The sequence below is a fragment of the Evansella sp. AB-rgal1 genome, assembly GCF_041820985.1.
Classification (GTDB): domain Bacteria; phylum Bacillota; class Bacilli; order Bacillales; family Salisediminibacteriaceae; genus Evansella.
The window spans coordinates 57,672-100,679 of sequence record NZ_JBGUAU010000020.1 but is presented as its reverse complement, the minus strand read 5'-3'; the positions used below and the strand labels follow the sequence as shown (position 1 = coordinate 100,679).

The 43,008-nt window shown below is 38.2% G+C and carries 29 protein-coding genes (1 of these 29 cut by a window edge); 4 read left to right on the top strand and 25 right to left on the bottom strand.

Annotated elements, in window-relative coordinates; genetic code table 11:
- Window positions 1-707: 707 nt before the first annotated feature.
- The 4 genes from ACERII_RS17145 to ACERII_RS17130 form a co-directional block, all read right to left on the bottom strand.
- Window positions 708-1,964, bottom strand: a complete 1,257-nt coding sequence (locus ACERII_RS17145) for an ABC transporter permease (RefSeq protein ID WP_373643962.1) — start codon at window positions 1,962-1,964, stop codon at window positions 708-710.
- Complete coding sequence (locus tag ACERII_RS17140; protein ID WP_373643961.1) at window positions 1,957-2,895, bottom strand: ABC transporter ATP-binding protein; 939 nt, start codon at window positions 2,893-2,895, stop codon at window positions 1,957-1,959. The genes ACERII_RS17145 and ACERII_RS17140 overlap by 8 nt, the downstream gene beginning before the upstream one ends.
- Before the next feature lie 224 nt (window positions 2,896-3,119).
- Window positions 3,120-3,962, bottom strand: a complete 843-nt coding sequence (locus ACERII_RS17135; RefSeq protein ID WP_373643960.1) for a mechanosensitive ion channel domain-containing protein — start codon at window positions 3,960-3,962, stop codon at window positions 3,120-3,122.
- Window positions 3,963-4,023: 61 nt separating this feature from the next.
- Complete coding sequence (locus ACERII_RS17130; protein WP_373643965.1) at window positions 4,024-4,980, bottom strand: calcium/sodium antiporter; 957 nt, start codon at window positions 4,978-4,980, stop codon at window positions 4,024-4,026.
- Window positions 4,981-5,489: 509 nt separating this feature from the next.
- Here ACERII_RS17130 and ACERII_RS17125 point away from each other — a divergent pair.
- Window positions 5,490-6,053: a hypothetical protein gene (locus ACERII_RS17125; protein ID WP_373643959.1), complete on the top strand. Its 564-nt coding sequence runs from the start codon at window positions 5,490-5,492 to the stop codon at window positions 6,051-6,053.
- Window positions 6,054-6,304: 251 nt separating this feature from the next.
- Here ACERII_RS17125 and ACERII_RS17120 read toward each other — a convergent pair whose 3' ends face one another.
- The 6 genes from ACERII_RS17120 to ACERII_RS17095 form a co-directional block, all read right to left on the bottom strand.
- On the bottom strand, window positions 6,305-6,763 hold the full coding sequence (locus ACERII_RS17120) for a hypothetical protein (RefSeq protein ID WP_373643958.1): 459 nt from the start codon (window positions 6,761-6,763) through the stop codon (window positions 6,305-6,307).
- Entirely contained in the window at window positions 6,764-7,555 is a 792-nt protein-coding gene (locus tag ACERII_RS17115; protein WP_373643957.1) for a P-loop NTPase family protein, read from the bottom strand. It abuts the gene before it with no gap.
- Window positions 7,556-7,751: 196 nt separating this feature from the next.
- The gene (locus tag ACERII_RS17110) at window positions 7,752-8,774 is read right to left on the bottom strand and encodes a phosphotransferase (RefSeq protein WP_373643956.1); all 1,023 of its coding nucleotides are present in this window, start codon (window positions 8,772-8,774) and stop codon (window positions 7,752-7,754) included.
- Window positions 8,775-8,924: 150 nt separating this feature from the next.
- A complete protein-coding gene (locus ACERII_RS17105) occupies window positions 8,925-10,547 on the bottom strand; it encodes an ABC1 kinase family protein (RefSeq protein WP_373643955.1) in 1,623 nt (540 codons plus the stop codon).
- Window positions 10,548-10,815: 268 nt separating this feature from the next.
- On the bottom strand, window positions 10,816-11,550 hold the full coding sequence (locus tag ACERII_RS17100; RefSeq protein ID WP_373643954.1) for a hypothetical protein: 735 nt from the start codon (window positions 11,548-11,550) through the stop codon (window positions 10,816-10,818).
- Window positions 11,551-11,737: 187 nt separating this feature from the next.
- Window positions 11,738-12,292 carry an NUDIX hydrolase gene (locus ACERII_RS17095; protein WP_373643953.1) on the bottom strand — a complete coding sequence of 185 codons (555 nt, stop codon included), beginning with the start codon at window positions 12,290-12,292 and terminating at the stop codon, window positions 11,738-11,740.
- A gap of 411 nt (window positions 12,293-12,703) precedes the next feature.
- Between ACERII_RS17095 and ACERII_RS17090 the strand changes: the two genes are divergently transcribed.
- Both ACERII_RS17090 and ACERII_RS17085 read left to right on the top strand, forming a co-directional pair.
- Window positions 12,704-13,345 carry a hypothetical protein gene (locus tag ACERII_RS17090; RefSeq protein ID WP_373643952.1) on the top strand — a complete coding sequence of 214 codons (642 nt, stop codon included), beginning with the start codon at window positions 12,704-12,706 and terminating at the stop codon, window positions 13,343-13,345.
- A gap of 39 nt (window positions 13,346-13,384) precedes the next feature.
- Window positions 13,385-13,603 carry a hypothetical protein gene (locus ACERII_RS17085; protein WP_373643951.1) on the top strand — a complete coding sequence of 73 codons (219 nt, stop codon included), beginning with the start codon at window positions 13,385-13,387 and terminating at the stop codon, window positions 13,601-13,603.
- Between the two features lie 662 nt (window positions 13,604-14,265).
- Here the strand turns inward: ACERII_RS17085 and ACERII_RS17080 are convergent.
- The 8 genes from ACERII_RS17080 to ACERII_RS17045 all read right to left on the bottom strand — a co-directional run bounded on the left by ACERII_RS17080 (window position 14,266) and on the right by ACERII_RS17045 (window position 27,837).
- Window positions 14,266-15,957, bottom strand: a complete 1,692-nt coding sequence (locus ACERII_RS17080; protein WP_373643950.1) for a hypothetical protein — start codon at window positions 15,955-15,957, stop codon at window positions 14,266-14,268.
- Window positions 15,958-16,119: 162 nt separating this feature from the next.
- Window positions 16,120-17,862, bottom strand: coding sequence for a methyl-accepting chemotaxis protein (locus ACERII_RS17075; RefSeq protein ID WP_373643948.1), 1,743 nt, complete (start codon window positions 17,860-17,862; stop codon window positions 16,120-16,122).
- A gap of 215 nt (window positions 17,863-18,077) precedes the next feature.
- Window positions 18,078-19,094 carry a glycosyltransferase family 2 protein gene (locus ACERII_RS17070; protein WP_373643946.1) on the bottom strand — a complete coding sequence of 339 codons (1,017 nt, stop codon included), beginning with the start codon at window positions 19,092-19,094 and terminating at the stop codon, window positions 18,078-18,080.
- 2 nt (window positions 19,095-19,096) lie between these two features.
- Window positions 19,097-19,747, bottom strand: coding sequence for a hypothetical protein (locus ACERII_RS17065; RefSeq protein WP_373643944.1), 651 nt, complete (start codon window positions 19,745-19,747; stop codon window positions 19,097-19,099).
- On the bottom strand, window positions 19,744-22,203 hold the full coding sequence (locus ACERII_RS17060) for a beta-glucosidase family protein (protein ID WP_373643943.1): 2,460 nt from the start codon (window positions 22,201-22,203) through the stop codon (window positions 19,744-19,746). The genes ACERII_RS17065 and ACERII_RS17060 overlap by 4 nt, the downstream gene beginning before the upstream one ends.
- Before the next feature lie 146 nt (window positions 22,204-22,349).
- On the bottom strand, window positions 22,350-25,214 hold the full coding sequence (locus ACERII_RS17055; protein WP_373643942.1) for a glycoside hydrolase family 3 protein: 2,865 nt from the start codon (window positions 25,212-25,214) through the stop codon (window positions 22,350-22,352).
- Window positions 25,215-25,822: 608 nt separating this feature from the next.
- Window positions 25,823-27,130 carry a GHKL domain-containing protein gene (locus tag ACERII_RS17050; RefSeq protein ID WP_373643941.1) on the bottom strand — a complete coding sequence of 436 codons (1,308 nt, stop codon included), beginning with the start codon at window positions 27,128-27,130 and terminating at the stop codon, window positions 25,823-25,825.
- A complete protein-coding gene (locus ACERII_RS17045) occupies window positions 27,127-27,837 on the bottom strand; it encodes a LytR/AlgR family response regulator transcription factor (protein WP_373643940.1) in 711 nt (236 codons plus the stop codon). Before ACERII_RS17045 ends, ACERII_RS17050 begins: the two co-directional genes overlap by 4 nt.
- 478 nt (window positions 27,838-28,315) lie before the next feature.
- Between ACERII_RS17045 and glf the strand changes: the two genes are divergently transcribed.
- Window positions 28,316-29,416, top strand: a complete 1,101-nt coding sequence (glf, locus tag ACERII_RS17040; protein ID WP_373643939.1) for a UDP-galactopyranose mutase — start codon at window positions 28,316-28,318, stop codon at window positions 29,414-29,416.
- 951 nt (window positions 29,417-30,367) lie between these two features.
- Here glf and ACERII_RS17035 read toward each other — a convergent pair.
- The 7 genes from ACERII_RS17035 to ACERII_RS17005 all read right to left on the bottom strand — a co-directional run.
- Window positions 30,368-31,825, bottom strand: coding sequence for a family 43 glycosylhydrolase (locus ACERII_RS17035; protein ID WP_373643938.1), 1,458 nt, complete (start codon window positions 31,823-31,825; stop codon window positions 30,368-30,370).
- A complete protein-coding gene (locus ACERII_RS17030) occupies window positions 31,803-31,940 on the bottom strand; it encodes a hypothetical protein (RefSeq protein WP_373643937.1) in 138 nt (45 codons plus the stop codon). The genes ACERII_RS17035 and ACERII_RS17030 overlap by 23 nt, the downstream gene beginning before the upstream one ends.
- A 122-nt stretch (window positions 31,941-32,062) precedes the next feature.
- Window positions 32,063-32,581 carry a hypothetical protein gene (locus tag ACERII_RS17025; protein ID WP_373643936.1) on the bottom strand — a complete coding sequence of 173 codons (519 nt, stop codon included), beginning with the start codon at window positions 32,579-32,581 and terminating at the stop codon, window positions 32,063-32,065.
- 104 nt (window positions 32,582-32,685) lie between these two features.
- Window positions 32,686-33,951, bottom strand: coding sequence for a WD40/YVTN/BNR-like repeat-containing protein (locus ACERII_RS17020; protein WP_373643935.1), 1,266 nt, complete (start codon window positions 33,949-33,951; stop codon window positions 32,686-32,688).
- 245 nt (window positions 33,952-34,196) lie between these two features.
- Window positions 34,197-41,429, bottom strand: coding sequence for a pullulanase (locus tag ACERII_RS17015; RefSeq protein WP_373643934.1), 7,233 nt, complete (start codon window positions 41,427-41,429; stop codon window positions 34,197-34,199).
- 267 nt (window positions 41,430-41,696) lie between these two features.
- Window positions 41,697-42,080, bottom strand: a complete 384-nt coding sequence (locus ACERII_RS17010) for a ParA family protein (protein WP_483867432.1) — start codon at window positions 42,078-42,080, stop codon at window positions 41,697-41,699.
- 182 nt (window positions 42,081-42,262) lie between these two features.
- Window positions 42,263-43,008, bottom strand: the 3' portion of a protein-coding gene (locus ACERII_RS17005) for a CAP domain-containing protein (protein ID WP_373643933.1). Its footprint extends 391 nt past the window's final position; only the last 746 of its 1,137 coding nucleotides appear in the window; its start codon lies off the right edge, out of view — the gene reads right to left on this strand; the stop codon is at window positions 42,263-42,265.

The window sequence follows — 43,008 nt, the reverse complement described above, 5'->3', positions numbered from 1 at the left end:
TCAAATAGAAGATAAAAAATGGCTACCCCAGCAAGTCATAATTCGGATGACATACTGAAGCAACCACTTTTTACTAAATCTGTTATTGTAAGATTGACTACCACTAACTCACGAATTTCAGCAGAGACTCTATGTTTTTTGATACAAATCACAGAATCTCTTTTGCGTGTATCTATTGATTCTGTTTCTTTATACTAATATGGTGTAAATGAATTTTTGAGCTTATCCCTATAACGCTCCAATCTTTTGATTTTCTTAAATGTGATAATTGAACACAGTGTTACGATTATAAGCATCAACTCGTGCTCTTCTCCCCGATTATCAATTATGCTGTATTGAGTATTTCTGTTCATATTGCTTACCTCCTCATTAAAGAAAATTATTTTCGATAGCTTTTTGGAAAAAGGACAACTACCAGTTTTCATTGGCTTCGAATCCAGTCTTTAAGAAAAGCGCATGGCGCCCGCCTATAGGCGAAAAGCAAATGTTCTGACCGATAAAAGTGCTTTTTACTTTTAATCGGTCAGGTTATTTGCACGAGTCGATGGCGCCTGGAGCTAGACAACTTTCTAAGTAGAAAATGTTATACTTTCTGCTTATCTTTAAATAAAGACTTCCGTCCACTGAAAACAGACAGTCTTCACGCCCCTTTATTTCGCCAACCGAAGGAAGCAGTGAGAACCGTCCCCACTGCTTCCCACTGCTTCCTACGCGCGGATCCACTTCCATATTTCACCTGGCGTTGCATTCTTCCCGTACATAAGAATACCAACTTGAAAGATTTTTCCCGCTAGTTTCATAAATATCCAGATACTTGCGAGCAAGATCACTAAGGAGATACTAATTTCAATCCACGGCCACTCCTCTAATATGGAGAGGCGCATCAACAATACACCTGGAGATGTAAAAGGAATGTACGTACCAATTTGTGCCATTAATCCACTTGGATTACTAAATACCGGTCCAATGAAAATGAACGGTAAAAATGGTAACATCATAACCATCCCTTGGAAATTCCCTGCCGTTGTCATATCCGCCATCGTGGCACCAACTCCGACGAACAAAGCAGCAAATAATAAGTAACCAAGTATTGCAATAGTAACAAAAAATAGTAACTCTGGAACAAATAAGTGTTCAAGCAAGTGCATCATATCCATTCTCCATAAAAAGAATGGCACAAGGAGCACAATCGAAACGAACGCTTGAATTAGTCCTAAAACAAAATAACCGTAAATCTTCCCTTGCATCAATTCTCCCGGTGTTATGGATGCTAAAATGATTTCCGCAATTTTATCCTTTTTCTCCTGAGACGCACTTTGGAAAATCGCCATTCCTGTAAACACAATAGATAGCATGATAAAACCGGCAAAGGCTCCTGGAACAGCACGGTCTAACCCTGCAAATCCTTCTGTCTCACCTTCCATCACTTCTTCTTCCGAAACAGATCCTTCCTCCATATTTGATGCATCTACTATATCAAAAGAAACTCCTCTAGAGATTACTTCTAATTCCTCTGCAGTTAAACCTAACATCTGCAATTGCGTAGCTAAAAGTGGTCCTTCTAAGACCTGCACTTGATTTAAGAAGTAGGGATTTATCTCCTCACTCGTATAGACGGATACAACTCCTGAATCTAAAGTTTGCTCATCAAGAACTATTAACGCCGTATGCTCTCTTTCCTGAAGCAACTCTTTTAATTCACCATATTCCGAATCTGTCTGTTCGAGCTCCCAAAGAAACCCTGTTTGTGACACCGTTTCCTCTAGATGTGGAAAAACACCGAGCTGATCGTTCACAAAGACTGTTGTTGAATCTTCCTGAAATTCATCGTCTCCCCCAAAAAAGGATCCTAAAAGCATAAATGCAATAATAATAATCGGGGTAATAAATAACCCTATAACAAAGGTTTTATTTTTCAAATTTCGTTTAATTTCCCATTTTGCTACCTTCATGGAATTACGCATGTACATCACCTACTTCTTCTACTCTTCCATACTTATCTGTCGCAATATCAATGAAAATTTCATGTAACGATATTCGATTCAGTTTTAACTCGTGAATCGTCAGTTCCTCTGGCAGTTCCCTCAACCATTTCGCAGGTTGTATGTCCTTTTCTAAATAAAGTACCCATTGCTCACCAGTCTGCTCCACCTTTACCACTTGTGGAATTTGCTCTAATACAGCCTGTTGATTTGCCGGTCCATGGACCGTACATTTAAAATTGGCATATTCGCCTTTCACATCATTCAAGCTACCGTATATTATTTTTTCGCCGTGTTGAATCATAAAAATACGGTCACACATCTCCTCCACTAAGTTCATCTGATGAGAGGATAGTAAGATTGCCGTTCCATTATTGGCCAAAGATCTTATTTCATCCTTAAAGATCTCTTGACTAACAGGGTCCAATCCAGAGAAAGGTTCATCAAGAATTAATAATTCCGGCTCATGGAGAATCGCACCAATAAACTGCACCTTCTGACCCATCCCTTTGGAAAGCTCCTCCACAGCCACATTTTCCTTTCCTTCCAAATCAAACTTTTTTAAATAAGCTAATGCCCGCTCCTTTGCTTTTGCCAACGGATAGTCCTTCAAGTCTGCCAAGTAAAGGAGAATATCCATGACCTTCACATTTTTGTAAAGCCCACGTTCTTCAGGCAAGTAACCTATTTTATTCCTCGGAATCCCTTTCCCCGCGTGGTTATGAAATGTAATCGTTCCCTCATCAGGATAAAGAATCCCCATAATATTACGTATCGTCGTTGATTTTCCAGCACCATTTGGGCCTAAAATAGCCATGATCTCCCCTTTACGAACCTCAAAGGAGATTCCTCTCAGTGCTTGCTTATCCTTGAAAGACTTCGTTAGTCCTTCTACTGTTAAAACCACATCCAAAGCTACTCACCCTTTCCTACATAAAAATTCTCTGATTAAGAGACAAGCCCATATTTGTAACTCACATATACTTTTACGTACTAGTCACAGAAAAGGTTTCATTCCCTATTCATTGGTTTTTCCCCATTTTTTTAACGACTTCGAACTCCCTCTTCCTTATTTGGAAAACAGAGTTGAAGCAGTGGGGAAGCAGGAAGCAGTGGGGACGGTTCTCACTGCTTCCTTTAAGTCAACTTAAATTTTTCGGTATCCTTCGATACTTGTAAAATTTGTTTCCAGAGAAAATCTTCTGTAGTCCTTACTTCTCGTGGGTCTGATAAATAGCGCAAAGTAAGTTTGATATGTCCTTCTTGAAGAGAAATAAAAACACTTGGTGTTAACTCCTGATAATGGAGGAGATATTTCACGGAAGCTTCACGCAACTTGTTTTCAGCTTCTTCTGATATTTTACCTGTGTATTCTATTAATATTGTTTCGAACTTTTCCTTTGCTTCTGCCCAATCACTGTCCATGGTGACTCGCACTTCAATTTCATTCCATATATATTCAAACCCTTTATTCGCATTGGATATTGGGTGAAGGAAGATAAAATTATTCGGTATATGTACTACTTTCCCTGTACTTTGATTTGACTTTTCACTTGTCACTACTTCCATAACCACAAAGTGAAAAATCTTTTGATCAATAACATCCCCTGCACTGTTGTTCACAAAAATTCTATCTCCCACTTCAAATGGTTTTTGTACTAGTATAATCAACAAAGCCGCAATGTTTGTAAAGATTTCGCGTAAAGCGATGGCAATTCCAGCTGAGATAAAACCAATATATATTGTTAAATCTAACCTTGCCTCGGACCATATCATGATTATGATAACAATCATGATCGCGATATGTAAGTAATACAGCCTATTCCTTGTCGTATAATAGGCATTATTTCCCTTCATTACTTTAAATAGTAGCTTATTCATAAAGCTAATCAGCTTTATATAAATAAGGAATATTACTATTGATATGAAGAATTTATATATTATTGGATTTTCATTTAAAAATGTGATAATTTCCTGCAACGTTATTTCCCCTTCCACTCTCCCGTGAAATGGAAGCAGTGAGAACCGTCCCCACTGCTTCCTAATTTCTTATTATGATAAATAGGATGTATATGACATATGCTGCTGCTAATAAGGTTCCCTCTGTTTTCCCTATTGTAAATCTTGTTCTTGAGAATAGTAATAGGAAAATAGTCAAGATAATCATTAATATGACGTCTACGAATAACTTACTTTCCACTGCTAATGGGGTAATGACCGATGCTGTTCCTAAAACAAATAATATATTAAAAATGTTACTTCCTACAATATTTCCTAGTGCGATGTCCGTCTCCTTTTTCACAGCAGCAGTAATAGAGGTTATTAGCTCTGGCAATGATGTACCTACAGCAACGATAGTTAAGCCAACTAATGTTTCGCTCATTCCAAAGGAAGTGGCTATCGTTGTGGCATTTCTCACCACAATATCCCCACCGAAAATGATGGCTCCCAGTCCACCTATTGTAATGAAAATATTCCTTGTCCACTTGATTTCTTCCTTTGAGTTACTAGTCGCATCACTTTTTCCACGACTACGTCTTGCTACTTCAAATATATAATATAGAAATATTGTAAAGAATAACAAAAGGATGAATCCATCACTTCGACTTAAGTTGTTTGTACTAAAGGCTTGAAGAAACATATCACTAATTAGGATTAACAATGCCACACTTGCTAACAAGGTAAAAGGAATCTCCTTACGTATTGTCTCACTTTCCACACGAAGTGGATTTATTAGTGCGGTTAATCCTACAACAAGAGTGATATTAAAAATATTACTCCCCACAACATTCCCAATAGCAACACCAGCGTTTTCATCCAAAGCTGCCAGAATACTTACTGTCGCTTCCGGTGAGCTGGTACCAAAAGCCACGATCGTCAATCCAACAAGCAAAGGGGATACCCTTAATGCCGTTGCAAGATTGGAAGCACCTTTTACAAAATAATCTGCACCTTTAATAAGTAAAGCAAATCCAACAATTAATAGTATATAGGCCATCATTCATCGTCCTCTTTCTTAAACTAATTTCATCCCTTATTCTGCATCTTTACGTAGCATGTAAACCTAATTAAATTTTCTAGATTAAAAACTATTTGTTTTATATGTAGTAAATTCGTTCACTCTACCTTAAATACCTTTTTCCATTTGTTTGTAAGCCATTGTAAGTTGTTTTATCCAGCTAATTTCTGGACTTTAATTACCGTTGAAGGTCTTTAAATGGAAGAGAAATTCTTTAAAAATGAAAATTTTGGTCCAGTTTTTCTCGGATAAAATTTTTCTTGCGACCTATAATAATCAGGTCTACCTTTTGATTTTTAGGTAGCTTGAATTGGAGGTGCATTACCATCGATGGAATGTTCATCTTCCTTTTGTTACTTTTCTTGGTTTGCTCAACCGCATTATTTTTTACGATGTTCAGAAATAATCGGCCTGAGCCTGCACCAGCATATGTAACAAAATCGGAACCTTCATTACCGTCATCAAGACAATATGAGGAGGAATTCGCCATGGATAGAGACTTAGAAGAAATTTATGAAGAGGGAAAAGCAGAAGCAGGATCACAGTTAGATCTTATTTCAGCTAAAGTCGACGAGGAAATTGGCGAAGAAATATCTCCTTTAAAAACACAGCTTCAATCGATGCAAGATATGTTGAATCAACTTCAATCTGCTGGTCAACAATCAATGAATATGGGGTCTATGGGTCAGTCTAGTCAAAACAATCAACAATCCCAAGAGCTTTTACAACAAATGCAGCAGTTTAGCTCACAAGCTCAACAACAGCAACAAAAAACGTTCCAGCAGTTACAGCAATCCATTCACCAGGCTACACAAATGTTAACGAATGTGGAACAATCCTTACAGCAAGTGAACATGTTAAACCAGATATCACAGCAAATTGATCAAACTCAGCAACAATTACAACAACAGCAACAACAATTGGTGCAAGGGCAGAGTCTGGGGCAGAACCAATATTCGCAAAACCAAGGCCAAAGTAATTACCAACAAGGGCAACAATACGGCCAACAACAGTATGGCCAGGGATCAGGATTGAGTCAACAAGGTCATTAAGTCATTGGCAAAAACGAGTGTCACAATTCGTGGCACTCGTTTTGTTGATATATGTGTGCATGTTACTAAGTATAGGTATAGGTATGTTTATTGACGGATGTGTGAGTTTGAAATTTGGCTTCAGATTTGAATAGCGATAGCTCTTTTATTTTGAAGTTCTTATTAATTCCAAAAGAACATTTTTTTGGAATCTCGCCATTATTTCGTTTCGCTACACGAAGGAAGCAGTGAGAACCGTCCCCACTGCTTCCTTACTCTACCTTGGCAACGCCTAATGCGAGATGTTCCCATAGAACCTCTTCTACTTTCTCCACCAATTCCGTTGGACAGTCTACAACTAACACCACTTCTGATTTTTTTCCTTTTATAACCCTTTTTCTTTTATGAACGACTTTAAAAATGATGTAGTCGATAAGAAAGCCAAGTATAAATCCACCTGCTGCGCCAATCAGCCCCCAATAAATGGGGCCCCATTCTAAAACAAAACCTACACTTGCTCCAACAACTGAAAATGCGGTTCCAATAGCTGCGCCTTTATCAAACAAACTAATTCCATCTGCCCGATGAAGGGTATCAAACAACCGTCTTTCCTCTACTCGGTTTGCAAGGGGAACTGCAAGTATATGCTCACTCTTTACACCTACTTTTTCCAATGATGAAATAGCTAATTCAAGATAGGATGAGTGTTCAAACGTAGAGAATAGTTGCATTTATTTCACCTCATTCACTGACCATGGAATATTCACACGATATTGTTGGTACTTTTCCTTTAAAAAATTTTGTTGTTCGCTCTCAAATAGTTTGTTGTTTTCAACAGTATTCACATAGGAATCGTATACGGAAAATCCCATATGAGAAGGAATGAACAAAAACCATTGTGGATCAATCACTTGTGTTGCCTTACTAATCTCCCCCAAAAATAGATAATGAACAGCAATAAGTATATCTGAAAAGTAAATAAACACAATCATAAAAACCATCGTAAAAAATGCTGTTAACACTCGGTGGATATATAACTGTCCTAGCCCTGGCATAAGAAGAGACCATATGACTGACATTAACGGTCGTCTTTTATCTAAGTAATTGATTTCAAAAGCACCGATAGTATACGAGTTGAAGGATGCATTCTCTCGTTCTGCTAACAGGTACACTTTGTTCATATCCACAGAAGTTCGATAACTATCCCAGATGGAAAAAATATAGACAGGAATATACAAAAGCAACAGTTTCGGTTCAAGCACCTCTTTTGCCATATCAATATTCCCTGTAAATGAATAAACCATCGCCTCATTTATATTAGCCATATTATTCACAAAAATCTCCCAAATAAAAAGGGAATAACCTCTAAGGTATTTCGATAATAATAGATGACCAAATCCAGGAAATGCCGCAGACCACCATGCAATGATATATGGGTTACGTAAATGGAGTTGTGTAGTACCAATAGAACTAACATGTGCCTTAAATCTACGTTCATTATTTGTGGACTTGTAATTATTCATATCATAACCTCGACTTACATAAGTTTAGGTTAGTGTTTACAATGATTGGAATTTTATTCAGAAGCAGTGGGGACGGTTCTCACTGCTTCCTTCGTTTCTCGAAATAAAGTGGTCGATTCCTTAGGTTCTCCCACTTAGTAATTATGAAGAAGATCCTTTTCCACATGCAGATTACCACTCATTTTTCCCCAAATAACTACCTATTTACGTTCTCCCACAATCGAGCTAATTTTCTTCCGCCTCCATCTATCCAATCTTCATAGGCAGCTGTTTTCCCAATCTGTTCCTTCAGCACCGAGGAATCATCGATACCATCTAAATACCTTCCTAAGAAATGAATAAACACATCTAATCTTCTCAATAAAACTAGCACTGGTAATGCTTCTATCTCGGAATCCATTAGTTTCATTGTTGTGGCCAGACCTAAAAAGAAATGGTGAAGCTTATCTAAATAAATAGTTTCCTTTCCTTCTTTCGAAATGATTTCTGAAATGCAGACAGCTACTTCCATGATCCGAAGATCCCTAGTAGTAAACTCGAAGTCCAATATGGCATTTATGTGTTGATCCGGCCCTACTAGAACATTGGATTCGTTTAAGTCTCCGTGAATGATTTGATGTGGCAGCTTTTGGAGCTGTGGCACACTCTTCTTGAAGTCAACAAGCTGTGATGAGATCCAAGAGAGCTCCTTTTGGAAATCTATAAATTCCTTTGAAGGTTTGCTACACCACTCCACCACCTTACTTATGGGGCATTTCGGGTGTGCATACTCAATCTCATAATACGGCCGATAAATGAATGGCTGTTGCAACTCAATTTTGTTTAGAGCCTGCAGCAAATAACCTGCACTTTTTCCAAACGATGAAAGAACTTTTTCCGAGTTAAAAACAGGATTATCTCCTTCAATGTAGTGATAGATGCACCCGATTTTTTTAGAAGAAGGCAACCTCAACAAGGAGACACCATCCTTTATGACTGGAGACGGAACGCTAAAAGGCAGGTCCTCCAGTTGATTCAGTTTCAATAAAACCTCATGCTCTAGCTTTACTTTGGATTCCTCATTATGTGTCTCGTATATACGTAAGATATATTTCTTCTTATTTTTTTCTAAGTAACGCGTGGTGTTGTTATAACCACTTTTCCCTTGATACACTAACGTTTGTGATTTTCCTTGAAAAAAATAATCTATTAGGTAATCAAATTCTTCATTTCCACTCATTCTAGCTATCCCTCGCAATCCCTGAACTATTTCCTTTCAAGATTATACGATATATCATGTGATAGCAATTCAGGAAGCATGGGGACGGTTCTCACTGCTTCCTTCGGTTTTCGAAGGAAGCAACGAGAACCGTCCCCGATGCTTCCACCTCTAGTGCTTCCGTTTTTCATGCATAAACCGCATCCACTTTTTCAGTTTATGATTTACTAGTAGATAGCCTATACTTGAAACGGCGGATACCCCGGTAGAAACCTGCAATAGTAGCTCGTGGGAAGTGTAGATCCCCGCTCCAATCCCAAGAAAACCAAGGAGAGTCAATTGGAATAGCTGCTTTTTATAATTTTCATAGATGGTAAACTGAAATGTTCTTCGCAGTTCTTTTTCTTGCATCTCCTCCATCTTTTGAGGTAGCTTGAAAAATTCAGTAACAGTATAGAGAAATTTGAATAATGGCTGTGACTGAAGCCAATGCCAGATAAACGACCATTTTTTATTCCCATGAGTATCTAACCAATCCATAAATTCTGGTTTCACTATATCTACGATTTCGTCTTCTGACGCAAGGCTTAGGATAATTCCTTCCAGAGTGACGAAAGATCTTCCTAGGAAAACAAACCTCGTTGGAACTTGAATGGGAAGAGCTTGAATAATATCATTCATCTCCATTTTTAACGCAATCATGTCCACCTCTTTCAATTGAGAAGGAGTAACAGACATCCATTCCTCTAACAACCTTTCCATTGTCTTGGGGTCCGCTTCCGGAAGTAAGAATCCTAAATGCGTTAAACACTCTACTGCTTTCGAATAGTTTTTCGCTAGAGTGCTTTCTATCAATCCTTGAAAATAGGTTGCGTCCTTTTTCGAAATTTCCCCTATCATTCCAAAATCAAGGAGAATTATTTCCCCTTTCTTCGATACAAGCACATTTCCTGCGTGAGGATCAGCATGAAACTGGCCAGGCTCAAGCCACTGTGGAAGGAATACCTTGATTAATCGCTTCACAAGTTCATGGCGACTAATCTCTAAAGAATTTACCCCATCCTCGTCAGTAAACTTAATTCCTTCTACCCACTCCATTACGATCACTATTGGTGTGCACAGCTCAGAATGGACAGAAGGGATCTTCACTCCTTCCGTTTCCTTAAACCGATCTTGAAAGGCTAACAGCGTATTTTTTTCTTGTGAAAAATCAAGTTCTCTCTCTATCACATGTTTCAGTTCTTTAAACAAAACCTTAAAATTAATGAAGTTTTTAGGAATGGGAACAAAGTGATCCGCAAACCAAATAATAATTTGCAATGTCCGAAAATCTGTTTTTATGATCTTTTGAATATAAGGTCGTTGTACTTTAATCGCAACCTCTTGTCCATCTTTTAACGTTCCCTTGTACACTTCCCCAATAGAAGCAGAAGCAACTGCTTTTTTCTCAATAGAAAGAAAGTGTTCCTCTGTTGGACCTCCCCATTCCTTCTCTAGAATTCTTTGAATATCGTTCCATTCTGAAGGAGGAACTTTGTCCGTAAGATCTTGTATTTGCCGAATAAAACTATGTGGCAACAAGTCTCCTCGTATGCTTAACAGTTGACCAATTTTGATTAATAAACCTTCTAACTCAAATAACGTTTTCCGAAACCTCTTCCCTATGCTATCCCATAGTTTTTCCCAATCAGCCTCTGGTTTTTTCCTGAATTTATACCAGTAAACCTGCAAGAAAATCACAAAAGCCATAGACAAAACTTTCCACATTCTCCGAACCTTACTCTTCGTCTTCATTACTCGCCACCCATTCTGGAAGCATCGGGGACGGTTCTTGGTGCTTCCTTTTTAGTATTCTTTCCATAATAACTGTCCAATTCCTTAATGTACTAAATTTACGTAATTAGAACACAGGTGGTTTCAAAGGAAAAAACAGATGTAAATTCAGTGTTGATCACAATTAAAAAAGTGCCATCCCCCCAGTGCAGTAAGCATTCCCACTAAGAGTATGACACATAAGCTTAATTAGAAATCTCCTTCAATTTAGAAGCACTGAGAACCGTCCCTACTGCTTCCACTCCAGCTCTTCACTTTCTAGAAACTCTAGATAGTTAACCTCGTTAATTATTACGTATTCTTTATATTTATTACTGTTCTCAGTTGATTCTCGAATCGTCATAAAACCTTCTTCTTTTAAAAGTAAGGTAAACGTACTATTCGATGCCTTGTTATGACCTCCATAGATGGTGATTGTGTATCTAGAACTTTCATAATTATATCCTTCTTTGAATTCTATATCTTTAAAGTCAGCGAGCAGTCGTTCAATTTGGGCAGTATCTTTTAACGTCAGCCAAGCAGCGCCGCCAGAATGTTTAGTAATATCCACTTTTTCTATCTCACTTACCTCTAGTTTTTCGTAAACAACCTCTTCAAATGATGTATACTTCCTCTGCTCTAATACGTCGGTTATACCTAGAAAAGTGATCACACTAACGACCATTAGGAGGAACGTGGCAATATGCTTCGTTCCCTCCAAATATTTCCACTCTGTCCACGCTTGAAAACCAAGTATTGTTGCCTTGACCGTTGCAAAAAACCACATCATCGTTCTATCATCCGATATATCTACCACCGTAAAAATAAGGAGAATAACCGTCCCTATGATGATAATATATCCCCATATTTCAACAAGTTTCCCATCCGATTCCGATACGTTTTCAAATTCTCCCGTTACAAATCTATCTGTTAGTTTATTTATAAGAGCAATAAAAATCCCCATGATAGAAAGCAATATATACAATACATCTCATCTCCTTTTGGAAGCAGTGGGGACGGTTCTCGTTGCTTCCATTTTCTCTATACAACCAACAACAGTCGTAGCCAACCTTGATATTATGATATTTACGAATGAAAGGGAGATGAGGTTTCAAAGGAAGCAGTAAGAACCGTCCCCATTGCTTCCACTGCAAAGGAAGCATCAGGCCATCTCAGACGGTTCTTTCTATGATCTTTTTATAGACTTCCTTCATGTGGGGTTCGTCCGAATAGCTGTCTAACTCCGCTAGTGGAATCCACTGAACATTACTATTTTCATCGGGCTTCACGACTAGGGGTTCATGCTCGTCGGCCTCTAACAAATAGGCTACGTTAATATGTAAATGAGGAGCTACGTATTTCCCTCTTTTTTGATGTCCGAACACAGGTAATATATCTAACGAAATGATATCCTCGCTTACTGGTTTCACATATGTAATACCCGTCTCTTCTTTCACTTCTTTCATAGCAACAAATAGTAAGTCTTCCTCCCCATCGGCATGGCCTCCGGTCCAAGACCATGAGTTATATATATTATGATGAACCATGAGAGCCTTGTCTCTCGTTTTGTTCACAACAAATGCAGAACTTGTAATATGTACTAATTCATTCTCTCTCGTCAAAACATTCGAATATGTTTCCAAGCAAGACAGGGTAATCTCTTTATCTTTTTCTTCTTGTTCATTCCATGCAGCATAGTTTTCTATACTTTCTCGCCAAGTCATCATACATCCCACTTTCCAACTAAATATCGTTTTGTACCATGCTATCATACGTCATTGCCATTTTCATTACCAAAAAAAGTGCCTAGCCAATATTACCAACCAGGCTAGACACACTAACGTTTCTACCATTGCTTTCATTTTATTAGAAAGGCTAGACCATTTTTAGAAAAACAGTTAGCTATTTAACTATTCAAACTAAAACAATAACAACTACAAGTACCCGATATAATTCTACCAAATTTTTCTAAAGGATTTATCTTCTGACATCTATACTATCGTTTTTCATGAAAAACTTGGACCTTGTCAGACTGAAAAGATATAATGATCTCAAAAGATAGACAACCTTCAGAAAATAAATGGATCAACCGATTACTACTTCTTCTTAGTTTTCCAAAAAAGAAAGGAGCTTTCTCTATGCCGCTAATCAAAAATCCTTCGCGCTTACCTGACTGGTGTGAGATGAAATTCTATGAAATTATAAAGCTACGTGCTGGGAATTCCCCTATAAAAATCGAGCCCACTGTCCATCCGAAAGAGAAGTGGTTTGTGTGCGAGGGCTCGTGCGAGATTCGTATCGATAACAACATTAGAAAGCTACACTCCAAAGACCAATTTGAAATACTCCGTGAAAATGTAAGTACTATAAAAATACATGATGTGACTGAAGATCTAGTTCTCATCCGTTTGTGTGGGGATTGGGGTGAGGAAACAGGGGGATCAGGCGTATTTTCTATCAGTGCCACGAAGGATATTGGGAATAAGGGAGATCCTACTGATTACCCAAGAAACACAAGGTTCGATAACCATTATCACGATTATGATGAATACTATATTTTTTACGACGGAATAGGTGTTGTTGTTTCAGAGGGCAACCACTATATCGTTTCAGAAGGTGATTGCATTGCAACTGGCATGGGGCATCATCACGATATTCCTCTTGTCGTGGAAACGCTGAAAGCCGTCTTTTTCGAAACTACTGTACTAGGGGAAAAACGAAGAGGACATCTTTGGAATCATACTCATGGCAAGGCAAATCCAGATCCGACTCGTGTTTGAATGAAAGGATACATGGCATCAAGAAAGGCGTGATACTTTTTGGAAAACTATAGTGTAACGTTTGTAGAATTTTTACGACTTTTAGACGTTGCGGTAAAATTACTTCAAAACAATATTGGATTAAATGACGGGGAAATGATCACCTATCGAAGTATTTATAACCAGTTACAAGAGACAGAAAAGCAATTCATCAAAGATAAATACGGGGAAACTCTCGACTTCTTAGAGAATTATTCTGGGCTTAGAAAACGGAAATAAATTGATTAACCGAGAGTCCTCTCGGCAAGTGAACATTCTCGACGATACGGTAAATCGAATTACTAACATGGCTGCGATATAGATGAATCACATATTTTAGAACAAGCGATCCGACTATTTGGATCGCTTGTTTGCTTTATTTTTAAAGGTAAACGATGTTGGTCCAAATCTGACCTTTGATATTAAAAAAAGGTAAATGGATCTTAAAGTCTTGGTGCTTTTTTGTGTTTTTCCTCTTAGTGGAACGTTCTGAACTAATTTCTAGTGCAAATCTCGATTAGCAGTTACCTTTTTGGTGAGTAAACAATCAAAATAACGCTTTCAAGATGATTTTTTACACCAAATTGGATCGTTTCATTTCCATATAAATGGTTAATTCAACTAATCAGCATTAGAATCTTACAACATAATGGGTGTATCTAACAAATTAACTGCGGTATCTAACAATTAGAAGGAGAAAACTAACAAAATCATTGCGTTTTCTAACAATTTGAGCATGATATCTAACAATTCGTCGAAAATTGTCGAATAACCTACGAGAATGCAACTAACAAAACCATCTCCCACCTCCTAATGAAAACAAATCCCATCAAAAAATCTCCAAATCAACTAAAAAAAAGTGCCTGCCCCACCGTCAAACGGAGGAGACAGACACTATTACTTTAATTCCCATCTGGTAACCCAATTCCTTTTACCAACGTTGTTATTTCTTCCCCTCTTTTTAAAAGGAACAATTCCCAATCACTAACAGTTTCGAACGTACCGTCTGGGAACAGATATCCTCCAGATATAAAGCCACCACCATTGATGAAACTTGGAATATCCTCCAGTTTATCTTCAATCGCCGCTTGTAAGGAAACTAAGGCAAAAGGCTCCAACATATCAAATTTTGCATTGATTCTTGTGGAATCTTGTAAAAAGTACCCTTTATGAAAACTTCGGTCCACGATGTTATCACCAATCACTCTTCCTAAATTCAGATACTCGTTACATTTCGTAGCTTTATAAAGATCAAGAATGGCAAACAGTGCTACTGGATCGGAGCAATCTGTATCAAGATTTAGACTTACGCCCCGCCCTGGCTCATATCCTATCTCACCAAAGTCATTTCCTTTTGCGATACTTCGTGACATGTTCCAAAGCTCCATATCCCCAGTATCTACAAAGGCTCTTGAGTAGGACAATAAATAACCACTATGAGCAAAAAAACTTGTTAATTCTCGACCAGCTTTTCCATAGTACCCACTTCGTTTTAACACATATCCCGTAAGGTCGGTTCCGTCGGTAAACATCGTACGGAAAGAGTTGGTTTCAGGAATGTACGCATACTTGGCAAAGCTCTTTAACCCTTGATATGTCCAATCTAAAATATCCTGTGCATCTTCGCCGATTTCTTCCGCAATTTGCAGCTGCATCAAAGCATTTTTACCATAAATAGAATAAGCACCATTCTCACGAAGAACCCTCGCTTCTAAGGCCACCTCTCCAAATTCAGGTCCAAATTGTCTCTTTGCTCGATCCCCATATCGACTTAACGTTACCGTATCGTCATCCGTATCTTCGGTTTTCTTCGGTTGGGTAAATTGATACGCACCAAGACCTGTTTTCTCATCTCTCGCTACAACAAATTGATACCCAAGATGCTTTGCCCATTGTAGCGCACCTTTATCTCCATTCAACCGATAAAGCGTTGCGGCAGCATAGATAAGATCATTTCCTGTATTAATAAAAGAAAGACCTAACGATTCACGAAATGGAGGCCGTTGTACCAATTCATGATTCCAAACGTCTCCTACTTCAAGCCCATACTTCCCATGCCTTCCAACATCAACATCATCCCAATCATATACATGGGCATTCCAAAACGCTTTTATAAACTTGGCTGTTGCCTCTGGATCCACCTCGTACATCAGATCATAAAAAGGTAAGCAATTCTTCAACTCATGCACATATTCTTTTTCAATTGGACCTACTGGCTCCAACGTCTTCAGATCGATAAACTTATGGCCCCCCCATTGCAGCAACCCGCTCTTATCAACCAGCTGGTCAAAATGGTAAGCGATTGCATTTGTGGCAGCTGCTTTATATTTCGGCTCATCTAGGACAGCACTTAAAGACGTTAAGGTTCGAAAAAGATTTTGTTGAGTTGCCATATTCGAAACAACTACTTCCCCTATATCAGAGAAGTTCCACTTGATATGTTCCAACGTATCAACATTGATTCCATCGGAAAACAACGGGGATGGATTCTCCCGATAGTTATCCCGTCCGTGCTCTAACACATTCTCACAAAACTCCACCACAGCATTAATTCTCACTTTATCATTCTCTAATACTTGCTTATCCTCACCCATTTTCCATCGCCTTCTTCTTTTATATTTGATTTGTAAACCCTTTCTTTATTATATATCAAAACAGGAAGCAATGGGTTGCTTCCTGTTTGATGAAGCATCGGGGACGGTTCTCATTGCTTCCTTTTAGATAAAGGAAGCAGCAAGAACCGTTCCAAAAGCTTCCTATTCTACTTTTTTAAACTTTTGTACATGATGATGTAAATCGTCTACTATTTCTTTGTTATGATCAGCTTCATTAGATATACTAGTGACAGATTCTAGTAAGCTGTTAGTACTTTCACTAGAGTCTATTACAACACCTACGCTATCATCCACTGCTGATGATATTTCTTTCATTCCCTCTACCATGCTCGTGGTTATTAAGTTAAGCTCTCCTGAACTTGTACTAAATCTGTCGAGCATTGATTTAATTGTATCAACATCCTTTTGATACGTATTTGCCATTTCAACAAATTCATCATAGTCATTCAATACATTATCCGATATATAAGACATTACATGATTAGCATTACCAACCAATTCATCTACAGATTTTGTTACTAATGTACTAATGCTTTGAATATGACTTGCTGTTTCTTTGGTACTTTCTGCAAGTTTTCTTATTTCCTCACCTACAACTGCAAATCCTTTTCCAACACTCCCCGCTCTTGCAGCTTCAATGGAAGCATTAATAGCAAGAATGTTTGTCTTCGATGAAATATCAAGGATATTGGCAGTAAGTTCATTTATTTTTTCAACAGATCGACTATTTTCAATAGACGATTCCATTGTTTTCTTCATATTCTGCATAACCTCTTCCATTTGATGTTTACTTTGAATAGAGTTTTCTCGAACTGTATCGGCACGTTTCACAATCGAACTTACATGAACGGAATTTGATTTTGCATCATCAGCGATATCATTTGCTGAAGAAAGAACATTTTGTGCCCCATATTCAAGGTTCTGTAACGTACTGCTAATTTCTTCCATACTAGCCGACAATTCATTCAAAGAAGATGAAATCCTAGATGTAGAATTTTTACTTTCAAGAATATCAGTTCTAATATTCTCAGTAGATTTATAAATCAACTTGGAACCTGACTTGATAGAAATCATCGCATTCTGTAAGGTATCCAAAAACCTATTAATTCCCTTCACCATCTGACCTACTTCATCTTCAGAATCGATATCAATTCTAGCTGTTAAATCTCCCTCATTTTTTTCCAGCTTGCTTATAATATCATGAAGGCTTTTGTTTCCTGTTACTAAAGGAGTAATAATAGTTTTCACGGATATCCAAAATGCAGCAAGTGCAGAGATAACGAAGATCACTGCCATCGACCAAACAATGACTGTCGACCTGTTCACTCTAGAATTAATAAGGTTAACCTCGTGATCAATACTGGAATCCAAGACTAGCTGAAATTCCCTTTCTGATGCATGCATAACTTCTGATAATTTTTGAAAAGCGAGATAGCTTTCATTCGCAGATGCTCTATTTCGTTGATTTATGTACTCTCCAATTAAAGCAGCACTATCAAGATAGGCTTCCATATCTAAAAAGTAAGGAGCATATGCATCCTTAAGTGAATTGTTCATTGCTTTTTCTGAAAATTCATCCGTTATTCTAGCAATTTCAAAAATACTATCTGTCGACGATTCTACACTATCTAAAACGTTTTCAGATATTGCGTTAGAATTCACTCCATCACTTAACATGTATTCCTGGATGGACAATTTAATTTGACCCATTTCTTTCGATAGCTTTACCTGCTCATATTGCAAATTAACAAAAGAATTAGAAATTAAATTCGATGATAATTGAACCTGGGAATTAGTTATTCCGCTTAACAAGGTATTCAAAGTGAAAAGAAATGTTAGAAAGATCAAAATATATAATATACGTTTCCCTATCGACTTGCGCATATATTCCCTCCTGTTATATGCTATTATCTTTTTTTACGTGTTATTTTTAAAAATCAAAGAATAAATGTAAATAAGAATAATTCCTATTATAAGATAATGAAAGTACCCTTCACTTTTAAAAAATTTGATTTGCCGATCCTATTCACAACGTTCCTACTGTTCCTCTCCTTTTTAAAGGAAAGGAAGCAGTGAGAACCGTCCCCACTGCTTCCTGATTAGTTAAATCCTACTAATTTTTGTGATACCTTATAGGCACCTACTGAGATTCGACGTCCAAAGCGTCCTGGTAAATTGACAAGGTGGCCCATAAACCCGAACCTTATATTATGATACAGTTTAGAATCTTTTTCTTTTATATACTCCATTAACTCTTTTTTCTTTTGTTGATTTTCTTTTGTTCCGGAACGAATTAACAGAATAGATGATATGACGGTAACAATCTCCAACTGGTGCATCATATAGTGCTGAAGCTTTGGACTTTTAATATCTTCCAGCTTCACTTGGTCAATCATAAGTTTGTTTACTTTGATTTGCTGGTCAATTCTTCTTATCATGACACTCTCATTAACAGATTGATCTTCTCTTCCAATGAAATATCTATATAAATCAACATTTAGATAATAGATACTTTCAACATGGCTAAGTGGCTTGTACACATATAAATTGTCCACATAAAAAGTATGCTTAGGAAGCTCCAAGTTACAATCTCTTAATACCTGTGTTAGATAAATGATGGAATGCATCATCAAGTATTGTCCTTTTCGAAAATCTTTTATATCATCCCAAGAAAAGATAGCATCCTCTGGAAGTACATCATCATATTTCATAACCTTCTTGTATTTTGCCCCTTCTTTTTCATAAACAAAATTACTTATGAGCATGTCGACAGGTTTGTTCTCTGCCACTAAATCACGAAGGGTTTTTATTATTTTTAAGTAAGCACGGACGTCTACCCAGTCATCACTATCTACTACTTTAAAAAACTTTCCAGTAGCATTTCGGATACCTGCGTTTACCGCTTCGCCGTGTCCACCATTTTCCTGATGTATTGCTCTAACCATCGAAGGGTATTTTGTGGCATATTCATCAGCAATTTCTGCCGTTTTATCAACAGACCCATCGTTGACTATGATTAGCTCAACATCCTCCCTCCCGGGTAAGAGGGATTCGATGCAATTTCTCATATAATCTTGAGAATTATAGCAAGGAATAACTACTGATAATAATTTCATGCTTACACAACCTTTGCTGGTTTTTTAGGATCTTCTGGAACTTGCTTAAAGATTATTTTAAAGATTGGGAAGAACACCCAGAAAGAAATGGCACTATTGATAATCATTGTAACCACATCTGCTGTCGTTTCCCCGAAGGAACCCCAACCTAGTGTGTCCATAAAGAATCCATAAACAGGTGTTTGGTATAATCCTAATGCAGCAGCAGCTATTATGGTAATAATAACATAGGCAACGAAATACCAGAATGCCGCCCTCCAGATACTGCTGTTGGATTTAAAAGTAATACTTCTTTGAGCAAAGAAGTTAATAATCTGTGCAATCGCAATCGTCAATTGAACGGCTAGGAAAAAAGCAAGACCGCCACCGCCGCCATCGGCAATTGCCCCAGCTTGAAAGTCGAATATATAATAAGGGCTACCATCGGTGTTCGTACCAACCTGCCAAATTTGAAAATTAGTACTAACTAATGCTGTCTGAGCAAAGATACTTCTAAAAAGAGGCATCAATACGAACTGAAGCACGGTCACCCCGTTACTAAGCATAAAGAAAACAAAGAATTGAGCACTATTTGGGTGCTTTTCTTTTATTCTATTCCAAAAACCAATTACTCCAGAAAAGAGGTTGGTTTGTTTTACACCTTCCTTACTCATAATACCTCTCCTTTGCTGCTACTACTAGCGTTAATTATTCCCTCACCTTTCGCAGCCTTTAACATCTTTTTTCTTTCCCTTAACACATGACGTAAGCCTTTAAAGAATTGTCCGTTTACGATCATTAACACTCCATCTAACATCGGCATATTCATAATACCGCCTGTCATTCTGGCCATACCTCTAAACGGCATATGATAGACTGACATCATGATGAGGTTTGCTGTGCTTCGTTTTCCAATCTTCCAAAGAAAGGAATGGGAAAACTTAATCGCCTTAAAGGCAAATCGAGCAAACATCCCCTTCGCGTACTGACATTGTGCAATGGTGTCATTGTAGCCAAGTGGCTTTGTTCTGTCCCATTTAGCTTCTGGCACCTTATGTCCAAGGAGATTTTCAAACTCTGCCAAAGTAACATTACTAGCTTTCCCAGAATAATACGAAGGAAGCTTCTCTTTTTCATAAGGAAGTGGTGCCCCTGTTCCTTCCACAAACAGACTTTCTTCTAATCGAATATCCGCACTTGATGCACCGATCATGATAACATATTCCGCTTCTTCAATTTCCCATTTATTCGTCACAACATTAAAGTAACGAAACGTTTTATCATCAAACGGAATGGTTACTGTCTTTGATTCACCTGGATATAAAAATACTTTCGTGAATCCTTTCAATTCTTTCTTCGGTCTAAAAATGGCGTCGGACGAGCAACCTACATACAATTGTGCCGCTTCCCTACCAGCAACCTTCCCGGTATTAGTGATTGTAAAGGTAGCGCCATCCTTTGAAAGATTCATATTAGTGTATTCAAAAGTTGTATAGCTTAATCCATATCCGAATGGATAAAGAACGTTCACATTTGCAGTATCGTAATAACGATAGCCAATAAAAGGACCTTCTCTATACTCCACACTCACTTCCTTACCTGGGAACTGGTGATATGCAGGAGTATCCTCATAGCGAATTGGATAAGTTTCTGCCAGTTTACCTGAAGGGCTCACATCCCCAGCTAAAATACGAAGAATAGCTTTCGCACCAGCCTGACCACTTAAATAGGCATGTAATAACCCTTTCACCTTGTTCACAAATGGCAATTCTACCGCTGCACCACAAGAAAGGATAGCAACTATATTAGGGTTAACTTCATATAAAGCATTCACTAATTCTATTTGGTTTTGAGGGATGGACATATTTTGGCGATCTAACCCTTCTGCTTCCGTCACCTCATCCAAACCAATATAAACAAGAACCACATCTGCTTTTTCAGCTAGAGCAACTGCTTTTTTCATTAATGTATTATTTTTCTTTCCGTATCTATCAAATCCTTGTTCAAATCCGATACTGTTAATCCCTGCTTCTTCAAGGGATTCCAATGTATTCTCCAAAGTGGTTGGATTAACAATCGAAGACCCAGCACCTTGGTAGCGCGCTTCTTTCGCAAAGTCACCTATGACAGCCACTTTTTTCCCTTTTGGAAGCGGAAGAATATTTTCATCATTTTTCAACAAGACGATAGATTCCTCGGCAACTACTTGTGCCATTTGATGATGGTTCTGAACATCGAACTCTTTTGTAGGCTTATTAAATGCTTCTTGTGTGGTAAAAATAAGATCTAATAATCGATCCACACACTCATCTAAAACTTCTTCTTTTATTTTACCAGCTTGGATTGCTGCCACTATTTCTTTGTTCGTTTCCCCAGCAGTTGTTGGCATTTCTAATTCATTCCCAGCAACTAAACCAGCAACTCGATCATTACTTCCTCCCCAGTCCGTTACAACTACACCTTCAAAATTCCACTCATCGCGGAGGATTTCTCTCATTAGGTGAGTATTTTCATTCGTATACTCGCCATTTAACATATTGTAAGCGGACATTACCGTTTTTGTTTTACCTTCCATTACGGCAATCTCAAAGGCAGTTAAATATATTTCACGAAGAGTTCTTTCATCCACGACCGTATCTATGGACATTCTTCGTTCCTCTTGATTATTTACTGCAAAGTGCTTCACACAAGCTGATATTCCATGGGATTGAATCCCTTTGATCATACTTGCTGCTAATTTCCCTGCAAGATATGGATCTTCACTGAAATATTCAAAGTTTCGTCCCGCTAAAGGACTTCTCTTCATATTAATTCCAGGACCAAGTAGAACATTCACCTTCTGTGTAACAGCTTCTTCACCAAGGTATTCACCCATTTTTTCGCCCAGCTCTTCATTCCAGCTGTTTGCAACTGTCGCAGCTGTTGGAAAACATGTTGCTGGGATACTTGGATTTAGACCAAGGTGGTCTGCAGCATCTTTTTGTTTCCGTATTCCATGTGGTCCATCAGCAAGATAAATGTTAGGAATGCCTAAACGTTCAACATCCTGTGTTTGCCAGAAATCTTTTCCCGACATTAATGATGCTTTTTCCTCTAAGGTCATTTTATTGATAATGTCTTTGTACTTCATTACACATACCTCTTTTTGAAATTTGGCGGCACTCACTAGGAGCACCGCCAAACAGATATTTTGTAGTTAGCTTCGCAGTTACAAATATAGTTTTGTCAAAAAGCAAATCACATTACGAAACTATTCTCTAGTTGTTATTCGCTCTATTAAGCTACATTTACAATGTTCTCGTCTCTTCCCTTCGGCTTGCGAAAAGTGAAGTAGAAACCTCCGATGATTGCTAGTAGAAGAACAATGTCAACAGCTATTGTTACTTTTACCCAAGTTGGCGTATCACTGCTTAATGGGTCGTTAATTGCGCTACTGTTTGCAACATTATATAAAATATTGTGAGAAGCATCTCTCATAGCCCATAATGTGTCATTGCTACTAGTGTTTACTTCAGGTACTCCGTATGGTGCAACACCCGTTAAGAAAAGATCATTCCCGTTACGAATTCCTTTTTCGAACACCATGTAAGGATAGAAATCCCCTATATACATATCCGTAATAACTGTACCATTGAATCCCCACTCATGACGTAACACTTCTTGAAGGAGACTAGAATTTGCACCAGCCCAAACTGGACCAATACTATTAAAGCCAGACATCGCACCACTTGCTCCGCCTTCTTTCACGGCGATTTCAAAAGGCTTTAGATAAATATCTCGGATCGTTTGCTCATTTGCCCAAGTCATCACACCTAGCGTACGGTTTTCCTCTTGGTCATTTAAAGCAAAGTGCTTCATGTATACAAATCCACCTTGGCTTTCAAATCCTTTGATTTTGTTAGCAGCCATTTTACCAGATACTAGTGGATCTTCAGAATAATATTCAAAGTTTCTTCCACTGAATGCGGAGCGGTGGATGTTGATACCTGGTGCGTACCATCCAGTTACTCCATAAGCTTGACCTTCCGCACCAACAGCTTCACCCATTTGAATTGCTAAGTCTACATTCCATGTTTGTGCTAGTACAACCCCAGCTGGGAATGCAGTACCAGAAGTGTCTGATCTTGAAGTATAAGCTGTGATCCCTGACGGACCATCGTAGTCATGTGTTATTGGCTTACCTACAGATTCCACTTCGATTGTACGATAACCACCAAGTGTAACTAAATCTACCATGTCATTAACTGATAATTGGTCAAGTAGATCATTCCATTTCTCATCGTGGAAGTCCACACCAGTAAAGTCCTCTAAAACTAACCCATTATCCACACCAGTTGTCGGCGCATCTGTATGCGTATCTTCTGGAATATCATAACGATTGCTGTTAACCATATTTACAAAGCTTTCGTCTACAAGTTTTCCTCGAACCGTCTTTTCACCGTTGTCCGTATTTACTGTAAACTCTTCATGATTAACTAGTTGATCTAGGTTTGCAAATCCATTTGCTCTTGATAGGTAAGTAGTTATACCGCCTTCACCTTTAACAAGCTCATCAAACTGGTTTACAGGAACTTGATTATCTGTTGAACGTCCTTCTTCAAATACCACAAGGGATAGGTTTTCTGAACCTACTTCTGTAATTTTTTCATGAGAGTTGTTCATTAAGTAAAGTTCATAATTACCTTCTTCTAGTACATAAGCACCATTGCTACTATAAATACCGTTGTGGTCGTAAGCAGCCATGTCTTCTACCTTGAATGAAATAGTAACCGTTTCTGATTCACCCGGTTGAATGATATCTGTTTTCTCAAACGCAGCTAAGTCCACTGCTGATCGTTCGATGTTACCTGTATATGGAGCAGAGAAGTAAATTTGTACAACTTCTTTACCGGCAACCTGTCCACTATTTGTTACGTTTACTTCAAAACTAATATTTTCATCATCCCAGCTAACACTTCCTGGAACTACTTCTTGTTCAAATGTTGTATAGCTTAATCCATATCCAAACGGGAATTGTACTTCATCATAATAATTGATGATACCTTCAGCGGCCGCTGTTTCGTAATAACGGTAACCAACATAAATTCCCTCTGTGTAATCTACGTACTTTAAAAGTACATTCTTTTGATCAACTGCGTGGGAGAATGTTCCATCTCCATTTTCAAGAACATAGTTGAAGTCACCAAAGTTTGTCATTGCAGGTGGGTCTAGTAAATCTCTTGTATAGATGTCTACCGTTCTACCAGATGGGTTTACTTCACCTGCAAGGATAGTTCCTAAAGAATCAAATCCATTTTGCCCAGCCCCACCAACAGAAACGATACTCTTAATTTGGCTGTAGTTATCTACCCAGCTAAGCTCAAATGTGTTACTGCTGTTAACAACTAAAACAACGTTATCAAAGTTTTCTGTAACGATATCTACCATATCTTGCTCACGGTTCGTTAATTGAAGATAATGCTTGTTAGGATCTAAGTCGTCCTCATGTCCGTAACGGAATCCTGTTGCACTGAATGGACTTCCGTCTGGATCAAATGTATCTGGACCATCCATTACTCGTGGAAGGTCTGCACCCTCACCACCAGAACGAGCGATAAAAATAACGGCTGTATCAGAAAAATCTTTTGCTTGTTGCATTCTTTCTTCTGTATAGAAATCAGCTGCTAACGGCTCTGGAATCGTCCAGTCTTGACCATCCATGTCAATGATAGGTCTTTCAATACCAGTAGCTACATAATCACTGTATAATTGGTCGTTTATTTCAAAACCTGCATTCTCAAGACCTGCTCTTGGATTAACTGCAGTGTCTGCATTTACTTTACCGGAACCAGTTCCCCCATAAATCGGGTTCGTAAAGCTCCATCCAAATACGTTTAGTTTTGTAGATGCTGCTAAAGGTAGCATGTCTTCATTATTTTGAAGAAGAACGATACCTTCATCTGCGATTTGTGATGCAATAGTTTCTGAATGATCACGTGCCTCTACTGCTTCAGCACTTTCTACGTCAATTTCATTAAAGTACATGGTAATTACGTCTGAAAAGTGAGCTAGTGCCACATTTCCAGCAATTCCAATTAGAAGTACTAAGGATAAAAATATACTCATAATAACACGAAATTTTTTCTTACTCTTACCTGACATTGTTTTGCCCCCTCTTGAAATAATTGTTGTCTAATTGTCGGATCCATTCTCGAATTTCTAGGTCTCTTAATGTACAAAATCAGGAGACTGTGAGTGAAAACCTTTAATATTTTCAAAGCAAGATAGATCCATTTTGTAGATTGCAAAGGCATTCATTTTTTTGACTTACCCTTACAAAAAAACTTTATCATATATTTAAGCCCTTACATTCTTCTTTCATGAACGGTTAGTATTTTTGCATAAACTGTTTTTTTAAAGTAAAATTAATATGCAAATAGTTTTAAAAAAGGCCTGCTATCCATTTATTTTTATCTTATTTCCACGTAATTCCTAACCACCTACGAGTCTTGATCCTTCTGTAATAATCAACATTGCAAAAAAATCAACTCTGATCTTTATTTAAAATAGATTTGATAAGGCAACAAAAATACATAATAAGAAACTATTATATAGAAGCCTAAAAGAAATTTCCCTAGGGATCTTTTGGGATATCCTCAACCTTTTTATAGATTTTGTTTGTTCTAGGCGTACATTACTATAAAAGCTTACCCATTAACTGTTTCAACAAAAAAAGGCCTCGAATAGTACAATCCGAAACCTTTTCCATCTTATTTTTTTATGGGAATTAGTACCTTTAACTCGAACCAATTGTCCTTTTGCTCCACATTAACCACACCATCATATTTCTGCACAGTATATCGAATACTCTTTAATCCATAACCATGATAGTAGGTATCTTCTTTTGTCGTTGCAGGTAAGTCCCCTTCAAGCTTCAGATCTCCTTCAAAATAGTTTTCGAATCGAATCATCAGGAAACCTTTTTGGGCAAAAAGAGAGACATGTATTAATCTTTTTTCTTTATCTTTCACTTGTTGTTCGTATTCTATGGCATTGTCTAAAGCATTACCAAAAATCGTACAAATGTCTACCACGTCCATATCTTTAAGCAGTGTGCCGTCCGCAACACAGGTTAAGGTAATACCATTTTTTATACAGGACATGTTTTTACTAGCAAGTAATGTATCTAAAACATGATTTCCAGTCTTATTCTGAGCTTCGAATGATTTTATTTCTTCTTCCATCTGTGTCAAATATGAATTTCTTTTTTCTGGATCTTCTTCTAATCTTAAGGCAATAATCTGATTTTTTAAATCATGGTATTTATAGTTGATAATCTCAATACTTTCTTTTGACTGCTGATATTGTACATATTGATTGTTAAGTATATTTTGCATCGCAGCTAGTTCCCGTCTTATCCGTAAATCGTTTATTTGGATGTGATATGCATAAAGAATCGCGAAACCACCTAAATCCACTAGCGTTCGGATATTCAGTATTTCTTGTGCATATTGTCCGCTAAATGGCGTTCTAGCCGTCACAAAGCTTATATTACTAATACCAAAAACAGCAGCACCTATTACAACAGTGGACCATAATTCACGTTGTCTTATATTTAGTTTTCCTTCAGCCGGAATATGCCGCTTCTCAAGTAACCATATGAGTAAAAAAGCTCCTCCATATATTAGAATTAAAAGAAGCACTTCCCATAACAGACCACTGTTCTCCGTTCTCCAATAAAAGAAATGCACTTGCCATTGCAAAGATGCAACTAACTCTGCAGCTACAAACGCTTTGATGCTGAAATAACCTGCTTCTGATGGAGAAATGTCACAACTAAAATAAAGAAATGCAAACATCAAACCAACAGCTACTAGCATGGACGGAATCCAAAAAACAATTGGTAAATCCCTTGTTAGGATCAAAAAAGCAGATTGGATAAGGAGAGCCCCACCAGAGAAGGCAATGAGATGCCACCCTCTTATTTGTTTTTTCAATATAGAAATGTAAACAATACACGCCATCCACTCCGCTAAGGCTGTATACATTCTAGGTATTTCCGGAAAGACATCATTCATTTAATCATTTCTCCCCAATAGTTGGATAGAGCTTCCATGAACGGTTTCCTTTTTGTTCTGCTCACAGGGAGTTCTTCCCCCTGTACAACAGCACAGCTCTCGTTCATCCCATCGACATGCTCCAGATTGTATAAATAGCCTTTATGGCCTCTAAAAAAGTGATAACTAGATAGTTCACCTTCTAACTCCTTCATAGTTCCAGTTGTCGTAAACTCTCCCAGTCTTGTTTGAAAAATGAGCTTATGACCTTGACTCTCGACGTAATATATATCAGAAATCTTTAAACGGGTCACTCCACCTTTGATTTTGATTGTAATATGGTTATCTTCCCTTTTCTTCATTCTATCCACGGCTCGACTCAACCTTTGAGAAAAAGAAAAATAGGAAATAGGTTTTAATACATAATCTAAGGCATCCACCGCATATCCCTTGATAGCATATTGTGCCATATTCGTTATAAAAATTATCACTACTTCCGAATCCACTTTCCTAATCTCTTCTGCCGCAGACATTCCGTCCATTAAAGGCATTTGAACATCCATCAAAATGATATCAAATTGAGCTTGATAGTTTTCAATAAACTCATCACCATCGGAATACGTGGTTACTTCAATAGTTTCCCCTTTATCTTGTTCAAATTTTAGGAGGAATTCCTTCAACTGATCTTGATAATGAATTTCATCTTCCACAATGGCAATACGCATCATAAAAACTACCTCCTTTTAATGTACGTTTATGTTTTCTAATATCCTTATATTTTTTGTGTAAGTTCTCTATCTTTGTAAGAAGAATTTCAATCCGTCTTATTATGCTACGACTTCATTCGCCATTTCCTATACATACTAGCATAATAGGGGATGTAGTGTCTTCTTACTGTCGGAATAGGAACATTATGTGACAACTACAAAGAGATTTATATGATATAAGGAGAAATGTATGGTTTTTCGACAAATTACTGACAGTATATCATAATGATTTTCTTATACAAATAAGAAACCTTCCCCATTTACATTCATTTTGTATATCAGAAGAAAGAAACTACGTAATAGACTCACCTACCGATTGTTCTCGCAAGGATGTTGCTAAATCATTATGATTGTGAAAAAATAAGGAAATAATCATAAAGGAATGTACTGCAATGTACTTAATATCCTACGTTGTAGTTGAAAAAGGAGACTATTTTACATGTACGATTACTTAGTTGTTGGTGCTGGATTGTTTGGCTCGGTCTTTGCACATGAAGCGACACAAAGAGGAAGAAAATGTTTGGTTATAGATAAGCGAGACCACATCGGCGGAAATGTATATACAGAGAATATAGAAGGAATTAATGTTCATAAATATGGTGCCCATATTTTTCACACAAACAGCAAGAAAATTTGGGATTACGTGAATCGCTTTGCGGAATTTAACAGATATACGAATTCTCCTATCGCAAATTATAAAGGGGAAATCTATAACCTCCCTTTCAACATGAATACATTCAATAAATTATGGGGTGTCATTACTCCTGAGGAAGCACAACAGAAGATTGAAGAACAAAGGAACGCAGCCAACATCAGTGATCCAAAGAATCTAGAGGAACAAGCAATTTCTTTAGTGGGAACAGACATTTATGAGAAATTAATTAAAGGCTACACGGAAAAACAATGGGGAAGATCAGCAAAAGAGTTACCCTCTTTTATTATTAACCGTCTCCCGGTTCGTTTTACTTATGATAATAACTATTTTAACGACAGATATCAGGGAATTCCTATCGGTGGCTATACGGTGATCATCGAAAAAATGCTTGAAAATATTGAGGTTCAATTAAATGTTGATTTTTTTGCTGAAAGAGAGAAGTTAGAAGCACAAGCAAAAAAAGTCATCTTTACTGGGATGATTGATCAATATTATGACTACCAATTTGGTGTTTTAGATTATCGAAGTTTACAGTTTGAAACAAAAGTGATGGACGAGACAGACAACTTCCAAGGAAATGCTGTTGTCAATTATACAGATAAAGAGACTCCATTTACCCGAATCATTGAACATAAACATTTTGAGTTTGGGGCACAAGACAAAACAATCGTCACTGAGGAATATCCAAGGGAATGGGAGCAAGGATTTGAACCATACTATCCAATCAATGATGACAAAAATAATAAGATTTATAAAAAATATAAAGAGTTAGCTGACAATGAGTCCAACGTGATTTTTGGCGGTAGACTAGCAACCTATAAGTATTACGATATGCATCAGGTTATTGGCGAAGCATTGACTACTGTTAAGAAGGAATTCGGTTAGAATAACTTGGCTTATCGCCAAGTCCTTAATGGCGAAAGCCTTAGTTTTTCTTACTCTTTAATCCTTTAGTGAAGGTAAACATTCTTTAAGTATAAATAAAATAAACACCTGTGAATCATTCAATGGGGGTTACTTAAAAGGTGCTAACAAGCCATTCACAAGCAAAAACACATGAGATTTCACAGCAGAAATCGCATGTGTTTTTTTATTGTTTTATCAGTGTTTTATTACTATATAGATTTGAAATCACAAAGTAATTCACAAACCTATTCACATAGGCGGAAATAAATATTTCCTTATTGTGATTTCGATGTGAATTTCCAAGTGAATTCTAATGTGAAAGAGAAGGACTTGGATATTTATATTAAAGCAAATGAAAGGATATATAAAATTTTTCAAGCAATGTAATGAAAGAAATGAGGAGAAATGCTCAATGGAATAAATAAACGGAGAATTTTCCCTTATTTAAAAAATAGCATGAAAAATAGTCTGAATAAACGGAGAAATTCCACTTATTGACTCAAATCTATTTAAAAAGGGAGGATTTTCTTTGCATAGTCGGAAAAACTCCACTTATTTGCCACGAAATTAGGTGAATTTTTATTTTAAACGGAAATTCTCCGCTTATTTTATTTCACTGGTAAGGATAGGAATACATGGACTTGGCGATAAGCTAAGTTTATCTAATCAACTTCCAAGAAAACCTCATTTACTTCAACAAACGGTTAGTGAAATAAGCAAATATGAAAACAATGGCACGAAGAACCTTCGTGCCATTGTAATATGCGAATTATACTGCGAATCTAGTTGTGAAAGATGTGTGATTTAGCGTGGGAATTCGTCTGTGATTTGACGTTTTGCACCTCACAAGTAAACACGTTAGAATCATTCACAGGTGGTGTTATTTTTAATAGGCAGGTTTGATTATTGTTATATCCTATTGCCCCTTTTCTACTTCAATACAAAAGACCGAAAATCCAATTTCCCAGATCCTTTATAGGTGAAATAAAGTGCCTGGATTCCCTTTTCAAGCTCTACATCTACATCATACATCGTAAACGTTTTGCACGGATCAATCTTTATTTTTGCAACGGCTTCTCCTTCCAGTGAAGTCGATAAAACCATATATCCATTGGCGTTCCCACGAACACAGACAGCTATTTCTTTCAAATTTTCTATCAGAAAGTATTTAAATCCAGCAACTGCTCCATCTCTCATATTCGCAATATATTGTGTTGGATTGTCTTCTCTGTCTTTCCCCGTTTGCGTAAAAAATGGGTGATCCTTAAAAGTTATATTTCCAAAATAGACTCCATAACGCCCAGCACCTTTTGCTGACATAAGGTGACAGGCAATACGTGCCTCATATTCTCCTTTTCCTTCCAAAGGTCCGTTATTTAAACCACAACTAGTCATCTCCACTTGGAGGATAGAGCCATCCTGTTTTACCTCAATAGGTTCTGCAAGAGCTTGTCTTGAATAATGATGTCGGTTCGTCTGTCTATGATAAAAAATATACCACTTATTTTTCACCACAACTAAACTACCATGATTGTTCCCAATATAATTATAAGCATCTTTATCCTCTGTTTTTCCGTTAAGATAAAGGTCTCCGTTGCTAATAATTGTTCCTCCATATTGAAAGCCCCCTGTAGGACTTTTGCTTGTTGCGTAACATAATTCGTGGCCATTGATAGAAGAATAGATGAAGTAATACGTATCGTTCATTTTTCTCATGGAGCTTGCTTCAAAAAATTCATGACCTTCAAATCCAGTCCCTTCCGCACTACCAACTTTTTGAAAAAGGAGCTTAGGTTTCCCACTCACTGTTTTCATATCACTATCTAGTGGAATAACATATCCACCTTTAAAAGTGCGCTTCTTCCATCCAGTTAACAAGGATGGAACTGCTCTCTTTGGTTCGAATCCGGAATAGAGATAAACACTTCCAGCATCATCCACAAAAACACCTGGATCAAATAAGAAGGGGTCTCCACTATTATTCCATAGTAGACTGCCATCCTTCCAACTCACATACCCATAAAACTCATATTTTCCAGCGGGTGTGTCACATACCGCAACTCCCATAATGCTTCGAAAACCAAGAGTATAGTATAAATAGTATCTTCCATCTGCACCTATCGCCACATCAGGAGCAAACATTTGAGTCAATCCTAATCTATTTTTTGGATCCTGCGTTTTCTTATAGATAACCCCTTCGTACCTCCAGTCACCAAGATTATCAACAGGTGCTGACCAGCACACATAATCATTCATGCAAAAGAGCTTTCCGTTAAACCTGTCGTGGGATCCATAAACATATAAGCGATCACCAAATACATAAGGTTCTCCATCCGGAATATATTCATAACTAGGTAGAAAAGGATTAAAGCATTGCTTTTTCGTCATCGTTGTTCATTCCTTCTTCTGGAAGCATCGGGGACGGTTCTCGTTGCTTCCTTAAACTTTGAATAGGAAGCAGTGTCAATTCTCGTTGCTTCTTTAGCTTTACATATTGCCCCAAAAATGAGTGGCACCACACATTATACCAGAAGGAAACTGGAAGAACCCACTCCACTATCTAATTATGAATCACCCATTCCAACGCCACATTTTCTATCGTTTCTAGATAATTAACCTCATTAACTATAGTATAGCCATAATATCTGTATCTGTTTGGTTTAAACTCTCTAACTTCCATGTAATCCCGATCATACAGGTGTAGGGTAAACATACCATATTTCTCCGTGATATCATCTCCATGAATCGCGATGTTTCTATTAAATAACGATCCGCTTCTTTTAACTCTACCTCTTGAAAATCACGGAAAAGTTGCTCAATTTGACCTCCATCCCTTAGCGATACGGACACATTGTCAGAATGTCTAAGAATGGACACCGCTTCTACCTCACTCAGAACTATGTTATTCATAATTGCTTCTTCAAATGATGTGTATTTCCCCTGCTCCAACACATCCATTATCCCCAGAAAAGTGATGACACTTACTATCATTACTATAAACGTCGCTACATGCTTCGTTCCCTCTAAATACTTTCGCTCCACCCAGGCCTTAAAACCAAAAATGGTAGCAGTTAAGGATGCAAAAAACCACATGATCATAGTATCATCGTTTACATCTAGCACAGTGAAAAGTAATATATACAACGAACATCACTCCTTCGATTAGGAAGGAAGCAGTGGGGACGGTTCTCGTTGCTTCCTTTTCGAAAAAGGAAGCAGCAAGAACCGTCCCCACTGCTTTCACACCTTTACTCCAACACTCCATCGGGATCCACTAACCCATAAAATGTCCATGTCTTCCCTTGATCCTCAGAAGTAAATTTAGCCAGTACTTTCCCTCCTAAATAATCCCCCTCTGGACCTTGATTCACTAATAACGTACCTTCATCTCCCTGGAAGGTCGGAATCTCCGCCACGATAAAGTACCCAGCGTATTCTTCTGGAACTGGTGCATCTACCGGCTCCCAACTCTCTCCCCCATTTTCTGTTCGATAAAAATAAGGAATGATTGCTTCCCCTTCCGTTCTGTGTTCACCAAAGGAAACAAACCCTAATTGATCCATAATAAAGCCACCATCTGTCATCATTCGATTGGTATAACTCACGGGGTTCACAGGTTCCCACGTCTTCCCCCCATCATCTGTTTTAAAAATGAAATGAGCCTCAAAACTCATCGTTCGTTCTCCAGTAACAAAAAGGTATCCTTCCTGCTCTGATGTAAACCCAAGTATTGCAAGTCGTCCAACCTCTCCATAAATAGGAACGACTACCTCTTCCCAAGTTTTCCCCATATCTTCACTGAGAAAAACAATAAGATATCTATCTCTATTAAGCAAAAATGCCGTTCGCTCCTCAGAGATAACATAGCTACCTTTTACTAGTTGACCTCTAAAATCTATTTCAAGTAAATCATCTCTCTCAACTGGAACCGTCGTCCAAGTCTCTCCATTATTGTAGGTAACCTGGAGAGCCGTGTCCGTTAACTGATATGTATAATAATTCCAATAAGCTTCCAACCCTGCTTCCATCTCGTATTCTTCCAAACTTTCCACAGGCGGCAACCCAATATATCGATCATCCGTTTCCTCAATATTAGTTATACTGTACGTCAGATTCTCAACCTTTTCTATCGTTAAGATCCAGACGAGCTCATCATATTCACCTTCAACATCAATAGGTCCACTAACGTGAAGTACAACCGCAACCTCGAATTCCTCTTCATCTCCAGACAACCTCGTGAATCGAACATAACTAGCTCGACCAGCGATCCCCTCTGCCTCCATGCCCTTCATGAAGTCAAACAAAATTCGATACGCTTTTATTTCTGGTGTCGTATCCCTCTCATACACTTCCAACGTATATGGTAGTCTGCTCGCAATGTCCTCCATCGTTTCATCGAAATCCGGAACAGATACTCTATCATCCTCTTCCGTTTGATTTAACTGAAAAACTAGCAAACTAGCAAAACAAAGAACAAGAAAGAGAATATAGAGACGGAGCTGTTTTTTACTCATCTAGATCACCCCCTTAACTTGGAATGAATACAAAGATAGAATATAACATTTTTTACCAAAAGTACATATTTATATTGCTAAACTTTTGGTGAATGGGCTATAAATCATACAAAACCAGTACATACACTGTACCCAGGTTAAAACCCCTACTACATCAAAACTTTATACTTTATCCAAAAAAGACCAACGCCCTTTTTAAAAAGGGCATCGGCCTTTTAATAACATAACTAGCACAAATAGATTTTTTAGCTTCTTCGAACAACTCTTCTTCGTTGAAGGATATATACAGAAATCCCTGATAACAACAATGCAATACCCGCAAACAACCAATTATAAATGGATGTCGCTGTGTCAGGAAGAACGTTACCCGTCTCAACCACAGACGTTACCTCTTCATCGTTTTCATTCAACTCTCCCTCAGAGAGTTCGAATACAGCATAAGTACTAAAGTGATAAACGGTAGCAGTTACTACGCCACCTTTAAAGCTCCCACCAATTAACTCCCACATGTTTTCTTTTTCATTCCAGTAAAAGACTTTCGCGTTGTTTGGATTCTTCATACGTTTTTGGTCAACTTCAAAGCTAAGTTCAATACCATCGGTAAATTCACTAATTGTCTTTCCACCTTGCTGTAAGTGAAAGGAATAGACAGAGCTTATCGCTTTCTCCATATCTGCTAGCTTTTTAATGGTAAAGATAACTTCCTCGTTCCCATCAAAAATTGATGCAGGAATGTTTATGACAAGATCATCTCTTGTAATTCTGATTGTTCCCCCCACTTCTCTAAGGTGATTAATTTGTTCTGAACGGAGCGTTAACTGAACTTCTTCCTCAGGTTTACTTAAAGTAATTTGTAATACACCATTTTTCGCTACTTCGTTAACCACTTCAGAAGGAACCGTTACTTTGTTGCCATCAACTATCGGTGTCGCGTTAACAATATCAGGTTTTTTCGGAGATCCACCAGTCTTCTCATCTTTGTCTTTATCCTTGTCCTTACCTTTATCTTTATCTTTATCCTTGTCTTTATCCTTCTCTTTCTCTTTCTCTTTATCTTTGTCTTTATCCTTGTCTTTGTCACCGTCTCCAGGATTTTGATCTTCAGTATCTCCATCACCAGGTGCCGGTTCGCCAGGTTCTTCCGTTTCGTCTGCCACCTTAACAATAACAGCTGTTAATGGATCTAGCGTTATATTATCTGCAGTTAATTCAAATCCTGTCGGGTTGGTTACTTCTGTAGTCCCCGCTTCATTAGCATCTACAATGACTTTCCCTTCTGTAAGGTCGATATCCATTAACGTTAGCGTGCGCTCAGTGTTATCTGCATTAACGAATACATAATACTCTTCAGATCCATCGGATGATACCACTTTGTATCCAATGATAAGATCCCACTCATTGATTTCAGGGGCATCAATGAATGTAACTTTCTCAAATACCTCTTCCATCGTTCCTAAACGGAAGGCATCCGAAGAACGACGCAGTTGAATTAAACCAGTAGTATATTCTCTTGTAAGGTTGTTTACTGGGTAAAGTTCTTCATTTGTAGCTTTATTCCAATCAAATCTGTTAATAATGTCCGTTGAATCGTACGAATCATGGATAAAGTAAGGATACGTGAACGGGTTACCATCCTCATCGGTCATGTATGTTGACTTGTATGGAGCTTCGTCCGTTTCCGCTCTGAACTGTTTCGTACGACCAAACTCTTGACCGGCGTGGATAAACGCAGTACCTTGAGACGTCAATACCATTGTATTCCCTAATCGAATTCGCTGATGAATCTCGTAATCATTTTCTGGTATTTCAGGGTCTTTCATAATAGATTGTGCAATAACATCATATAACGTCAAGTTATCGTGCGCTTCAATGTAAGGTACAACATCTCCAGGGTGTGTTGCCGTGAAGTTGTGAGGCTGAGCCCTTATGTTATCAAAAATTTGTTGGATATTTCTTGCACCATTCGTTAAGAAGCGGGGTTGCCCCTCACTACCGAAACCGGACTTCAATTCATTTCGGAACTCATCAGAGAACACTCCAACACTTTCTGTATATTGCATCCAGTCTTGGTCAGCAGCTTGAACCGGATCTCCTTCATCACCAACGAACGTTCTCCAACCTTCCCCAATCATCACGACATTCGGGTTAACTGCTTTTGCTTTGTCATATGCAATTTGAATACTTTCCGCATCATGATCACCCATCATGTCGAAACGGAATCCATCTACTTTAAACTCTTGTACCCAGTACATAATAGAATCAACAAGAATCCTTCTTGCCATTTCATGCGTTGTACCTAAGCGACCTCCACCAAAGCTTGTTCTCGGTGTACCATCAGCATCCATGAAGTGATAGTAATTCGGTACTAAATCTTCAAAAATCCCAACTCTAGCCGTATGGTTGTAAACAACATCTAAGATCACTCCCATCTCACGGCTGTGAATCTCATCAATTAACTTCTTGAACTCTTCAATTCTCCATTCAGGGTCATCTGGATTTTCAGAATACATACCTGTAATCGAGAAGTAACTGTGCGGGTCATAACCCCAGTTATAGTTATTTTGAGTAGAAGACCACTCTAATAACCTTTCACTCTTGTTGAACTCGTCTGCAAAGAAGTAGCTCATAATAGGTAATAACTGAATATGCGTTACACCTAGGTCTTGAATATAATCCAGTCTTTCAATGAATGCAGCGAAAGTGCCCCACTCTGCTTCTAGCTCATCTGCAATTTCATAATCAGATGTAAAGTCTCTAACGTGAACTTCATAGATAATCGCATCTTCACGTTTTTCAAAGCCAGGAATGTTAGCGAAATCGAGCTCTGGTCCAATAGTAGAAGGGTCTACGATAGCCGCTTTCCCAATCGGGTATTCACCACCACTTCTATCAGGGTCAGCCCATGTCGCCATTGACTTTGCATACGGATCAAGCGCTAGCTTTGTTTCATCTTCATGTGTAATGCTATAGTGGTAAAAATAGCCTCGGAAGCTATCCAAACTAGTATTATCTTTATCTAGTGTTACTTGCCATACACCACGATCCCCTAGCGTCATATCAATAGTCCCTACAACTTTGTTTTGGTCGTCTTTATCATAAAGAACTACCGAAACATCATCCGCTTTTGGTGACCATAGTTTTAACGTTGCTGTGCCATCAGCATGCAACTTAGCACCTAATTCACCCTCATAAGCAAACATTTCATCCATCATTCTCCAACCACCAGTTGCAGAAATTGTATTTTCTCCATAAGTTACAGAGAATGGCATAGCTTCTAAATCAAATGTTCCGTTCAATTCAACTAGTCTCTCATCTATAATCGTTACGTTTTCTACCATAACTTCGTTGCCATTTCTATCAATGACTACAATTCCTTCTAATACCTCTTCTTCCGTCAATCCATCTGTCTTTGAAAAACGCAGTTGTATTTTAGAATCAGAAAGTACTTCTCCAGAAAGAAGGACTGTCGGTATAGAACCATAAGGGTTTGTGTATACCTGGTCATCACCATGAGTTATAAAAATTTGGTTATATTCTAGTAAAGAGAAGTGATAATCAGTCGTTTGAGCATCACTGTTCTTATGAACAAATAAGAATCCAATTTCCTCCGCACTCTCAATTAACTCGATGTCAAAGTAAGCTCCATATTTTCCAATACCGGCAGCATCTTGCGCACCGACTGGCCAATCATCAGAAGGAGAAATCACATCTCCCCAAATCCAAGCACCCCAACCATCATAGTCTTGCTCTGCTCTATCATAATGAATACGGATAGTGTTCTCTGGTAAATCAATTGGTTCCACGAGATGAACTTCATCAGAACCTTGTTGTATCCACACTTCATTTATTTGCGGTGAGAATAACTCAATCACTTTGTCCTCGCCGTCTTTATCCCCATTCGATGTGTCTAGTACTATAAAACCTACTTTTCGAGCATCGCTATTGATTGGAATATCCAAGTACGCTCCATAATCTGTACGTTTATTATCTACAAACGGCGTACCGCCAGAAGGCCAGTTTTCAGATGGGGATACGACATCTTCCCACAACCATAAGCCTAAGTTTGTAAAGTCGTTATCATCTCTTTGGTAATGAATACGTAAAGTGTTTTCAGGAACTGGCGGTACCGTAATCTCATCTCGGTCATCTTCTTCACTGGAAACTAAGATGAATGTCGCACCGTCTTCTTTTGCAGGCAGCGTTACTGTAACCTTTTTATCGTTTCCAACAGTATAGAACGTTCCATTATACACATCTTCCACAGTGGAACCCGCTGAAAATGGCACTGTAAATGTTACTTCTTCTGCTTCGTTTTTCGTATTAATACCCACTACAGCAGACTTTCCATCAAAACTTCTCTTAAAAATCATATGACCTGCAGCGTTGTTCCCCGCAAGAAGTTCATGCGTTCCTTTAGAGAAGATATGTGAATAATCAGAACGGATGTTGAGAAGCGTTTGGTAATGTGCGTGCAAATCGTTTCCTTCCACTTCATACCAAGGGAATACATAACGATTGTCATAATACGGCCAGTTATCTTCACCAGATAACCCTAGTTCTTCTCCGTAATAAATAACCGGTTGACCTTTCGATGTTATTTGAAGCGCTGCTGCCACCTTCAACTTACTCGTGTTCTCTGGGTCATTTATTAAGTGCAGGAACCCTTCTTCATCATGACTTCCTAAGAAATGTCCTAATGTCGCTGTATTTGTAAGACTATCGTTTCTTTCTTGGATTCTCCTATTTACAGACTCGATTTGCCCATTAACGAGGTCACGAGCAATATATTTAAAATCGAAGTCAAGTAAGGAATCCATCATCCCAGCATCTAAATAATGTCTTGCATATTGATTGTTCGCTCCAGCTCCCCAAGCTTCACCAATCATTTTAAATTCAGGTTTCTCTAGCGTTAACTCATTTTTAAAGTGCATCCACGTTGTGTCTTCTACGTGTTTCACTGTATCTACTCGGAAATAGTCAATCGTATTTCCATTAGGAGTTGTTGCCTTTTGTAACCAACCTACTTGCCAGTCAACAATTTGCTCTCGAACTGCCTCGTCCTCTGTAATGAAATCAGGAAGTCCAGCTAATTCACCTCTTGTTTCACTGCCATCACCGCCATCTTGACGAAGCATATCCGCAAATTTTTCACGGTCATCGTCGGTCGGGAAACCTTCTGGGTGATTTTCTATGTTTCCATCCTCAAGCTTTAAGCCATAACCTGTGTGGTTTAGTACCACGTCCACCATGATTTTCATATCACGGTCACTCGCTGCATCAATCAGCTCATGGAAGTCCTCTAGCGTTCCGAGATGAGGATTTAACTCTTCAAAGTTAAGTGCCCAATAACCATGGTATGCATAGTATGGAAGTTGATCTGCATTAAATTCAACATTGTGATACACGTTTTCCACAATTGGCGTAATCCAAATAGTGTTGATTCCTAGGTCATCAAGATAATCAAGGTTCTGCGTGATACCCTTGAAGTCTCCACCTTGGTAAGAACCAGGACTAGTAGGATCATAACCATAGTGAACGTTGTTGGACTCATCTCCATCAGCAAAACGGTCTGTTAGCATGAAGTAAATACGAGCTTCATCCCAATCAAAGTCACCATCTCCATCAATGACACGTGGCTCAATATGAATCTCAGCCGCCCCTTCATGCTGCCCACCGTAAATATCTACAACTGTAATTGGCAACTCTTTCGTACCAGTTGAAATATCTTCTCGCACTGCTATTGTTAGCGCATTCAATTCTGGATCAATCTTCGTACGCTCTTTTCCACCTAATACAGATAGGTCCACGAAGATTTCACGAATAGTCTCAGGATCCATATTTTCTCCGTTGAAATCTGTTACATCTAGTGATAACACAGCATTCTGATTATAGTTAATCGAGCTTGGGGTTACCTCCGCACTGATATCCATATCGAGGGAAGATAGACTTACAATCGATACTCCATCCTCATTTGTATTATAAGGGTCATTGATTTCTGTTATCTGACCATCTTTCGTTACTAAGAATGTGTATTCGTAAGTACCTTCTTCTAGGTTGTTAAGCGTTAGAGTAAAGCGCTCCTTGTTTTCTTCAAAAATCATGTCGTGAACTTGTCCATCAAGTTTAACTTGAACGGAATCAAGTGTATCCATCGCATCTTCACGATACAGTTCTGCATCACGATAGAAGAACGAAACGCTCCCTTGGTCAATAGATGGACCTGAAGCAAATGGAACCGTACGGAACTCGTACTCTCCTTCTGTCACAGATACTTTTGTAAGTTTTTCCGTTGGGCTAATCGCAATAGTGCGATCTTCGTCAACATCAACTTGATCCCACTCCGTACCTTTTCGCAGCTTGAATCCCATACTGCGAGTACTTGCGCCAACTTCAATGTTTGCAATCGCAACTTCACCAATTTCATCAAAATCGATTTGGTCGTTTCGTGCACCGGTATTCCATACCCAAATGTTCCAGTCCTCATAATCTTTGTTTTCTCTATCATAAACAAAGCGGACCGTTGGCGGATAATAAGGATCGTCACCAACTTGAGGCTTATCATAGTAAACTGTGTCGTCCCCTTGAATGAACCAAACTTCAACTTGGTTTTCCCCTTCAGGCATCCGAATTCTTCTATCCGACTCTTGTGACTCCCAGTTTCCTAGCCTTGTAATCACATCAATTTGATCTTGTTCAAACTCATAAGTACCTTGAGCAAACTCACCATCTACAGTAGTAAAGTCATACGCCGCTCCATTGAGACCTGAACCAAAAATCCACATGTCCCAATCCATCGCGTTACCATCATGACGGTAATAATTAATAATATATTCATTTAGTCCGCTAACAATAGATACTTCTCGCTCAGAAACATATCCCTCGTGCTGAGCTTGAATAATGAAGGTTTTTCCAACTTCTGCGTCACTCGCAACAGTCAAGACATTGTCCACCAACGCCACACCTGGAGTTTCTGTTACTAACGACCACTCTGGAGTTACGGCAGATGTCGTACCACCTTCGTTAATAAAGTCTCCTGTTAGCGTTGTTTCACTACCTTGCTTTACAGAACCTGGGATTTGGTCTACCTTTACTCCAGGTACATATAGTACTGAATTCCCACCACTTACATTAGGATTTAAAGGATCCACGAAATCCCCTTCATCCCAGTTTTGGGCTAATGTAAATTTGTATTCATACCGTTCTGGTGTTAAGTTTACTGTTGTTGTAAAAAATCCATTTTGTTTTTCCATCGGGATAGCATTATCAATATCCCATTCGTTCATACTCCCCACTACATAGAGGTTGTCTCCATCGTGTTCAGCATGAAAGGTTACATTACCAGCGTTGTCTACAACTGGACTCCGTACCCCTTCACTAGTGTCAGCAGCAAAAGCTGGAACCGCACTAGTGAAAATGCTGAAAAACATAAGAAGTGTTAAAAAGATAGACATTCTTCTTTGATGCTTTCTTCTTAGCATATTCCTAATCTCCTCCTTTTGATCTATGAAAACGATTGCACAAACATGTAATAAAAAAGTCAGAAATCGATATCATTTCTAACAAATTGCGCAAACGTTTTCTCTTTATTAATTTACTATGAATCTCTAAATATATCAAACGAAAAATGAAGAGAATTCGGTCTTTTTTTAAAAGAAAACGTCGAATTATGTTAACCAACTTCCTTTTTCTCGATATTTTACATTATATCTTATTTCCATGTTCCTTCCGAAGTATCTTCCAACCAATTACACCCCATTTACGCAACTAGTTGCATTAAAAAGGAAGCAACGGGGACGGTTCTCTTTGCTTCCTTTTTGAAAAAGGAAGCAGAAAGAACCGTCCCCACTGCTTCTTAACCTCTTATTTACACGAAAAGGTCGAATCACCAAGTCCTGCAAATGTAATTCCTGATCATTATCAATGAAAGCATCAAACCACTTCTTAATTGTTCGATTTTGAAAACCCTGTTTCCACTCATCCACTTTCATAAATGAAAAAGTAAGATTCGTTTGCGGATCAAGATCATTGAGCAATACCTTCTTTCCTTGATTAGCCATTTCGGCAGCAACATTCGCTGTAACTGTCGTTTTTCCCACCCCACCTTTATAATTAATAACCGAATAAATCATATGAACCCTCCGATCTATCGTTTATAACACAGTATTCCAACCTAAATGGAGATAGAATACAGAACCTTGTTCTCTACAATTTTCATGAGCATATGTGTATAAGGAGAAAAGCTTGAAGCAATAAGAAAGCCACTGAAAAAGTGTTTTTACTTTTTCAGTGGCTTCGCACCGTACACACCGGCCTACCTTCTTGGGGTGAAATACTTCTTCGTATAGTAGGGTTGTGACTCCGTATTAAAGGCTACGCCTACCCCTAAATAGAGAAGGTCCTTGTTTAGTATATTTTCTCTGTGTCCTAAGGAATTCATTAATCCTTCGTGAGCAAAGATACTGCTAATCTGACCGTAAGCCAAGTTTTCCGCCGCGGTCATAAACTCAATATTGTCTTCCTTCATTCGTTCAAAAGGAGATTGCCCTTGTAAATTATTGTGACTGAAAAATTGGTTTTCTGCCATGTCCAAGCTATGCTTCCGAGCCGTTTCTCTCACATGATCATCCCAGGTTAAAAGAGGCAAACCATGATTCCTTCTCGTAGCATTCGTAACATCATATAACTGATATTCAAAACCTACTTGAAGTTGCTCACTTGCTTCCGAATATAACGTCACTTTGTTTCGTTCTAATTCTTCATCGATAACTTTAATTGCGGTGACTGTATTGTTTTTATGCTGATCATAAAAAATAGTGACATAACTGTTGTCGAGATAAAACACATCATACTCACCATTACTAGCAAGTTGGTAGTTAAAAGTACTATATCGTATCACCGTTTCAGGAGTTCCAAGCTGATCCTGAACCAACTGCATAGGGCTACCTAATCTCACTTTCGTAGAAGAGGCAATCAAGTCCTGATTTGTATATAAACCACGAACAATATCATCTTCATCATAAGCCACCATGATAAAATTCCCATAGTTTTCATGATACG

Bases quoted from the DNA above. Each gene is read 5' to 3' on its own strand.
- ACERII_RS17055 (WP_373643942.1), bottom strand. From the start codon at position 25,214: ATGTCAGGTAAGAGTAAGAAAAAATTTCGTGTTATTATGAGTATATTT.
- ACERII_RS17125 (WP_373643959.1), top strand. From the start codon at position 5,490: ATGGATAGAGACTTAGAAGAAATTTATGAAGAGGGAAAAGCAGAAGCA.
- glf (WP_373643939.1), top strand. From the start codon at position 28,316: ATGTACGATTACTTAGTTGTTGGTGCTGGATTGTTTGGCTCGGTCTTT.
- ACERII_RS17050 (WP_373643941.1), bottom strand. From the start codon at position 27,130: ATGAATGATGTCTTTCCGGAAATACCTAGAATGTATACAGCCTTAGCG.
- ACERII_RS17090 (WP_373643952.1), top strand. From the start codon at position 12,704: ATGCCGCTAATCAAAAATCCTTCGCGCTTACCTGACTGGTGTGAGATG.
- ACERII_RS17010 (WP_483867432.1), bottom strand. From the start codon at position 42,080: ATGATTTATTCGGTTATTAATTATAAAGGTGGGGTGGGAAAAACGACA.
- ACERII_RS17130 (WP_373643965.1), bottom strand. From the start codon at position 4,980: ATGGCCTATATACTATTAATTGTTGGATTTGCTTTACTTATTAAAGGT.
- ACERII_RS17070 (WP_373643946.1), bottom strand. From the start codon at position 19,094: ATGAAATTATTATCAGTAGTTATTCCTTGCTATAATTCTCAAGATTAT.
- ACERII_RS17120 (WP_373643958.1), bottom strand. From the start codon at position 6,763: ATGCAACTATTCTCTACGTTTGAACACTCATCCTATCTTGAATTAGCT.
- ACERII_RS17065 (WP_373643944.1), bottom strand. From the start codon at position 19,747: ATGAGTAAGGAAGGTGTAAAACAAACCAACCTCTTTTCTGGAGTAATT.
- ACERII_RS17060 (WP_373643943.1), bottom strand. From the start codon at position 22,203: ATGAAGTACAAAGACATTATCAATAAAATGACCTTAGAGGAAAAAGCA.
- ACERII_RS17095 (WP_373643953.1), bottom strand. From the start codon at position 12,292: ATGATGACTTGGCGAGAAAGTATAGAAAACTATGCTGCATGGAATGAA.
- ACERII_RS17020 (WP_373643935.1), bottom strand. From the start codon at position 33,951: ATGAGTAAAAAACAGCTCCGTCTCTATATTCTCTTTCTTGTTCTTTGT.
- ACERII_RS17105 (WP_373643955.1), bottom strand. From the start codon at position 10,547: ATGAAGACGAAGAGTAAGGTTCGGAGAATGTGGAAAGTTTTGTCTATG.
- ACERII_RS17035 (WP_373643938.1), bottom strand. From the start codon at position 31,825: ATGACGAAAAAGCAATGCTTTAATCCTTTTCTACCTAGTTATGAATAT.
- ACERII_RS17115 (WP_373643957.1), bottom strand. From the start codon at position 7,555: ATGAATAATTACAAGTCCACAAATAATGAACGTAGATTTAAGGCACAT.
- ACERII_RS17080 (WP_373643950.1), bottom strand. From the start codon at position 15,957: ATGGGTGAGGATAAGCAAGTATTAGAGAATGATAAAGTGAGAATTAAT.
- ACERII_RS17145 (WP_373643962.1), bottom strand. From the start codon at position 1,964: ATGCGTAATTCCATGAAGGTAGCAAAATGGGAAATTAAACGAAATTTG.
- ACERII_RS17075 (WP_373643948.1), bottom strand. From the start codon at position 17,862: ATGCGCAAGTCGATAGGGAAACGTATATTATATATTTTGATCTTTCTA.
- ACERII_RS17110 (WP_373643956.1), bottom strand. From the start codon at position 8,774: ATGAGTGGAAATGAAGAATTTGATTACCTAATAGATTATTTTTTTCAA.
- ACERII_RS17015 (WP_373643934.1), bottom strand. From the start codon at position 41,429: ATGCTAAGAAGAAAGCATCAAAGAAGAATGTCTATCTTTTTAACACTT.
- ACERII_RS17045 (WP_373643940.1), bottom strand. From the start codon at position 27,837: ATGATGCGTATTGCCATTGTGGAAGATGAAATTCATTATCAAGATCAG.